At 70.0% G+C, this 49778-nt stretch carries 46 protein-coding genes, 2 rRNA genes and 1 pseudogene (2 of these 49 cut by a window edge); 19 read left to right on the plus strand and 30 right to left on the minus strand.

Annotated elements, in window-relative coordinates:
- Positions 1–90, minus strand: the 5' end (the start) of a protein-coding gene (gene hemL, locus ABR737_RS21220) for a glutamate-1-semialdehyde 2,1-aminomutase (RefSeq protein ID WP_350251712.1). 1236 nt of this gene lie to the left of the window's left edge; only the first 90 of its 1326 coding nucleotides appear in the window; the start codon lies at positions 88–90; the stop codon falls past the left edge of the window.
- 306 nt (positions 91–396) lie between these two features.
- Between hemL and ABR737_RS21225 the strand changes: the two genes are divergently transcribed.
- Positions 397–993 (plus strand): hypothetical protein, encoded by a 597-nt coding sequence (locus ABR737_RS21225; RefSeq protein WP_350256872.1) that lies wholly within the window; start codon positions 397–399, stop codon positions 991–993.
- Between the two features lie 88 nt (positions 994–1081).
- On the opposite strand, the gene ABR737_RS21230 is transcribed toward ABR737_RS21225, so the two are convergent.
- The 3 genes from ABR737_RS21230 to ABR737_RS21240 form a co-directional block, all read right to left on the minus strand.
- Positions 1082–1888 carry an SDR family NAD(P)-dependent oxidoreductase gene (locus tag ABR737_RS21230; RefSeq protein ID WP_350256873.1) on the minus strand — a complete coding sequence of 269 codons (807 nt, stop codon included), beginning with the start codon at positions 1886–1888 and terminating at the stop codon, positions 1082–1084.
- Between the two features lie 23 nt (positions 1889–1911).
- Complete coding sequence (locus tag ABR737_RS21235; RefSeq protein WP_350256874.1) at positions 1912–2421, minus strand: cupin domain-containing protein; 510 nt, start codon at positions 2419–2421, stop codon at positions 1912–1914.
- Positions 2422–2717: 296 nt separating this feature from the next.
- A complete protein-coding gene (locus tag ABR737_RS21240) occupies positions 2718–3392 on the minus strand; it encodes a TIGR03086 family metal-binding protein (RefSeq protein WP_350251713.1) in 675 nt (224 codons plus the stop codon).
- 152 nt (positions 3393–3544) lie between these two features.
- On the opposite strand from ABR737_RS21240, the gene ABR737_RS21245 reads away from it, so the two are divergent.
- The gene (locus tag ABR737_RS21245) at positions 3545–4426 is read left to right on the plus strand and encodes an AraC family transcriptional regulator (protein WP_350251714.1); all 882 of its coding nucleotides are present in this window, start codon (positions 3545–3547) and stop codon (positions 4424–4426) included.
- A 72-nt stretch (positions 4427–4498) separates the two neighbouring features.
- Here ABR737_RS21245 and ABR737_RS21250 read toward each other — a convergent pair whose 3' ends face one another.
- Entirely contained in the window at positions 4499–5131 is a 633-nt protein-coding gene (locus ABR737_RS21250; RefSeq protein ID WP_350251715.1) for a TetR/AcrR family transcriptional regulator, read from the minus strand.
- A 225-nt stretch (positions 5132–5356) separates the two neighbouring features.
- Between ABR737_RS21250 and ABR737_RS21255 the strand changes: the two genes are divergently transcribed.
- Positions 5357–7102: an FAD-dependent monooxygenase gene (locus tag ABR737_RS21255; protein ID WP_350251716.1), complete on the plus strand. Its 1746-nt coding sequence runs from the start codon at positions 5357–5359 to the stop codon at positions 7100–7102.
- Here ABR737_RS21255 and ABR737_RS21260 read toward each other — a convergent pair.
- Positions 7059–7799 (minus strand): AAA family ATPase, encoded by a 741-nt coding sequence (locus ABR737_RS21260; RefSeq protein WP_350251717.1) that lies wholly within the window; start codon positions 7797–7799, stop codon positions 7059–7061. The genes ABR737_RS21255 and ABR737_RS21260 overlap by 44 nt on opposite strands.
- A gap of 321 nt (positions 7800–8120) precedes the next feature.
- On the opposite strand from ABR737_RS21260, the gene ABR737_RS21265 reads away from it, so the two are divergent.
- Entirely contained in the window at positions 8121–8456 is a 336-nt protein-coding gene (locus tag ABR737_RS21265; protein WP_350251718.1) for a YnfA family protein, read from the plus strand.
- 86 nt (positions 8457–8542) lie between these two features.
- Complete coding sequence (locus ABR737_RS21270; protein WP_350251719.1) at positions 8543–9301, plus strand: SDR family NAD(P)-dependent oxidoreductase; 759 nt, start codon at positions 8543–8545, stop codon at positions 9299–9301.
- A gap of 326 nt (positions 9302–9627) precedes the next feature.
- Here ABR737_RS21270 and ABR737_RS21275 read toward each other — a convergent pair whose 3' ends face one another.
- Positions 9628–9858: a type A2 lantipeptide gene (locus tag ABR737_RS21275; protein ID WP_350251720.1), complete on the minus strand. Its 231-nt coding sequence runs from the start codon at positions 9856–9858 to the stop codon at positions 9628–9630.
- A gap of 490 nt (positions 9859–10348) precedes the next feature.
- On the opposite strand from ABR737_RS21275, the gene ABR737_RS21280 reads away from it, so the two are divergent.
- Complete coding sequence (locus tag ABR737_RS21280; protein ID WP_350251721.1) at positions 10349–10639, plus strand: hypothetical protein; 291 nt, start codon at positions 10349–10351, stop codon at positions 10637–10639.
- A gap of 253 nt (positions 10640–10892) precedes the next feature.
- Here ABR737_RS21280 and ABR737_RS21285 read toward each other — a convergent pair whose 3' ends face one another.
- Positions 10893–11258, minus strand: a complete 366-nt coding sequence (locus tag ABR737_RS21285) for a hypothetical protein (protein ID WP_350251722.1) — start codon at positions 11256–11258, stop codon at positions 10893–10895.
- A gap of 705 nt (positions 11259–11963) precedes the next feature.
- Here ABR737_RS21285 and ABR737_RS21290 point away from each other — a divergent pair.
- The gene (locus ABR737_RS21290) at positions 11964–12695 is read left to right on the plus strand and encodes a glycosyltransferase family 2 protein (RefSeq protein ID WP_350251723.1); all 732 of its coding nucleotides are present in this window, start codon (positions 11964–11966) and stop codon (positions 12693–12695) included.
- A 509-nt stretch (positions 12696–13204) separates the two neighbouring features.
- Here the strand turns inward: ABR737_RS21290 and ABR737_RS21295 are convergent.
- Positions 13205–14398, minus strand: a complete 1194-nt coding sequence (locus tag ABR737_RS21295; protein ID WP_350251724.1) for an RtcB family protein — start codon at positions 14396–14398, stop codon at positions 13205–13207.
- Positions 14399–14560: 162 nt separating this feature from the next.
- On the opposite strand from ABR737_RS21295, the gene ABR737_RS21300 reads away from it, so the two are divergent.
- From ABR737_RS21300 to ABR737_RS21310, 3 genes are all read left to right on the plus strand, one after another.
- Entirely contained in the window at positions 14561–15511 is a 951-nt protein-coding gene (locus ABR737_RS21300; protein WP_350251725.1) for a hypothetical protein, read from the plus strand.
- Positions 15512–15732: 221 nt separating this feature from the next.
- Positions 15733–16440, plus strand: coding sequence for a DUF3558 family protein (locus tag ABR737_RS21305; RefSeq protein ID WP_350251726.1), 708 nt, complete (start codon positions 15733–15735; stop codon positions 16438–16440).
- Between the two features lie 208 nt (positions 16441–16648).
- Positions 16649–17938, plus strand: a complete 1290-nt coding sequence (locus ABR737_RS21310) for a DUF2637 domain-containing protein (RefSeq protein WP_350251727.1) — start codon at positions 16649–16651, stop codon at positions 17936–17938.
- Positions 17939–18553: 615 nt separating this feature from the next.
- On the opposite strand, the gene ABR737_RS21315 is transcribed toward ABR737_RS21310, so the two are convergent.
- Both ABR737_RS21315 and lysS read right to left on the minus strand, forming a co-directional pair.
- Positions 18554–18781 carry a hypothetical protein gene (locus tag ABR737_RS21315; RefSeq protein WP_350251728.1) on the minus strand — a complete coding sequence of 76 codons (228 nt, stop codon included), beginning with the start codon at positions 18779–18781 and terminating at the stop codon, positions 18554–18556.
- Positions 18782–18905: 124 nt separating this feature from the next.
- Entirely contained in the window at positions 18906–20630 is a 1725-nt protein-coding gene (lysS, locus tag ABR737_RS21320; RefSeq protein WP_350251729.1) for a lysine--tRNA ligase, read from the minus strand.
- Positions 20631–20813: 183 nt separating this feature from the next.
- Between lysS and argS the strand changes: the two genes are divergently transcribed.
- Positions 20814–22577: an arginine--tRNA ligase gene (gene argS / locus ABR737_RS21325; RefSeq protein WP_350251730.1), complete on the plus strand. Its 1764-nt coding sequence runs from the start codon at positions 20814–20816 to the stop codon at positions 22575–22577.
- 233 nt (positions 22578–22810) lie between these two features.
- Positions 22811–23755 (plus strand): class A beta-lactamase, encoded by a 945-nt coding sequence (bla, locus tag ABR737_RS21330; RefSeq protein ID WP_350251731.1) that lies wholly within the window; start codon positions 22811–22813, stop codon positions 23753–23755.
- A gap of 115 nt (positions 23756–23870) precedes the next feature.
- On the opposite strand, the gene ABR737_RS21335 is transcribed toward bla, so the two are convergent.
- From ABR737_RS21335 to ABR737_RS21345, 3 genes are all read right to left on the minus strand, one after another.
- Positions 23871–24056, minus strand: a complete 186-nt coding sequence (locus tag ABR737_RS21335; protein WP_336054505.1) for a CsbD family protein — start codon at positions 24054–24056, stop codon at positions 23871–23873.
- Positions 24057–24215: 159 nt separating this feature from the next.
- Complete coding sequence (hemB, locus tag ABR737_RS21340) at positions 24216–25205, minus strand: porphobilinogen synthase (RefSeq protein ID WP_350251732.1); 990 nt, start codon at positions 25203–25205, stop codon at positions 24216–24218.
- Positions 25206–25500: 295 nt separating this feature from the next.
- A complete protein-coding gene (locus ABR737_RS21345) occupies positions 25501–26250 on the minus strand; it encodes a hypothetical protein (RefSeq protein WP_350251733.1) in 750 nt (249 codons plus the stop codon).
- 340 nt (positions 26251–26590) lie between these two features.
- On the opposite strand from ABR737_RS21345, the gene ABR737_RS21350 reads away from it, so the two are divergent.
- Positions 26591–26947, plus strand: a complete 357-nt coding sequence (locus ABR737_RS21350) for a transposase (protein WP_350251734.1) — start codon at positions 26591–26593, stop codon at positions 26945–26947.
- Positions 26948–26998: 51 nt separating this feature from the next.
- Here the strand turns inward: ABR737_RS21350 and ABR737_RS21355 are convergent, their stop codons facing one another.
- Positions 26999–27415 carry a nuclear transport factor 2 family protein gene (locus ABR737_RS21355; protein ID WP_350251735.1) on the minus strand — a complete coding sequence of 139 codons (417 nt, stop codon included), beginning with the start codon at positions 27413–27415 and terminating at the stop codon, positions 26999–27001.
- Between the two features lie 200 nt (positions 27416–27615).
- Between ABR737_RS21355 and ABR737_RS21360 the strand changes: the two are divergent.
- A pseudogene (locus ABR737_RS21360) lies at positions 27616–28547 on the plus strand (IS5 family transposase).
- 15 nt (positions 28548–28562) lie between these two features.
- On the opposite strand, the gene ABR737_RS21365 reads toward ABR737_RS21360, so the two are convergent.
- Positions 28563–29510: a MerR family transcriptional regulator gene (locus tag ABR737_RS21365; protein WP_350251736.1), complete on the minus strand. Its 948-nt coding sequence runs from the start codon at positions 29508–29510 to the stop codon at positions 28563–28565.
- Positions 29511–29609: 99 nt separating this feature from the next.
- Between ABR737_RS21365 and ABR737_RS21370 the strand changes: the two genes are divergently transcribed.
- Positions 29610–30401, plus strand: a complete 792-nt coding sequence (locus ABR737_RS21370) for an alpha/beta fold hydrolase (protein ID WP_350251737.1) — start codon at positions 29610–29612, stop codon at positions 30399–30401.
- Between the two features lie 88 nt (positions 30402–30489).
- Here ABR737_RS21370 and ABR737_RS21375 read toward each other — a convergent pair whose 3' ends face one another.
- From ABR737_RS21375 to ABR737_RS21390, 4 genes are read right to left on the minus strand one after another with little or no spacing between them, the layout of a single operon-like run.
- A complete protein-coding gene (locus ABR737_RS21375) occupies positions 30490–32148 on the minus strand; it encodes a bifunctional uroporphyrinogen-III C-methyltransferase/uroporphyrinogen-III synthase (protein ID WP_350251738.1) in 1659 nt (552 codons plus the stop codon).
- Positions 32145–33173, minus strand: a complete 1029-nt coding sequence (hemC, locus tag ABR737_RS21380) for a hydroxymethylbilane synthase (protein WP_350251739.1) — start codon at positions 33171–33173, stop codon at positions 32145–32147. Before hemC ends, ABR737_RS21375 begins: the two co-directional genes overlap by 4 nt.
- Complete coding sequence (locus ABR737_RS21385; protein ID WP_350251740.1) at positions 33170–34537, minus strand: glutamyl-tRNA reductase; 1368 nt, start codon at positions 34535–34537, stop codon at positions 33170–33172. Before ABR737_RS21385 ends, hemC begins: the two co-directional genes overlap by 4 nt.
- On the minus strand, positions 34534–35307 hold the full coding sequence (locus ABR737_RS21390) for a redox-sensing transcriptional repressor Rex (RefSeq protein WP_350251741.1): 774 nt from the start codon (positions 35305–35307) through the stop codon (positions 34534–34536). Before ABR737_RS21390 ends, ABR737_RS21385 begins: the two co-directional genes overlap by 4 nt.
- Positions 35308–35895: 588 nt before the next feature.
- Here ABR737_RS21390 and ABR737_RS21395 point away from each other — a divergent pair.
- From ABR737_RS21395 to ABR737_RS21410, 4 genes are all read left to right on the plus strand, one after another.
- Positions 35896–36183, plus strand: a complete 288-nt coding sequence (locus ABR737_RS21395) for a glutaredoxin family protein (protein WP_350251742.1) — start codon at positions 35896–35898, stop codon at positions 36181–36183.
- A 642-nt stretch (positions 36184–36825) separates the two neighbouring features.
- Complete coding sequence (locus ABR737_RS21400) at positions 36826–37773, plus strand: HAD family hydrolase (RefSeq protein WP_350256875.1); 948 nt, start codon at positions 36826–36828, stop codon at positions 37771–37773.
- A gap of 330 nt (positions 37774–38103) precedes the next feature.
- Positions 38104–38889: an ECF subfamily RNA polymerase sigma factor, BldN family gene (locus ABR737_RS21405; RefSeq protein ID WP_088798525.1), complete on the plus strand. Its 786-nt coding sequence runs from the start codon at positions 38104–38106 to the stop codon at positions 38887–38889.
- Positions 38890–39165: 276 nt separating this feature from the next.
- Complete coding sequence (locus tag ABR737_RS21410) at positions 39166–40380, plus strand: DUF5667 domain-containing protein (RefSeq protein ID WP_350251743.1); 1215 nt, start codon at positions 39166–39168, stop codon at positions 40378–40380.
- Positions 40381–40431: 51 nt separating this feature from the next.
- Here the strand turns inward: ABR737_RS21410 and ABR737_RS21415 are convergent, their stop codons facing one another.
- The 10 genes from ABR737_RS21415 to ABR737_RS21460 all read right to left on the minus strand — a co-directional run.
- A complete protein-coding gene (locus ABR737_RS21415; RefSeq protein WP_350251744.1) occupies positions 40432–41427 on the minus strand; it encodes a lysophospholipid acyltransferase family protein in 996 nt (331 codons plus the stop codon).
- A 14-nt stretch (positions 41428–41441) separates the two neighbouring features.
- Complete coding sequence (locus tag ABR737_RS21420) at positions 41442–42491, minus strand: NAD-dependent epimerase/dehydratase family protein (protein WP_350251745.1); 1050 nt, start codon at positions 42489–42491, stop codon at positions 41442–41444.
- A 198-nt stretch (positions 42492–42689) separates the two neighbouring features.
- Positions 42690–42788 (minus strand): 30S ribosomal protein bS22, encoded by a 99-nt coding sequence (locus tag ABR737_RS21425; protein ID WP_003948845.1) that lies wholly within the window; start codon positions 42786–42788, stop codon positions 42690–42692.
- Between the two features lie 119 nt (positions 42789–42907).
- Positions 42908–43117, minus strand: a complete 210-nt coding sequence (locus ABR737_RS21430) for a helix-turn-helix domain-containing protein (protein ID WP_006604741.1) — start codon at positions 43115–43117, stop codon at positions 42908–42910.
- A 128-nt stretch (positions 43118–43245) separates the two neighbouring features.
- Entirely contained in the window at positions 43246–44061 is an 816-nt protein-coding gene (locus ABR737_RS21435) for a phosphatase (protein ID WP_350251746.1), read from the minus strand.
- Between the two features lie 152 nt (positions 44062–44213).
- Complete coding sequence (locus ABR737_RS21440) at positions 44214–45389, minus strand: acetoin utilization protein AcuC (protein WP_350251747.1); 1176 nt, start codon at positions 45387–45389, stop codon at positions 44214–44216.
- The gene (locus ABR737_RS21445; RefSeq protein WP_350251748.1) at positions 45358–46596 is read right to left on the minus strand and encodes an MFS transporter; all 1239 of its coding nucleotides are present in this window, start codon (positions 46594–46596) and stop codon (positions 45358–45360) included. Before ABR737_RS21445 ends, ABR737_RS21440 begins: the two co-directional genes overlap by 32 nt.
- A 94-nt stretch (positions 46597–46690) precedes the next feature.
- Positions 46691–47377 (minus strand): HAD family hydrolase, encoded by a 687-nt coding sequence (locus ABR737_RS21450; protein WP_350251749.1) that lies wholly within the window; start codon positions 47375–47377, stop codon positions 46691–46693.
- A 77-nt stretch (positions 47378–47454) separates the two neighbouring features.
- Positions 47455–47571, minus strand: a 5S ribosomal RNA gene (gene rrf / locus ABR737_RS21455).
- Between the two features lie 74 nt (positions 47572–47645).
- Positions 47646–49778, minus strand: a 23S ribosomal RNA gene (locus tag ABR737_RS21460) (it continues 990 nt past the right edge of the window).

The following is a 49778-nucleotide window of genomic DNA, read 5'->3' on the forward strand; positions in this document are numbered from 1 at the left end:
GCCGCCCGGCGTCACGGCGGACGCACGGTCGAAGAGCGACTGCGAAACAGGGGCTTCATACGGAAAAGACACTGTGATCCTGACCTGCATAAACGGCGGGTGGGCGGCGCGCGGACGCGGCCCTGCTGACTAGGGAGGCGGGAATCTTCCTCGCGATACGCCTGCGGGCGCCGCTCGGTTCACCCTCGCTCCTTTTTTGATTCCTCTCGCTTTCGACCGGGCGTCAGCCCCCACTCGTCTGCGAAACTGGGCCGACGTACGAGTAAGTCACGCAAGCAATGGTCTCAGAGGCGCACGGGGGCGTGCGGCCGGGCGTTTCACGCGCCGGTGACGGGGGAGGTCTCTGAGACGATGATCGGGTTGCGCGGCTGGGGCTGCGAGTGGTCGGGTGGAGATATGCATCGCGGTGGCGAACTGGGCGAGGGAACCAATGACCGGGGTCCCGAGCGCGCCCAGCGCGGCCGTCACCGGCGCGAGGAATCCACGGGTGACCGGACCACGCGCGAGGAAACCACGGGCCACGAGAGCACAGGCGGGGAAATCAGAGGCGGCCGCATGGGGGTGACGTACAGGTACTTCGGCGCGCCCAACGGCGCGACGGCGGCCCGGGTCCCCGTCTCCATGCGTCCCGAGGAGCTCGGCGGTGACGAGCTCGGCATGGGCGGCATGTTCAGCAAGATCAAGCCGGAGACGATGGCCGCCATGGTCCTCACCGGTATAGAGGGCATACCCCTCCATAAGGTTCCGCCGCTCGAACTGGTCGTCCTCCACCCCGACTACGCCGTCGTCAAGCTCCCGATGACCGTGGTCGACCCGCTGCGAGGCGTCGGCGAGGAGTCGGTCGGCGCGGCCGCCTTCATCTGGTCCACGGTCCCCGACCGCGGCGGCCCGCGCGACGCCTTCACCGTCTACCAGCTGCTGCACGAGTGGCAGGACTTCAGCCACCGGCTGCACGAGGCGGGGCACCAGGCGTACTGCCTGGTGTGGCCGTAACGGGTCGGCGCGGGGCGAGACGCGGTGCTCGGCCCTGGGGCCCGGCCGCGCCCCGGGCCGCGCCGCACCCGGGGCCGAACGCCGCCGCTCACCACGTGGGGCGGGCCGACACACCGCCGTCCACGACCAGATCGTGCCCGGTGATCCAGGACGCCATCGGCGAGGCGAGGAAGACACAGGCATCGCCCACGTCCTGAGGCGTGCCCAACCGCCCGGCGGGTGCCGCCGCCTGCCAGCGTCGCACCCCCTCCGGCCAGTCCCCGGCCAGGCCGGGCCGGTCGATCAGGCCGGGCGAGACGCTGTTGACGCGGATGCCGTATGCCCCGTATTCGAGCGCCGCCGTACGCGCATGCATCACCACCGCCGCCTTCGACGCGCAGTAGTGGGCGTGCCGCGGCGCCGGCCGGTCCGCCTCGATCGAGGCGATATGCGTCACCGACCCTCCGGCGCCCGCGCGCATCACCGCCGCCGCGGCCTGGGTGCAGGCGAAGACGCTGTGCACGTTCACGTCCGCCACCGCCCGCCAGTCGGCGAGTGACATCCCCGCCAGCTCCTGCGTCGGCTGCACCCCCGCGTTGTTCACCAGCGCGGTCAGCCGCCCGCGCCAGCCGGCCGCCTCGGCCACCAGGCGGTGGCACTCCTCCTCGTCGGCCAGATCGGCGGCCAGCGCCAGCGCGCTCCCGCCGTCCGCCTCGATCCGCCCGACCAGCTCCCGCGCCGCCTCGGCGCCCGTCCGGTAATGCGCCACGACGGCGGCTCCCGCGGCGGCGAACCGCAGCGCGATACCGCGGCCGAGGCCGCCGGCGGCGCCGGTGACGAGGACGACCTGGCCGCGGAGGTCGGGGAGAGCGGGGTGAGGGGAAGGGCCGGGGACGTCGGACGTGGTCTCGGTCATGGTCGGTTCGGTGGTTGGTTCGGTCATGGTCGGCTCAGGGCGGCGATCCGCGCTGCCTCCTCGGGGAAGCGCGCGGCCAGTTCGGCGGCGTCCCCGTGCTCGTAGTCCTCGAAGGTGAAACCCGGCGCCATCGTGCAGCCGAAGAGCGTCCAGGAGCCGCCGTCGGCGACCTCGGCGGCCATCCAGGTACCGGCCGGCACCGTGAACTGGACGTGCTGCCCGCCGAGCACATCCGGCCCGAGGACGACCGTACGGGCGCCGCCGTCTTCAGGGAGGAGGAACAGGGCGAGCGGATCACCGCGGTAGAAGTGCCAGATTTCATCGGTGGGCAGCCGGTGCAGGGCGGAGAAGTCGCCCGGCTCGGCGGTCAGCAGCATCACGATCGCCGAGCCCTCGGGCCGTCCGTCGGCACGCTCGGGGCCTGCCCAGGTACGCCGGAACCGTCCGCCTTCACGGGGCAGTGGCGTCAGCCCGTAGAAGTCGATCAGCGCCTCGGGGAGCCGGTCGCCGGGCACCGGCTGCTCGCCGCCCATCGGCCGCTCGTCCGTCCGCTGCTCGCCCGTCCGCTGCTCGCCGGTCCACTGCTCGTCCATCTGACGGCCGCCTCCCCTCGGTCCGCTGACTGCCGGGTCGTGGGTACAGGCTAGGGGTGACGCCAGTTGGGTGCGGGCCCATTCGAGCAGGTGGCCGAGCCCGCGCGGAGGCACTGCCCGGCGGGGGCGTCGCCCGTGCGGAGGCGATGTGCGTGCAGCGGCGCTGCCAAACCGGAGGCGTTGCCAAGCCGGAGTGGTTGCCCGGCCGGAGGCATTGCCCGGCGGCCGACGGCCCGTCAGGCGGCTGTCCAATACGGGTCACGGCCGGTCTCCGCCAGCAGCACGTCGAGCGCGGGGGCGCCGGGCGGGACGGGGAGCGGGTCGGCGAAGACGTTCATCTTCCGGGCCGTCGGGGCCATCTGTGCGACCAGTGTCCGCAGCTCGGCCACGCACCCGACGGGCGGCGCGTACGGCCTGCCGGTCGCCCGCGCCACGTCCCAGGCGTGCACCGTCAGATCCAGCAGCACCATCGCGCCGACGGTCCGGGCCGGCAGGTTCATTCCGCCGGTCAGGCCGTCCTCCGCGCCCGGCGCCGCCCACGCCTCGACCAGCCGCGCCGTCTCGTCGGCGAACCGGTCGGGCCACCGCGCGCCGTACTCACCGAGGCGGTCGGGGGTGGTGCTGAAGTCCACGTCCTTCTTGGCGGCCAGCGTCTGAAAGGCGACGACCACCTGGAAGAGGTGGTTGAGCAGCGCCCTCAGGTCGTACTCGGCGCACGGCGTCGGCAGTCCCAGCTGGTCGTCGCGCACCCCGCGCAGTACAGGGAGCGCCGCGTCGGCCGCCGCTTCGAGCAGCGCGCTGATCGGTGGGGACGCGGGGGCCGATGAGGGCGAGGGAGCCGGTGCGGCCGCGGGGGCCGGTGCCGTTTCACTCGCGGGCGTTTCATCCGGAATGTCTTGCATGTCGGTCATGGCGATGACGCTACGGGGCGCGGCCGGAGGCGGCTTGAAAAAATGCGACAGCCCGCGCGACCGGTCAGGCGAAAGCCCGCCCGACCGCTGCGGCCTGCGGCCCGACCTCGCGGGCCGGGCGGGACGGCGCGGGCACCCCCTAAAATCCAGGCATGGCCGCTCCACGGCGCGATGCCCGGGGCATCGTCGACGCCCCCGGACTCTTCACGCGGGTGCAGTTCCGCCGCCGCACCCCCGCCGCACCACTGCGCCCCTACGTCGAGCACTACTGGCTGATCGACTGGGATCTGTCCGAGCCGTATGCCACGCATGTCGTTCCGCACCCCTGCGTGAACCTCGTCTTCCAGCGGTACGCCGACCGGCCCGGCTTCGGTGAGGTCGCGGGCGTCGGGCTGGAGCTGTTCGCACAGAAGCTGACGGGGCGCGGGCGGGTGTGCGGGGTGCAGTTCCGGCCCGGCGGGTTCCGGCCGTTCACCCCGGAGCGGCCCGCCACGGACTGGACGGACCGCCGGTTGCCGCTGGCCACGGTGTTCGGGGCCACCGATGCCACGGCCACCGGCACCACCACCCCCGACACCGCCGCCCCCGGCACTGCTACGCCCGGCGTCACGGCCGCCGGTGCCGCAGCCGCCGTACTGGAGCCGGACGACGAGGACGCCCGGGTGGCCGCGCTCGACGCGTTCCTGATCCCCCGCGTGCATGCCGGGCCCCGGATCCTCGCCCAGGCCGACCTCGTCATGGGACTGGCCGACCGGATCCGCACGGACCGTACGATCCGCCGGGTCGCGGACTTCGCGCAGGCCGAGGGCATGTCCGTACGGGCCCTGCAGCGGCTGTTCGCCGGATACGTCGGGGTCAGCCCCAAGTGGGTACTGCTGCGCTACCGGGTGCACGAGGCCCTGGAGCGCGCCGCGTCCGACGCGGAGGTCGACTGGGCCGCGCTCGCCGCCGAACTGGGCTACAGCGATCAGGCGCATCTGATTCGCGAGGTCAGCGCCACCGTCGGGGTCCCGCCCACCACCTACGTCCGCTGACCCCGGCCGCCGCCGGGAGCCCTCAAAGCTGTCCGGCAAGCAGGGCTGTCGGACCTCATAGCCGTTCGGGCATCAGGGCTGTTCGGCCGTCAGATAGCGCTGGATGGTGGGAGCCAGCCAGGCGACGACCTCGTCGTGGCTGAGATTCACGGCCGGCGGGATGCGCAGTACATAGCGGCACAGCGCCATGCCGAGTATCTGGGACGCGATCAGCGCGGCACGGGTCGGCGCCTCGTCGGGCACCGGGCAGACCGCGGCCAGGACCGGCTTGATCTGTTCGGCGAACACGCCTCGCATCCGCTGCGCGCCCGCCTCGTTGGTGACCCCGACGCGCATCATGCCGGTCAGCGTCTCGTCGCACTCCCAGCGCTCCAGAAGGTGGCGTACGAGCCGGGCGCCGGCCTCATGGCGCGGTACGTGGGTGAGATCCGGGGCGTGCACCTCGATCTCGGAGGCGGCCGCGAAGAGACCGGCCTTGTTTCCGTAGTAGCGCATCACCATCGACGGGTCGATGTCCGCGTCCCTGGCGATGGCGCGGATCGTGGCGCGCTCATAGCCGTCCGCGGCGAAGCGGTCCCGGGCGGCGGCCAGGATCGCGGCGCGCGTCGCGGCGGAGCGGCGGGGGCGGGCGGGGTCCGCCGGGCTGTCGGGCGCGGCAGGCGCGACAGGCGCGGCCTCGGCGGGGGAGGGAGCGTGTTCGACCATGTCAACAACTGTAGGCCAACACCTGTTGACACACCAGATCCGCTCGCCTTACGCTTGCCAACAAGCGTTGACCAACATGCGTTGGCATTGCGCCAGGCACCGGCGCAGACACCAGCAGACGCAGGCACGGACACCGACACCCGCACCCACACAGGCACGGCGCAGACGCGAAAACCGGCACAGGAACAGGCATAGGCATAGGCACAGGCGCAGGAGGCGGAAGCCATGGATGCCATGAACCACAAGCCCGGTCACGACGGCCACGACGGCCACGACGGCAGCAGCGGTCACGACGGCCGCAGCGCTCACAGCCGCCACGACGACCACGGCTCCCCCGGAACGGACGCGACGCGGAAGAACCGCGATCGCAAGGACCACGACCGGAAGGACCGCGACCGGGTGGCCCGCGATACGGACGTCATCGTCGTGGGCGCGGGCCCGACCGGCCTGCTGCTCGCCGGGGACCTCGCCGAGGCGGGCCTGGGTGTCACGCTCCTGGAGCGCCGCCCCGCCACGATCAGCAATCTCACCCGGGCCCTGGCGGTCCATGCCCGCACCCTTGAGCAACTGGACGCCCGGGGCCTCGCCGACGAGCTGGTCGCCGGCGGCCACCGGGTCCCCGCCATCCGCCTGTTCGGGGACGCCACCTTCGATGCGACCCGGCTCCGCTCCCGCTTCCCGTTCGTGCTGATCACCCCGCAGTTCGAGGTGGAGCGGCTGCTGGAGCGGCGGGCCCGCCGGGCCGGGGTCGTCTTCCGCTACGACTCCGAAGTGCTCGGCCTCGATCAGGACGCGGACGGCGTGACGGTGCGCTTCCGTACCGCCGACGGCCTCGGCAGCATCCGTGCCGCCTACACCGTCGGCACCGATGGCGTCCGCAGCATCGTCCGCGAAGCCCTCGGCCTGCCGTTCCCCGGCAAGTCCGTGATCCGCTCCCTGGTACTCGCCGATGTCCGGCTGAGCCGGGAGCCCGAGTCCCCCTTCACCGTCGCCGCCAACGGCGACGCCTTCGCCCTGGTCGGCTCGTTCGGCGACGGCTGGTACCGCGTCATCGGCTGGAACCGCCACCGCCAGGCCGACGACGACGCGCCCGTCGGTCTCGACGAGGTCCGCGAGTTCACCCGGCTCGCCCTCGGCAATGACTACGGCGTCCCCGAAGTCCGCTGGGTCTCCCGCTTCCACAGCGACGAGCGCCAGGCCCCCCGCTACCGCGTGGGCCGCGTGTTCCTCGCCGGCGATGCCGCGCATGTGCACTCCCCCGCCGGCGGCCAGGGCATGAACACCGGCCTCCAGGACGCCGCCAACCTCAGCTGGAAGCTCACCGCTGTGCTCCGGGGCCACTCCCCCGACAGCCTCCTGGACAGCTATCAGACCGAGCGCCACCCCGTGGGCAAGCAGGTGCTGCGCAGCAGTGGCGCCCTCATCCGGCTCGCCCTGCTGCACACCGCCCCCGGACGCGCCGTCCGCACACTCGCCGCCCGGCTCGTCAACCATCTGCCGCCGCTGTCCGGCCGCGCGATCCGCACCGTCTCCGGCATCGGCATCGCCTACAAGGCCGGGCCCGGCGCCCACCCCCTCGCCGGCCGGCGCGCCCCCGACATCCGCCTGGCCGACGGCGGGCGCCTCTACGCACTCCTGCGGCAGGGGAGGTTCGTCCTCCTCACCCCCGCCGACGAGCCCGGCGTTCCCCACACTCCGCCGGGCAAGGAGGACTCCCCCCGGTCCGCCGCCGGCCGTGTCGTCACCGCCTCCTGGCGCAGCGGCCGCCGCACGGCGCTTCTCGTCCGCCCCGACGGCTATATCGCCTGGGCCACCGATGCCACGGCCCCCGCCGAGCGCGCCGCGGCGCTACGCTCCGCTCTCCTCCACTGGACCGGCGCCGCTCCCGAGGACGGCGACCCCATAGGCACCGGCCGGCCCGCCTCCCTCACCGCTCCAGCACATGCCGCAGATATGCCCGGGGATCGTTGAGATAGCGCCGCCAGTGGTCGACCAGCCCCAGCTCCGCCCACTCCACGCTCCGCATCCCGTGCTCGCCGACCTCCACGATCGCCGCACCGGGCAGCGCCGTCAGCAGCGGTGAGTGCGTGGCGCAGATGATCTGCGCGCCACCGCTCCCCAACTCGTCCATCAACCCGACCAGTTCCAGGCAGGAGGAGAAGGACAGGGCGGCCTCGGGCTCGTCCATCACATACAGGCCCTGCTGCGAGAACCGCTCCCGGAAGGCCATCAGAAAGCCCTCCCCGTGGCTCATCTCGTCCGGGGACCGGGACAGCCGGTTCGACCTCCGCTCCCCGTTCAGCGCCTCCAGCGCCGTCTCGGCCCGTAGGAAGAAGCCCCGCCTGCGGCCCCGCGGCCCGCGCACCATCCGGCGCCCCTCCCGCGTCGGGTCGAACCGCATCAGCCCGCCGAGCAGCGACGCTTCCCGTGAACTCGCGTACTTGTATCCCGCCGAGCCGCCGTACGAATCCAGTCCGAAGCCTTCCGCCAGTGCCTCGGCCAGCGTCGACTTGCCCGAACCGTTCTCCCCCACCAGAAACGTGACCGGAGCACGGAAGGCCAGCCCCTCGTCGGCCAGCTGGCGCACACACGGCACCGTCCAGGGCCAGCCGTCCCCGGCCGTCCCCTCCCCCTCCGGAACGTCCACGTAAGCCCGTTCGATCAGCATGCCCCGAAGCTCTCACACCCCACTGACAGCCATCCGCCCACAGCACCCTGACGAATCCCCCGCCCGGCCCTGGAAGAGCCCCTGCCCGACTTGCCCCATCCCCCGCCCAGCCCCGGAGGCCCCTCCGTCCGCCCCCGACGCCCCCAACCGGCACCCGCCCCCGCCCCGCCCCCGCCGGACCCTGGAGGCTCCCCTGCCCGCCCCGACGTATCCCCCCGCCGGCGCCCGCCCCAGCCCGGCACCCCGTCCCTCCCGGCAGCCCGCCCCAGCCGAGCGGTATGCCCCAGCCGGACCGAGGCCCCGTTTCCGTAGGCTTCACGCATGCTGTTCGCCCGCTCCGCCGCCCTCTTCCTCGTCGCCGCCCTCTTCGAAATCGGCGGTGCCTGGCTGGTCTGGCAGGGCGTCCGCGAACACAAGGGCTGGGTCTGGATCGGCGCCGGAGTGATCGCGCTCGGGGCGTACGGCTGGGTCGCCACGTTCCAGCCGGACGCCGCGTTCGGCCGCATCCTCGCCGCGTACGGCGGTGTCTTCGTCGCCGGATCGCTGGCCTGGGGCGCGATCGCCGACGGCTACCGCCCCGACCGCTGGGATGTGACCGGCGCACTGATCTGCCTGGCCGGAATGGCAGTGATCATGTATGCCCCCAGAGGCCGTTGAGGCCGCCTGCATATCCTGGCCGCGGACCATCCTCCCCCGAGCCCGTGCGGAACAGGGGGACCCCCCACAGCCCCGAGGAGAGTGCCATGACCGCCGAGGTCCGTACCGCCGTCGTCACCGGAGCGAGCAGCGGCATCGGCGCCGCCACCGCGCGGGCCCTGGCCGCTGCCGGCTACCGCGTGGTGCTCACCGCCCGCCGCAAGGACCGCATCGAAGCGCTCGCCGCCGAGCTGCCGGACGCCGAGGCTTACGCCCTCGACGTCACCGACCGCGCCGCCGTCGACGCCTTCGCGGCCGCCCTCGAGCGCTACCCCTCCGTCGACGTCCTGGTCAACAACGCCGGCGGGGCCTACGGCGCGGAGCCGGTCGCCACCGGCGACCCCGCCGACTGGCGCGCGATGTACGAGGTCAATGTGCTGGGCGTGCTCCACATGACCCAGGCACTGCTGCCCGCCCTCACCGCCTCCGGCGAGGGCACGGTCGTCGTCCTCTCCTCCACCGCCGGCCACGGCACCTACGAGGGCGGCGGCGGTTATGTCGCCGCCAAGCACGGCGCCCATGTCATCGCCGAAACGCTCCGCCTGGAGCTGTGCGGCGAGCCGGTGCGCGTCATCGAGGTCGCCCCGGGCATGGTCAAGACCGACGAGTTCGCCACCACCCGCTTCCGTGGCGACTCCGCCAAGGCGGCCAAGGTCTACGAGGGCGTCGACCAGCCGCTGAACGCGGACGATGTCGCCGACACCATCACCTGGGCGATCACCCGCCCCGCCCACGTCAACATCGACCTGCTGGTGGTCCGCCCCCGCGCCCAGGCCTCCAACTCCAAGGTCCACCGCACCACCTGAGACAGGCACCACCTGAGACGCACCACCTGAGATGCGCTCACGTGGACACGCTCCAGGCAGACACGCTCCACGGAGGCACGGGCGGCCTGGCGACATGCGAAGAGCGGTCCGGCGCACACCACGCCGGACCGCCCAGGGCTACGCCCTCTCAGCCCCCAGCCCTTCACACACCCCACGCCACCTGCTTCAGCCTGGCCACAACCTCGACCGTTGCGACGATCCGTAGAGACCGCCCAACGCGCCGGGGCCCATGATCACTCCACTGGAATGCGGATGCACCGGTGGGGCGAGTGCTGCGGACCAGGGTTCACCGGGTGCAGGTGGCGTCAGAGGCCGGCGCCGCCGGAGATCCCTGCATGGCCCGAGACGGGGCCTATCTGACCGCTCACGCCGCCCGAAACCGAGCCACCCAGAGCGGGCAGCGCAGGCAGAGTGGGCAGGGAGGAGTCTGCGCCGCCCAGCAGGTTTTCGGCCCCGAGAATTCCGCCGGAGACATTGTCCAGTTCGCTGTCGGCGATCTCGTGAGCCTCGTTCTGGGGCATGGAGTCCTTACGCATGGCTGGCCCTTCCCTTGGTGGTTCGTGGTGATCCTGAGCGATATCGGCCGCCCCGGCGAGAGGCTGCTCCTGCCGGTTAAACGACCCCTGACATCCGGAAGCGGGTACGCAACTTCCGATTGACGCGAGATCAAACCACGTCCACGGGCGCCCGGCTACCCCGACCCGTCGGCCATTTCTGCAGACTTTCCGGTATCGCATGATGTCGGCCGGTGGAATTCTCGACCGGATGGTGACGACTCCTTCACGTACTTTTCGCCGACCAGGGATTGTGGAGGGGTACCGACAGTGCCACTCGAAGGACATATCAACCCCGGGAGCGGGAGCGCCCTGCGTGAAACGGGATTCGGCAGCGAGTACGTGCCCATTCTGCGTAGAGAATGCGCAGGGTGGGCCGTACCCCACCGCCCTGCGCGCGCTGGGCGAGTGACCGGCCGCCGCCGACCGCGTCGGTCCGCGGGGCGGCCGAGGCACCGGGGCCACCCTGGTCATGCCGGGCAACCTCTACGGCTACGGCTACGGCTACGGCTACGGCTACGGCCCGGCGGACGGCCCCCTGACCGAAGAGCCGCCGCTCACTGCGACGGGCGCCAAAGGGCGGGCACACGCCGCCAGTTGGGAGCCGGCGCAGCAGCTGCACGAGCAGGGTCGTACGAGGACGGCCGAGGTGCGGGCCTCGGGCTCCTTCGAGCCACGGAGCCCGCACGGTCCACCCGCGAAATGGCCGATCGCGGTACGGGCCACGCCTGTCGATGAGCAGGTCAGGGCGGCGGTGGACTGATGGCGTTACCGACCGGCCACCAGTGGCTGAGCTGGGTGGCAGGGAAAGGCATGTGGTGCGCGGCGGGCACGGCCGAGGACGCCGCGCCGCGAGGTCCGCGATCTCTCTGCACGATCTGATCACGGACCTCCCCGACCACCGGCATACGTGACGCGCTCACGGACCGTCCCGGCATCGCCGTCCCGGCATCGCTGTCCCGGCATCCGGTGCGGCGAGCGCGCCGGCCACGCCTCCGCATCCGGTCTGAATGCGGTCAGAGGCGGCGTACCCGCGCAGCGATCCCATGACCGAGCAGAAGGTAAATCACAGCAGGCAGGCCATAGTTGAGGAAAACCCGCAGACCTTCGAGCTTCATGGTGAAGATGTCCTGAGACCAGCCGGCGAGGAAGTCGGCCATACCGTGCACAAAGCCGACGAAGACATTTCCCTGGTTTGCCTCAAGCAGGTACAGCAGGATCCAGAGGCCCAGAAATCCTGCCGCGATGTCCGCGAGCGTATGAATGATCAATGCTGCCCGGTTTGCCCCGGTGCCGTCCTGGTTACGCCCATAGGCGCCCCCGTTATGGCCATAGGGGTGGTAGGTGTCATGTGCGGGTACGGGTTCATGGGGATTGCTCATGCCCTCCTTGCTTGCCTCGCACGGATACCCGAAACCTCTTTCAAACCTGCGATTCCGTATCGGTTCCGGATCTTGGATCACACGTCGATCCTTACGTCCGCACCCCGCCTCTCACTTCCGTCGCTTTCGGAACCACGGAAAGACACATAAGCGACACTTTCCGATAAGGCGAGTGTGTTCCGCCCCTGAGGAAATCCCCGCCGTTCCGGGCCGCCATCGCCACAGCTCCCAACGACTGCCGCCGCCCACCAACTGAAACGGCGTCTGAACTCCGGGCCGCCCGTGGAGCGGCGGCCGACGCCCCTCACCCCGTTGCCGGTCCGGGGGCCGTCGATCACGCGCAGCACCGAAGATCACCCCTTGACGCAGACGACCTGAGGTCCTGGGCGAAGAACCGCTTCTTCGCGGCGTTCCGGCCCATCCTGCGGCCGGCTCCGCCGGAGTGATGCCGTTCCTGCGGTCGGCGCCGCCGGAATGATGCCGTACTCGCCACTGCCACCCGGATCACCCCCTTTCACCCACATGTGAAGACCGCGCCCCAAGTGGCGATTCAGAACTTGCTGCGATCCCCCTCGGCCGCTCCAGCCGTATCGGCATCGGCACGCTCCTGAACCAGCAAACAAATTGACGCCTAGTCAGTTTCCTTGGCTCGATTATCATGATCGATTACGGTCATGTCACCGGCCTTCGGAGAGGAAATGCCCCATGCCAACGATCAGCATCATCACCCCCGTACACAACGGCGGTCATCAATACATTGACGAGGCTTACCAATCCCTGCGAGAGCAGAAGCTTCCAGGCGACTGGGAATGGCAATGGTGCATCCAGGAGGACGGTCACACCGGAATCACCGCCAACCTCATTCCCGAGGATCCCAGGATCTCGGTCGAATCCGGCCTACCGGCGCGCGCCGCGGTGGCGCGAATGCACGGCCTCACGCGCGCGACCGGCGAATTGATCCGGAATCTGGACGCCGACGACGTATTGCTGCCGGGATCCCTCGAACGCGACATCGAGACATTGGAACGAGTTCCGTGGTGCGTATCCGCGTGCCTTGACCTCCACCAGGACGGCAGCACATCACCGGGACCGTACGACCCTCCGGGCGGCCCGGTCGAGCCTGACAGGTTCTTCCACGAGGTGATGGAGAACCGTCTGTCCGTACAGACAACCACGTTCGCCGCACACCGTCCGCTGGTGCTCGCCCTCGGCGGTTGGCATGCACTGACCGGAGCCGAAGGGATAGCCCTGCTGCTTGCCGCGGAGGCCGTCGCACCCGGTGAGTTCATCGCAGCGCCGAGCACCCTTTACCGGAAACACCCCGACCAGACCACCGCCACGGCTCACTACTGGAACCAGGCAGAGGCAGCTACTCGAATAGAAGCGGGCATACAGCGCGCCCGGGCGTTGCGGGAGACCGGTTGGACCTGGCGGTGAAATCCCGTGCGCGCACGAAGTAGCACGAAGCAGCGCGCCACACCTTTGCCGATACGACCGGAGGGACCGAGCGATATGTCAGCAACGTTGACGGTGAACTTCGGTGGACTTCGGTGAACTGCGCCTTCGGATTCTCACGAACGAGACTTCCGCCGGCAGTGCCGCTCTCGCCCTGCCGTAGTCCCTTGAGCAAATCGAACTGCGTGATCACCCCGAGCTTGACGACGGCGCCCTAATAGGCGCCTTCCTCAATCGCCCCCGGGCATCCCCTTGATGGTGGCCCTCATATTGCCGCCCGCTTTCGGATCCGGGATCACGTCGGCACCGCGTACACCCGGCACATCGCTCGACACGCCACAGTTCTCATGGCCCCCCTCAGCCATGCGCGGAACGCAGCGAAGGGAAGGCACTCAGCAGCGCCGCGAACCGACGCGTACCCACCATCAGAAGACGCCAGAGCCCCGGACCACTTCCGGTCCGAGGCTTGTCGATCACGCGTAGTGCCGCCCTCAGCCCTTCACACACACCACCTGCTTGAGCTTGGCGACCACCTCGACCAGGTCCCGCTGCTGATCGATGACCCTCTCGATCGGCTTGTAGGCACCCGGGATCTCGTCCACGACGCCGGAGTCCTTACGGCACTCCACGCCCCGCGTCTGGTCCTCCAGGTCCTGGGTGGAGAACCGCTTCTTCGCGGCGTTCCGGCTCATCTTGCGGCCGGCGCCGTGGGAGGCGGAGTTGAAGGACGCGGCGTTACCAAGGCCCCTGACGATGTACGAACCGGTGCCCATCGAGCCCGGGATGATGCCGTACTCGCCGCTGCCTGCCCGGATCGCGCCCTTACGGGTCACCAGCAGGTCCATGCCGTCGTACCGCTCCTCCGCCACATAGTTGTGGTGGCAGGAGATCACCGGTTCGAACGTCGGCTTGGCCTTCTTGAACTCCTTGCGGACGACGTCCTGGAAGAGCGCCATCATCACGGCCCGGTTGTGCTTGGCGTACTCCTGCGCCCAGAACAGGTCGTTGCGGTACGCCGCCATCGGCGGGGTGTCCGCGATGAAGACGGCGAGGTCGCGGTCGACCAGGCCCTGGTTGTGCGGCAGCTTCTGCGCCTGTCCCATGTGGAACTCGGCGAGCTCCTTGCCGATGTTCCGGGAGCCGGAGTGCAGCATCAGCCACACCGCGCCGGTGTCGTCGAGGCAGAACTCGATGAAGTGGTTGCCGCTTCCCAGCGAACCCATCTGCTTCGTGGCGCGTTCCTGACGGAACTTGACCGCGTCGGCCACCCCGTCGAACCGCGACCAGAAGTCTCCCCATCCCGCCGTCGGGTAGCCGTGCAGCCGCCCGGGGTCGACCGGATCCTCGTGCATCCCGCGCCCCACCGGAATCGCCTGCTCGATCTTCGAGCGGAGCCGGGAGAGATCACCGGGCAGGTCCTCGGCGGTGAGCGAGGTCTTCACCGCACTCATCCCGCAGCCGATGTCCACACCGACCGCCGCCGGGCAGACCGCGCCGTGCATGGCGATCACCGAGCCGACGGTGGCGCCCTTGCCGTAATGGACATCCGGCATCACGGCCAGACCCTTGATCCACGGCAGGGTGGCGACATTGCGCAGCTGCTGCATCGCGACGCCCTCGACCGTGGCCGGATCCGCCCACATCCGGATGGGTACCTGAGCACCGGGCACCTCGACGTACGACATAACTCCCCCATTCCCCCGAAATTGCGAAAAACGCAAAAGCCGGACAAATTATCCGATCTTGGACGGCGAACCGGCGTTTGCGGCAAGACGTGCGGTAGACATTGTGTCCATCGGCCGCCGACCGGCGGCAACCGTATTTCGCAGGGGAAGGAGCCGCGAGCGATGCCACGGAAGCCGTTCGTACCCGGTGCCGCACTGGTGGTGGCCGCGGCGCTGGCCGCGGGCCTTACCGGCTGTACCGGCAGCTCCAGCCCCGACGGTGGCCCCGCCGACGCCAAGAGCGGCGACGCCGCCACCTCCAGCCAGGCCGCCGAGCCGGGCCGCTACCAGACCCTCCCGGAGGCCTGCGGGCTGCCCTCGCGCAAGGCCATCCGCGGCATGCTCCCCGGCGACGGCCAGGACCTGTCGGACGCCGAGGCCCGGAAGATCTACGGCGGCGTGGCCGACATCACCTATGACACCGACCGCCGCGTCGGCTGCCGGTGGACCCGCGAGACCACCGCGGGCACCCGCCACCTGGGCCTGGACATCCAGCGCGTGGTCTCCTACGACGCCGCCACCAGCGATGAGGACAAGGCGCAGGGGATCTACGACGAGAAGAAGCTGGCCGCGCAGATACCGTCAGGCGGCGCCGGCTCCCCCTCGCCCGCCGCCCCGTCCCCGTCCGCCCCGAAGGACAAGGGCAAGGGCGAAGGAACCGTCACGAACGACTCGAAGGAACAGAGCGCCACGGGCGGCAGCGCCACGGAGAAGGGCACCACGGACGGGAACGCCACGGGAAAGCCCGGCAAGGCCCCGTCCCAAAGCCCCTCGCAGGCATCCGGGGACCCGAGTGCGGACGCGAGCACGGACCCGAGCGCGGACCCCAGCGACTCCACCGCCCCGCGCGTCCTGGGCGACCTCGGGGACGCGGCGTTCCTCAACGACAAATTGGTCACCGCGGACTCCGGCGTGCACCGCGATGTCACTGTGGTCTTTCGCACGTCGAACGTCATCGTGCAGCTCACGTACGACCAGTGGTCCACGGACAAGACGATGTTGCCGGACAGCCAGGAACTGCAGGACAAGGCCCGTTCCCTGGCCACCGAGCTCGCCGACAACCTCAGCGAATAGTCCGCATCGAGCACATTGACCGATTCGCCGGGCAAGAGGCGGAAACGCCCGGTGTAAGCGTTGCGCTCATCGACATGAATCGGTCACCCACCTCGCCGCGCCGCGTACCGTGCCGTCTAGCCCTGCCCCGTACGCGAGGCGGGGCAGGCCCCACGGCCACCACCACGGCCGTGCCCGCCGACCCGGCGACCGACTCGACGACGACGAACAGCGAAGGAACCATGCACCGTTCAGCCAAGCGCCTTGCCAGCCTCCTCACCTGCGCAGCAGTACCGGTGCTGCTCGTCGCCGGCTGCTCCGGCTCGGACAGCGACAGCTCCGGTGACGCCTCCTCCTCCGCCTCCAAGAGCGCGGCCAAGCCCTCGCCGACCGTCGCGCCCGCCAAGTACAAGAAGCTGCCGAACCCGTGCGAGGTCTTCTCCAAGGACAGCATCAAGAAGATGCTGCCCAAGGTGAAGGACGCCTCCGGGGACCAGGGCAAGTCCTCGGACAACGCCTCCCACGGCACCTGCTCCTGGACCAGCTCGGACGAGAAGGGCGTCGACGGCACCCAGTGGCGCTGGCTGGACATCGGCCTGCAGCGCTACGACTCGGACCCGGGCGTCGGCAGCGGCGAGAAGCGCGCCACGGACTACTTCACCAAGCAGATATCCGAGGCGAAGGCCACCAAGGGCGCCAAGAAGCTCGAGTCCGTCCAGACCTCCGGTACCGGCGACGAGGCCACCGCGATCACCTACGACGTGAAGCGGGACGGCACCAACTTCAAGAACACCACCCTCGTCGCCCGGGCCTCCAACATCGTCGTGACGATCAACTACAACGGCGCGGGCCTGGCGGGCGCGGACGCCCCCAAGGCCGCCGACCTGCTCAAGCAGACGCAGGCCGCCGCCAAGGAGGCGGTCACCTCCGCCACCAAGCCCAAGGCCTGACCCCGCCGGCACCAACCGAGCACCCACCGAGAGCCCACCGACGGCGCCCGGGCCCGCTCCGGCCCGGGCGCCGGGGCGTCTCCCATCCCGAGCGCCGGGGCGTCTCCCGGCCCTCCGGCGCGCTCCGTCCGTCATACCGGCCCCACGCCCGCCCACAGGCATGTGCCAGGCTGTCGCCCGCAACAGACCGACTGGGAGGGGTCCTCGGGTGGCCGCGCCACTGAAGCTGACACGCACACACCGGATACTCATCGGAGTGGTCATCGCCGGCGCGGTGGTGATCGCCGGCATCGGCTTCGCCGGCTCCTACGCGGCCGTGCGTGAACTGGCCCTCAAGAAGGGCTTCGGCACCTTCGCCTACTTCTTCCCCCTCGGCATCGACGCGGGTATCTGCGTTCTGCTCGCGCTGGATCTGCTGCTGACCTGGATCCGCATGCCGTTCCCGCTGCTGCGGCAGGCGGCGTGGCTGCTGACGGTCGCCACGGTGGCGTTCAATGCCGCGGCGGCGTCCGACCCCCTGGGCATGGGCATGCATGCCGTCATCCCGGTGCTGTTCGTCGTCACCGTCGAGGCCGCCCGGCACGCCGTCGGCCGGATCGCCGACATCACGGCGGACAAGCACATGGAGGGTGTGCGCCTCACGCGCTGGCTGCTGGCACCCGTCCCGACGTTCCTGCTGTGGCGGCGGATGAAGCTGTGGGAGCTGCGGTCGTACGACGCGGTGATCAAGCTGGAGCAGGAACGGCTCGTGTACCAGGCACGCCTGCGGTCGCGGTTCGGGCGGAGCTGGCGCCGTAAGGCTCCCGTGGAGTCCCTGATGCCACTGCGGCTCGCCCGGTTCGGGGTGCCGCTGGCGGAGACCGCTCCCGCGGGGCTCGCCGCCGCGGGCATCGAACCGCAGCTGCTCCCGGCACCCCGGCAGTCCGTGACACCCGCCGTGGAGCCGAAGGCCCAGGAACCGGCCGGGCCCCAGACGCCGGCCGAGCCCCAGGCGCCGGCCGTGGCCCACGATCCGGCCGGGGCCGAGGGCCTGCCGAACCAATGGTTCGCGGCGCCGCAGCAGGTGGCCTACCAGGGCGGCTACGACCCGGCGTTCGTCCCGGAGCAGCAGCCCCAGCTCCCGTACGACGAGCACCAGCAGCCCCCGGCGCACCAGCAGGCCCAGGTACCGCCGCCGCGCACGCCGGAGCCCGACCCGCAGGTCCCGGTGCCGAACGGCGCAGGCGGAACCCGCCCGCTCGGCATGGGCACCCCGGAGGCACCCCCGCAGCCCGCTCCGGCACAGGCACCGGCACCGGCCGCAACCCCGACCGACGAGGACCTTTACCAGGTGTTCCGCCACTCGATAGAGGGCGAAGGCATGCCCACCCCGGGCGCCTTCGCGGCCAACCTGGACGCCCAGTACGGAATCCGCCTGCAGTCACGGGAACTGAACCGCTACATGGACCAGTTCAGCGACCGCCTCAACGCGGAAATGATGGACGAGCACATCGCGTGACGCACCCGCCGGGTGCCTTGCAAACCCGGAGTTCGGTGCACGTCAGCGTGTCAGTGCCGTTGCCGTATCCAGCCCGGTGGCGAAGTTCGGGAGCGGAAACCAGAATGGAAGGGGGTTGCCGACGAGCGATCACTTGCCCCCGCGCGAGGAGTGACGCTTCGTCTCAGGCAAAGCCGCACTCTCCTCAAGACGACGCCTCGCTCCCGTGGCCCAGCAGCGGCTGGTCGAAGCCGAGCGGAAACAGCGAGTTTTGAGGTGACAGTATGTTCCGAATCATCACGCAACTACTTCTGGCCGGCGCCGTTTCCACGTCGATCGCGCTGGGTGTGGCGCCGGCTGCAGCGTCAGCGAGCGCGCCCGGCAACGTAGCGGCCTCGGCATCGCAACTGCCCAGCGCACCCTGCCCCGATGACCCCGGCCGCGACTGCACTTCCCCCGGCACGGGTACGTGCCCCCCGAATGACCCGAGCGGGCAGCCAGCGGAAAATCTGGGCTGTACCGCATACCCGTGGCTTCGTTGATCTCTATGAGCAGCGTTTGTCGGCCGGTTCCGGAGGAAGTTGGCGAGCAACCGGCTCAGGAGTCGGCCGCTCCGCCCCTCCCCGTCGAACGTCCCTAGACCGCCCCGGCCCCCGTCCGGTCCCGCAGCTGCTTCGCCTTGCGCTTCCTGTCCGCGTCCCCCCAGACGGCCAGTGCGGCACCTGCCGCGAAGAGGCCGACATAGGCGGCCGACGGCAGATCGAACCAGTGGGGCAGCAATCCCCAGGCGTGGTCGAAGAAGACCTGCCCGATGAATCCCATGACGCCCTGGATCATGATGATGAAACCTAAGATTCCCCTCATGGCTCCAGCGTGAAGGGTCCGGCCCCGGGAATCCTCGTTCCCGGGGCCGAACCCTTCTCATCCCTCGGTCGGAGGCCGCGCCGGGGTGTCTACGACTCCACGGCAACGGCGCTCCGACGGCCCCTCAGCCCCCCAACAGCTTCCGCACCCGCTCCGCGCCCACGGCCAGCAGCAGAGTGGGCAGCCGCGGCCCGGTGTCCCGGCCGACCAGCAGGTTGTAGAGCAGGGCGAAGAAGGCACGCTGGGCGACCTTCAGCTCCGGCGTCGGCTTGGCGTCCGGCTCCAGGCCCGCCTGCACCTTCGGAACGCCGTAGACCAAGGTCGTCAGGCCGTCCAGCGACCAGTGCTCGTCGAGACCGTCGAGCAGCAGCCGCAGCGAGCCCCGGGACTGCTCGTCGAGCGTGCCGAGCAGTTCCTCGTCGGGCTCGTCGCGGACGATGGTGCGCTGCTCGGCCGGGACCTGGGTGTTGATCCAGTACTCGGCCTTGGCCAGCCGCGGCCGGGTCTCGTCCAGCGAGGTGACCGGGTTGTCCGGGTCCAGTTCGCCGAGGATCCGGAGCGTCTGCTCGTCGTGGCCCGCGGTGATGTCCGCGACCGAGGCGAGGGTGCGGTACGGCAGCGGCCGCGGCGTGCGCGGCAGCTCACCGGCGGCGGTACGGGCCGCCCGGGCGTACGCGGCGGCGTCGGCCGGCAGCGCACTGCCGTCGGCGACCTTGGCCTCCAGCTTGTCCCACTCGTCGTAGAGCCGCTGGATCTCCTGGTCGAAGGCGATCTTGAAGGACTGGTTGGGCTTGCGGCGCGCGTACAGCCAGCGCAGCAGCGGCGCCTCCATGATCTTCAGCGCGTCACCCGGCGTCGGCACCCCGCCGCGCGACGACGACATCTTGGCCATGCCGCTGATGCCGACGAAGGCGTACATGGGGCCGATGGGCTGGTCGCCGTCGAAGATCTGCCGGACGATCTGGCCGCCGACGACGAAGGACGAGCCCGGCGAGGAGTGGTCGACACCGGACGGCTCGAAGATCACGCCCTCGTAGGCCCACCGCATCGGCCAGTCGACCTTCCAGACCAGCTTGCCGCGGTTGAACTCGCTCAGCCGGACCGTTTCGCCGAAACCGCACTCCGAGCAGGTGTAGACCAGCTCGGTGGTCTCGTCGTCGTACGAGGTGACCGTGGTCAGGTCCTTCTCGCACTGCCCGCAATAGGGCTTGTACGGGAAGTAGCCGGCCGAGCCGCCGCTGCCGTCGTCCTCGGCGGCCGCGCCCGAGCCCTCGGCGGCCTCCAGCTCGGCCTCGTCGACCGGCTTCTGCGACTTCTTGGCCGGGGCCTTCTTCGTGCGGTACTGGCCGAGGATCGCGTCGATGTCCGCGCGGTGCTTCATCGCGTGCAGGACCTGCTCGCGGTAGACACCGGCGGTGTACTGCTCGGTCTGGCTGATGCCGTCGTACTCGACGCCCAGCTCGGCCAGCGCCTCGGCCATGGCGGCCTTGAAGTGCTCCGCCCAGTTCGGGTACGGCGAACCGGCCGGGGCCGGCACCGCGGTCAGCGGCTTGCCGATGTGCTCGGCCCAGGAGTCGTCGACACCCGGCACGCCGTTCGGGACCTTGCGGTAGCGGTCGTAGTCGTCCCAGGAGATGAGGTGGCGGACCTCGTGGCCGCGGCGGCGGATCTCGTCGGCGACGAGGTGCGGGGTCATGACCTCGCGGAGGTTGCCGAGGTGGATCGGGCCGGACGGGCTCAGGCCCGAGGCGCAGACGACCGGTTTGCCCGGGGCGCGGCGCTCCGCCTCGGCAATGACCTCGTCCGCGAACCTGGAGACCCAGTCGGTCTCGGTGCTCTGCTGAGCCACGATCGGCCCTTCCTCTTCCTGGTGCTTCCTGATTGCGCCGTCTTGCGCGTGCGACGCACAAATGCCTGACGGTGCCCATTGTCCCAGACGGAAAATCAGTGGTAGTGCCGTGGGATACTCGTTGGCAAACCCTTTCCCCTCCGACGACACCTCCCTGCCTCCTCCGGAAGAGAGCTCTTCTCCATGGCCTCGGTCACTTCCCTCGCAGCTTCGGTTCACCAGCGCGTCGCGGACGCCCTCTCGGCAGCCCTGCCGGAGGCCGGCGCCGCGGACCCGCTGCTGCGCCGAAGCGACCGGGCCGACTTCCAGGCCAACGGCATGCTGGCGCTGGCCAAGAAGCTCAAGGGCAATCCGCGGGAGCTGGCGACCAAGGTCGTCGCGGAGATCGGCGAGAGCGACCTCCTCCAGGAGATCGAGGTCTCCGGCCCCGGCTTCCTCAACATCACGATCGCCGACCGGGCGATCACCGAGACGCTGGCCGCGCGCGCCGCCGACGACCGGCTCGGCGTCCCGCTCAAGGAGCAGCCCGGCGTCACGGTCATCGACTACGCCCAGCCGAACGTCGCCAAGGAGATGCACGTCGGGCACCTGCGCTCGGCGGTCATCGGCGACGCCCTGCGCCACATCCTGGACTTCACCGGCGAGCAGACGATCGGCCGGCACCACATCGGTGACTGGGGCACCCAGTTCGGCATGCTCATCCAGTACCTGATCGAGAACCCCGGCGAGCTGGCCCCGGCGGCCGACGTCGACGGCGAGCAGGCGATGAGCAACCTCAACCGGGTCTACAAGGCCTCGCGCGCCGTCTTCGACTCCGACGAGCAGTTCAAGGAGCGGGCCAGGAAGCGGGTCGTGGCGCTCCAGTCCGGCGACGCGGAGACCCTTGACCTGTGGCAGCGGTTCGTGGACGAGTCGAAGGTCTACTTCTACTCGGTCTTCGAGAAGCTGGACATGGAGATCCGCGACGACGAGATCGTCGGCGAGTCCGCGTACAACGACATGATGGGCGAGACGGCGCGGCTGCTGGAGGAGTCGGGCGTCGCCGTCCGCTCCGAGGGCGCGCTGGTGGTCTTCTTCGACGAGATCCGCGGCAAGGACGACCAGCCGGTGCCGCTGATCGTGCAGAAGGCGGACGGCGGCTTCGGCTACGCGGCCTCCGATCTCTCCGCGATCCGCAACCGCGTTGTCGACCTGAAGGCGACGACGCTCCTGTACGTCGTCGACGTCCGCCAGTCGCTGCACTTCCGGATGGTCTTCGAGGCGGCCCGCCGGGCGGGCTGGCTGAGCGACGACATCACCGCGCACAACATGGGCTACGGCACGGTCCTCGGTGCGGACGGCAAGCCGTTCAAGACCCGTGCGGGCGAGACCGTACGCCTGGAGGACCTGCTCGACGAGGCGGCCGAGCGGGCGACCACGGTGGTGCGCGAGAAGGGCGCGGCGATCGGCCTGACCGAACGGGAGATCACCGAGAACGGTGCGCAGGTCGGCATCGGCGCGGTGAAGTACGCGGACCTGTCGACGTCGCCGAGCCGGGACTACAAGTTCGACCTGGACCAGATGGTCTCGCTCAACGGCGACACCTCGGTCTACCTCCAGTACGCCTACGCCCGGATCCGGTCGATCTTCCGCAAGGCCGGTGACGCGGCCCCCGCGGCGCACCCGGAGCTGCCGCTGGCCCCGGCCGAGCGGGCGCTGGGCCTGCACCTCGACCAGTTCGGCGAGACCGTCGCCGAGGCCGCCGCCGCGTACGAGCCGCACAAGCTCGCCGCGTACCTCTACGGCCTCGCCTCGCTGTTCACGACCTTCTACGACCAGTGCCCGGTCCTGAAGGCCGAGGGCGGCCCGGACCAGCTGGCCAACCGGCTGTTCCTGTGCGACCTGACCGCCCGCACCCTCCACCAGGGCATGGCGCTGCTCGGCATCCGGACGCCCGAGCGGCTCTGACCCGAGCGGCTCTGACCCGGGCGGCCCTGCCCGGGCGGCTCTGACCCGGGCGGCCCTGCCCGGGCGGCTCTGACCCGGACGGCTCTGACCCGGACGGCTCTGACCGGCCCGCGTCGTCCGGCCGACGGCGCGGACCCGTCATCGCTTACTCTCCAGCCACTGCGGCCCCGTACAAGACCCTTACAAAAGGTCTGGTACGCGGCCGTTCCGGTCTCCAGGGGAGGGCAACAGCCATGCACCATGCACCACACACGACCGATCAGCCGGCCGCACCCGCCGCCGCCCCGACCCGGCGCACCGCGCTGGGCGCCGGAGCCGGACTGCTGACGGCAGGCCTCCTGGCGTCCGCCACCCCATCCGCGGCCGCCGCGCAGGCCCGCACCGCCCCCGATCCGCACCAGACGCTGCGCCGCCTGGAACACGAACACCGGGCGCGCGTCGGGGCGTTCGCCCACAACCTCGCCACCGGCGCGACGCTCGCCTACCGCGCCCACACCCGCGTCCCCTTCTGCTCGGTCTTCAAGACCCTCGCCGTAGGGGCGGTGCTGCGCGACCTCGACCACCACGGCGAGACGCTGGCCCGCCGCATCCACTACAGCCGCGCCGACCTCGTCGACAATTCGCCCGTCACCGGTGCCCACCTCGCCACCGGCATGACGATCGCCGAACTGTGCGCCGCCGCCCTCCAGCGCAGCGACAACACGGCCGCCAACCTCCTGCTCCGCGAACTCGGCGGCCCGGCCGCCGTCACCGCCTTCGCCCGCTCCCTCGGCGACCGCACCACCCGCCTCGACCGCTGGGAGCCGGAACTGAACTCGGCCGAGCCCTGGCGCAGGACAGACACCACCAGCCCCGCCGCCATCGCCCGCACCTACACCCGGCTGCTCCTGGGCGACGCGCTCACGCCCTCGGACCGGGGCCGGCTGACGGCATGGATGAAGGCCAACGAGACCAATACGGCCCGCTTCCGCGCCGCGCTGCCCAAGGACTGGTCCCTCGCCGACAAGACGGGCACGGGCTCGTACGGCACCGGCAATGACGTGGGCGTCGCCTGGACCCCGGACGGCACCCCGATCGTGCTGGCCGTCCTGACGGGCAAGCCGGAGCAGGCCGCGGCCTCCGACGACGCGCTGATCGCGGACGTGACGAAGGTGCTGGCCCAGGCCGTGACGGGCTGAGCGGCCGGGCGGTTCAGGAGGCCGGGGCCGGGGACAGGGGGCCGGGCCCAGGCGCCGGGGCCCGGGTCAGGAGCCGAGGCCAGGGCTCAGGGGACGCGGTCCAGAAGCGGCGCCCTCAGTGCTGCCAGGGCCTGCGTACCGCGTCCTTGACCTTCTCGCTCGCGTCCAGCCCGTGCCCCGCGGTCTTCTCGGCCTTGCCCTCGGCCTCCAGCTTGCGGTTGTGCGTGGCCCGGCCGACGACTTCCTTCATGGCGCCGATGACCTGCGCGCCCTTGGCCTGCATCTTGCGCTTGGCAGTCATGGTTACCCGCTCCTCGGTCGGTCGGGGCCTTCCCTGACACTCGGCGCGTGCCCGGCAGGCGCCGGACAAAACGTCGCGCCCACGACAAAGCTCCCGCCCCCGTGGTCCGGGGACAGGAGCTTCGGCAAGGCAACGCCGGGCACAGCCGGCCGGGGCGGCTCACAGCCCCCGCGCGACCTCCGTCGCCCAGTACGTGAGGATCATGTCGGCACCGGCCCGCTTGATGCCGGTCAAGGCCTCCAGGATCGCCTTGTCCCGGTCGATCCAGCCCTTCTCGGCGGCCGCCTCGATCATCGCGTACTCACCGGAGATCTGGTACGCGGCAACGGGTACGTCCACCGCATCCGCGACCTTCGCCAGCACGTCCAGGTACGGCAGCGCCGGCTTGACCATCACCATGTCGGCGCCCTCCTCCAGGTCGAGCGCCAGCTCGACCATCGAGTCACGGAGGTTGGCCGGGTCCTGCTGGTAGGTCTTGCGGTCACCCTGGAGGGACGAGCCGACGGCCTCCCGGAAGGGCCCGTAGAAGGCGGAGGAGTACTTCGCCGTGTAGGCGAGGATCGACACGTCCTCGTGGGAGGTCTGGTCGAGCGCGTCACGGATGACGCCGACCTGGCCGTCCATCATGCCGCTGGGGGCCACGACATGGACGCCCGCGTCGGCCTGCACCTGCGCCATCTCGGCGTACCGCTCCAGCGTCGCGTCGTTGTCGACCCGGCCCTCGGCGTCCAGGACACCGCAGTGGCCGTGATCGGTGTACTCGTCCAGGCACAGGTCCGACATGATCACGAGGTCGTCGCCGACCTCGGCCTTCACGTCACGGATGGCGACCTGCAGGATCCCGTCCGGGTCGGTGCCCGCCGTCGCGACGCCGTCCTTCTTCGCGTCCTCCGGCACCCCGAACAGCATGATCCCGGCGACCCCGGCGTCGACCGCCTCCACGGCGGCCTTCCGCAGCGTGTCGCGGGTGTGCTGGACGACGCCCGGCATGGCGGAGATCGGCACCGGCTCGGCGATCCCCTCCCGTACGAACGCGGGAAGGATCAGGTCGGCGGGGTGCAGCCGGTGTTCGGCCACCATCCGCCGCATGGCGGGGGTGGTACGCAGCCGCCGCGGCCGCGCACCGGGAAAGCTTCCGTACTTCGTCATACCGCCCACGCTACGCCCGCTTTGCTCCTGCCTTTGCCGACGCATCGTCGGCAGTCACGGCCCCTCCGCGGCCCCGCTCAGGCCGCCGCAGCAGCCACAGCAGCCACAGCGGGCCCGCCGGACGCCGGCTCCCCGGCCACCGATTCGCCCCGGCAGTCCCGGCAGTCCCGGCAGCGCCCCGGCCACCGGGCACGGAACGCGCGCTCGCAGCCGTCGCAGGTCTGGAACGGATCCGGCGCGGGCCGACGACGGTCATCCGCACCGGGGCCCGGTGGGCCTTCGCAGCCCGGCGGGGCTACTGAGCCTTCGCGGCCCGGTGGGACCCCCCGGCCCGCCGGAAGGGGCGGCGGCAGCAGCTCCCGCAGACGATGGGCGAGCAGCCCGCCAGGTTCTTCAGATCGCACGGCAGGTCCGCGGTCAGCGTGCGGTGCACGGCCGCGACGGTCGCCCCGTTCTCGAACCACGCGGCGACGGCGGAGGCGAGGCGGCGTACGTCCCGCCGGGAGAGCGTGAGCCGGTCATCGGTGCGGCGCAGCGCCGCGAGCAGGGCGACGGCGGCGGCGTGGTGCTCGCCGGCGGGCGCTTCCACGGCGGGGTCCGGTGCCTGCTGCGGCGCGGCCGGGGCGGGTGGCCCGGCCGGGACGGAGGACGCGGCCGGGACGGATGACGCGGCCGGGACGGATGGCGGCGGAGCCTCGTCCCCCTCGTCCCGGGCTGCGGCGGCGGGGACCTCAGCGACGGTGGCCCCGATGACACCCGGAGCATTGTGAGCGTAAGTACGGGTGATCACGCGCCCGTCCGGAGCCCGCTCCCGCACCCGCTCGACATAGCCGTGCGCCTCCAACTCCCGTAGGGCGAAGGCGATCCGGTCCCGCCCCTCGGGGAAGCGGGCCGCGAGCGTACGGATATCGACGGAGGCACCCTCGGGCAGCGACAGGATGTGAGTGCCCACCCCGATCGCGGTCAGGGACAGTTCGCGGTGCTGGGCAAGGTGATTGCCGATGATCGTGTACCGGTCCGGCTGGTACTGCCGGATATGCGTCACCCCGCTGTGGGTGGCACTTCGACGAACACGGTTATACGGGCGCGTGGCGGCGCTAGGCTTCTGTTCAGCCATCGGGAAGGTCGTTTCTTCCTCTGGTGGTCAGGCCCTCGCACTGGGATGGCAGTCCCGGCGGGGGCCGACGCATGTCTGCGGTGGTCAGGCCCGAGCCTGCCCACTCAAGTCACCCGCGCGCCAGCCGAGTTGAGCTGATTCACCCCCACGAGTGACGTACGCGGGGTTTGGTGGGTTTGGAAGGTTCTCTCCCAAGGTTCTTTGTCCTTGACCGCCCGCCGCACCGACGGACAGGCCACCGGGCCCTGGCTTTCCGGGCGCCGGTCCGGTGTTGCTCCCGGACCGGACGCCGAAGCGGGGTGGCCGCTGGCGCGATCACCGTGAGGTGATCGACGCGACCGCCTTCAAGTTCCAAACCTGCACGCAGTGGGTCCACCTGCCAGAGAAGTACGGCAACTGGCGGGGTGTCTACAACAGGCTGCGGATGTGGGCCATCGACGGCACCTGGGAGCGGGTGTTTACCGCGTTGACGGCCCAGGCCGACGCGGACGAAGACCTCAACTGGGCGGTCTCCGTGGACTCCACGATCGTGCGCGCTCACCAGCACGCGGCCGGGGCTCGCAAAAAGGGGCCCCGGCCGGCGAGCCGACTGACCACGCCATCGGCCGGTCCCGTGGCGGACTGACCACAAAGATCCACTGGTCCGCAAGGTGATCCAAAGGAAACTTCCCAGGGCTCATGACGGGGCGCCCGGGAAGGACGGCTTGATGACGCGGCTGCCAAACTTCCACTGTCCGTCCACGCGAACGTATTCGTCCTCGTACTTGACGTGGGAACGAACGTAGCCGCCGTCGTTCTTCACCACTTCCACGAGACAGAAGACACTCCCCGCCGCGCAGTTGCCCTCGATGTCCGTCACCAGGTGGTTGAACATGACGTGGATGACGTAGCGGGCATGGGCGAAGAGTGAGTCGCGGAAGAAGTCGCGTATCGCCTCGCGCCCTTGGAACAGGCCGAAGCCGGTCTCGCGTTCGTCGAGGACGCCATCCTCGGCCCAGCAGCCGGAGGACTCATTCAGCCGGAAGCCGTCGAAAGCAACCGCGTAACGAGTGTTGAGATCGTGGATGGCGGCACGATCGGCCAGATGACTCATGGGACAACCTCACGTGAAGAAGCGGCGCCGTGCGCCCTAGCCCTGGCTGGCTCGGACGAGCCGGGGGAACGGTGTACACGGCTCCCAGCCCGTGTCAAGGCTCCCCAGCCATGAACTGACCAGTGATCCAAACGAAACCGCCTAGGCAGTGTTTCTCGGATCTCCGGACGTGGGTGGGGTGTTGGGGTCAGGCTGGTTTCATGGGTCGTGGGGATTTAACGAATGCGGAGTGGCATCGACTGGAGTCGTTCTTGCCTCGGGGTGGTGCGCGTGGGGGTCGGTGGAGTGATCATCGGCGGGTGATTAACGGGGTGCTGTACCAGGTGCGGACGGGTGTGCAGTGGCGGGATCTTCCCGAGCGGTTCGGGCCGTGGGAGACGGTCTACAAACGTCATCGCCGCTGGTCAGCGGACGGAACGTGGGAGAGGCTGCTGTCCCGTGTCCAGGCCGCCGAGGATGCTGAGGGCCGAATCGACTGGGAGGTGTCAGTGGACTCCACCGCGGTGCGGGCTCACCAGCACGCCGCCGGCGCGAGGAAGGTGCCCCCAGCCGCGGTTCCTCAAAAGGGGGCCGGGCAGGGGACAAACCGGGTCGGTCCGGTGCTGCGGAAACTGGCCGTCCGATTGGAGGAGGTGGTCAGATCGGCGAATGCCTGGGACGCTCCCGCGGCGGCTTCACCACCAAAATCCACCTCGCCGTCGAGGGACGATGCCGGCCCCTCGCGCTCGTTCTGACACCCGGGCACTACGGTGACGGCCCCCAGTTCGAGCGGGTGCTGGAGCAGGTTTCCGTGCCCCGCACCGGAGTCGGACGGCCCCGCACCCGGCCCGACCACGTCCTGGCGGACAAGGCCTACACCTCCCGCAAGAACCGCCGTTACCTGCGACGACGCGGAATCCGGCACACCATCCCCGAACGCCTCGACCAGCAACGACACCGCCACAACCGCGGCTCCGACGGCGGCCGGCCCACCGGATTCGACAGCGAACGCTACAAGAAACGCAACACTGTCGAGCGAGCCATCAACCGCCTCAAGGGCTTCCGGGCCGTCGCCACCCGCTACGAGAAACGCGCCTACGTCTACCTCGGAACCGTCACGGTCGCGACCCTCATGATCTGGCTCCGAACATGATCCGAGAAACAGTGCCTAGGCGACCTGCCCGTCCAGCGCGGCACGGAGCCAGTCGTCCATGGCGCCGATGGTCGGCTGCCGGGAAGCGGAGGGGAGTTCGCCGACGAGCTGCCAGTAGCGGTCTATGAGGGGATGCGCGATCCGGCCCAGCTCGGCGCTGAGTTGGCGGCGGAAGGCGGGGGTGTCCCGCGTGTTGCGCAAGCCGGCGTGGGCGGCGACGAAACAGTCGAGGGCTTCGCCCGCGTGCGGGGGCCGTCGGTCTCGTACGTCCGCAGAGGCGAGCGCACACGCCTCGACGAGCCCCTCGTAGAGGACGGCCGGGCGGCAGGCCTCGTCGGGGGTCCGGGGGGCGAGGCGGCGGATGTTGATGTCGACGACGCGGCTGTCGGTGGCGACGGCGTGCAGTCGGGCGAAGACCAGCACCTGGGACGGGGTCGGGTCGGCCGGGGGCTGCGGCACCGCCGCTTCGAGCAGTGTGGAGAGCAAGCGGGCAGGGAGCCGCGCGGGGAGTACATGACGCCAGAAGCGGGCCAGGGCGTCCGTGTCGGGCGGGACGTTCACCGCACCGATCAGGCGCAGGCGGTCGGTGCGTTCCTCGGGGGTGCAGTCGCGGAGAAGATGAAGGGCGGCCTCCCGCCAGCGCAGGGCGGACAGTTGCGTGCCGAGTTCTCGGAGCTGCCCCGCGACGGCGTCCTCCAGGGCGTCCGCTGCACCCGGCGCGTCCTCCTGGGCGAGGACCCGGTCGACCTGCGGCAGTGGCAGGTCGAGGGTGCGCAGCGAACGGATCAGGCGGAGTCGGTCCAGGGCCTCGGGGCCGTACCGGCGGTGGCCCCCGGCGCTGCGGATGGCCTCGGGCAGCAGGCCGCGGTCCGAGTAGAAGCGGACGGTCTTGACGGTGACGCCTGCCTGCTCGGCGAGTTCGCCGATGCTCCACATGCCGTCGGGGGACGCGGACACGGTCATGCCTTGAACCTCCCTCAGGGGGAGTTCCTACCGTAACGGCATGCGCGGCCGGGTCAACGGGGGTCCGGCCGCGCGGCCGAGCTGTGCGAGGAGGCGTTGATGACGGCGTATGTGCTGGTGGCGGGCGGTCATATGGGCGGCTGGCTGTGGCAGGACGTAGTGGACCGGCTACGGGAGCGGGGAGCCGAGGCCTACGCGGCCACGCTCACGGGCATGGGCGACCGCCGCCATCTGGCGGGCCCGGAAACGAACTTGGCGACACATATCGAGGATCTGGTGCAGCTCATCGATCACTTGGATGCGCCGGAGGTGGTGCTCGTCGCCCACTGTCACGGCAGCTTTCCGGCGCTGGGCGCCGCCGACCGGCGCCCGGAACGGGTGTCCCGGATCGTGTACGTGTCGGCGCCCCTGCCGATGGACGGCTACTCGGTGCACGGCCTGATAGACGCATTCGAGACCGATCCCGCGGTCCGCGACGGGTGGCGGCAACGGGCCGAACAGGCCGAGGACGGCTGGCGGATCCCCCCGCCGTCGCTCGACGACGCGCAGGCCCGGAGCAGCGTCGCAGGCGTCCCCGCGGACGCGCTGGCCCGGCTCGTCCGCCTGGCCGCGCCGCAGCCGCTGGGTACGCTCACCCAGCCGCTCCGGCTGTCGGGGGCCGCCGCCGAGCTGCCGATGAGCGGCGTCTTCTGTACCGGCACGGGGATGAACATCGCCATGGTCGAGTCCCTGGTGCGGTCGGGGGAACCGCTCTTCCAGGTGCTCGCCGAGCCTGATGTGGCCTTCTTCGAACTCGACACCGGGCACTGGCCGATGCTCTCCGTCCCGGACGGGCTCGCCGAGGTGCTGCTCCGGGCCGCCGCGGGTGAAGGGCAGCGGGTGACCGCGTAGTCCCGCTCAGCGCAGGCGGCCGCCGCCTGCCCTCGCGCAAAGGGCGCCCCCAAAGGGGCGCCCTTCAAGCCGTTCCTGCTGCTACCGCTCAGCTACGAGCCCGCCGACGCGACCCGGGCCGCCGCTCGCTCGGCCGGGTGACCGGGTCCCCGGCCTCGACCGCGGTATCGCGCCGCGCCGCGCCGAAGTCCGCCAGCGCCTCGGCCAGCTTGTGGACCGACGGCTCGGGCGACATGACGTCCACCCGCAGGCCGTGCTCCTCGGCGGTCTTGGCGGTGGCCGGGCCGATACAGGCAATGACCGTCACGTTGTGCGGCTTGCCCGCGATGCCGACCAGGTTCCGCACGGTGCTCGACGACGTGAACAGCACGGCGTCGAACCCGCCGCCCTTGATCGCTTCCCGCGTCTCGGCCGGCGGCGGCGAGGCGCGCACCGTCCGGTAGGCGGTGACGTCGTCGACCTCCCAGCCCAGCTCGATCAGACCGGCGACCAGGGTCTCGGTGGCGATGTCGGCGCGCGGCAGGAAGACCCGGTCGATCGGGTCGAAGACCGCGTCGTAGGGCGGCCAGTCCTCCAGCAGACCGGCGGCCGACTGCTCACCGCTGGGCACCAGGTCGGGCTTCACGCCGAAGGCGACCAGCGCCTTGGCGGTCTGTTCGCCGACCGCGGCGACCTTGATCCCGGCGAAGGCCCGGGCGTCCAGGCCGTACTCCTCGAACTTCTCCCGGACGGCCTTGACGGCGTTGACCGAGGTGAAGGCGATCCACTCGTAGCGCCCTGTGACCAGGCCCTTGACCGCGCGCTCCATCTGCTGCGGGGTGCGCGGCGGCTCGACGGCGATGGTCGGGACCTCGTGCGGCACCGCGCCGTACGAGACGAGCTGATCGGAGAGCGAAGCGGCCTGCTCCTTGGTCCGCGGCACGAGTACCCGCCAGCCGAAGAGCGGCTTGGACTCGAACCACGAGAGGCGGTCGCGCCGATCCGCGGCGCTGCGCTCCCCGACCACGGCTATGACCGGCTGGCCGCCGTCCGCCGAGGGCAGCACCTTGGCGGCCTTGAGCACCTGGGCGACCGACCCGAGGGTGGCGGTCCAGGTGCGCTGGCGGGTGGTGGTGCCGGCGACGGTGACGGTCATCGGGGTGTCCGGCTTGCGGCCCCCCGACACCAGCTCACCGGCGGCCGCGGCCACCGAGTCGAGGGTGGTGGAGACGACGGCGGTGGCGTCACTGGCACCGACCTCGGACCAGCAGCGCGCATCGGCGCTGCGGGCGTCGACGAAGCGCACGTCGGTGCCCTCGGCGTCGCGCAGCGGGACACCGGCGTACGCGGGCACGCCGACGGCCGCGGCGATACCGGGCACCACCTCGAAGACGATGCCCTCGGCGGCGCACGCCAGCATCTCCTCGGCGACATCACCGTCGAGACCGGGGTCCCCGGTGACGGCACGTACGACCCGCTTGCCCGCACGGGCGGCCGTCATGACAAGATTGGCGGTGTCCCGAAGGGGAGAAACGCCAGTGGGGGTGACGGGGTTTGACGCCTCGTCAGCTGTTGCCTGCAGTGGTGTGTCCACCTGTGCGCGGGCATGCACGCGCACGACGTCCAGCACCTGCGGGTCGGCAATCAGTACGTCCGCGGAGGCCAGCGCCTCCACGGCACGCAGCGTCAGCAGACCCGGGTCTCCCGGCCCGGCACCCAGGAAGGTGACCTGACCGGCGGCGGAGTGGTTTGGGGCGGTGGGGTTCAAAGTGCTCGCTCCCCCATAAGACCGGCCGCACCCTTTGCGAGCATCTCGGCGGCGAGTTCACGACCCATGTTCAGCGGGGTCGACACGTCGTCGGGAGAGGCGGGTACGTGCCCGGTGGTGGACAGTTGCACCAGCGTGCTGCCGTCGGTCGTGCCGACGACACCACGCAGATGCAATTCGTTGACAGCCTGCTCGTCAGCCTTGGGGCCTCCCCTGCTCGAGCGGACTCGAGAGCTCGGGGAAAGGTCGGCCAGCGCTCCGACGGGTGCGGAACAGCCGGCCTCCAGGGCGGCGAGCAGGGAACGCTCGGCGGTCACGGCGACCCGGGTGTCCGGGTCGTCGAGCTCGACGAGCTCGGCGATGAGGTCCACGTTGACCGCAGCGCACTCAATCGCCAGTGCCCCCTGGCCGGGGGCGGGCAAAACCATGTCGGGCGACAGCAGCTGCGTCGCCTCGTCGATCCGGCCGATCCGGGTGAGTCCGGCGGCGGCCAGTACGACCGCGTCCAGTTCCCCCTTCTCGACGAAGCCGATGCGGGTGTCGATGTTCCCGCGTATCGGCACGGTCTCCACACGCCGGCCCAGCGACCTGGCCCAGGCGTTGAGCTGCGCCATCCGCCTGGGGGAGCCGGTGCCGATACGGGCCACCCGGTCCTCGTCGGCGGTCAGCTGCTCGAAGGTGAGCCCGTCCCTGGCGATCAGCGCGTCCCTGGGGTCTTCCCGTACGGGTATCGCGGCCAGCGTCAGGGTCTCGGGCTGCGTGGTGGGCAGATCCTTGAGGGAGTGGACGGCGAAGTCGATCTCCCCGGCGAGCAGCGCGTCACGCAGCGCCGAGACGAAGACGCCGGTGCCGCCGATCTGCGCGAGGTGTTCCCGGGAGGTGTCGCCGTAGGTGGTGATCTCCACCAGCTCGACGGGCCGGCCTGTCAGCCGGCGGACCGCCTCGGCGATCTGCCCGGACTGGGCCATGGCGAGCTTGCTGCGCCGCGTGCCCAGCCGCAGTGCTCTCGTGGTGCTGTCGGTCATGCCCGCTCCCGTGCATCGTGCCTGTCGGCGCGCGTGTCGGCCCGGCTGACGGCGGCGACCGTCTGGGGGTCGAGGTCGAAGAGTTCCCGCAGGGCGTCCGCGTACCCGGCGCCGCCGGGCTCGCTGGCCAGCTGCTTGACCCGGACGGTGGGCGCGTGCAGGAGTTTGTCGACGACGCGGCGCACGGTCTGGGTGATCTCGGCGCGCTGCTTGTCGTCCAGGTCGGGAAGGCGGCCGTCGAGCCGGGCGATCTCGCCGGCGACGACATCCGCCGCCATGGTGCGCAGGGCGACCACGGTGGGGGTGATGTGCGCGGCCCGCTGGGCGGCGCCGAACGCGGCCACCTCGTCGGAGACGATGCCGCGCACCTTGTCCACGTCGGCCGCCATCGGCGCGTCCGCGGACGCGTCGGCCAGCGATTCGATGTCGACGAGGTGCGCGCCCTCGATCCGGTGGACCGCGGCATCTATGTCCCGCGGCATCGCGAGGTCGAGCAGCGCCAGCGGCGCCGTGTTGCCCTGGCGCGCGGCCGCGACCATCTCGCCGGCCAGGACCAGACCGGTCGCGCCGGTACAGGAGACCACGATGTCGGCGAGCGCCAGCTCCTGGGGAACGGAGGTCATGGCGGCCGCACGGGCCCGCAGCCCGTTCGCGGCGCCCGGCCCGCCCGGTTCGGTGAGGATCTGCACGAGCCGTTCGGCGCGCTCGACGGTGCGGTTGGCGACGGCCAGTTCGCCGACACCGGCCCGTACGAGGGTGGTGGCGGCCAGCGACGACATCGAGCCGGCGCCGATGACCAGCGCCCGCTTGCCGCGCGCCCAGGTCTCGACGTCCCGGCCGCCCGCGAGCTGCTCCAGCCCGAAGGTGACCAGCGACTGTCCGGCCTTGTCGATGCCGGTCTCGCTGTGGGCGCGCTTGCCGACCCGCAGCGCCTGCTGGAACAGGTCGTTCAGCAGCCGGCCCGCGGTGTGCAGTTCCTGGGCGACGGCCAGCGCGTCCTTGATCTGCCCGAGGATCTGGCCCTCGCCGACGACCATCGAGTCCAGGCCGCAGGCCACCGAGAACAGGTGGTGGACGGCACGGTCCTCGTAGTGGACGTAGAGATAAGGGGTGAGCTCTTCCAGGCCGGCGCCGCTGTGGCGGGCCAGGAGGGTGGAGAGCTCGGCGACACCGGCGTGGAACTTGTCCACGTCGGCGTAGAGCTCGATGCGGTTGCAGGTGGACAGCACCGCGGACTCGGTGACCGGTTCGGCCGACACCGCGTCCTGCAGCAGCTTGCCGCGCGCCTCGGGGGCGAGCGCGGCCCGCTCCAGCACGCTCACCGGCGCGCTGCGGTGGCTCAGTCCGACGACCAGGAGAGTCATGCCGGCATCACGGCGGGCATGTCCCCGTCAGGTCCCTTGCGGTCGCCGGCCACGGCTGCGGCGGCACGGGCGGCCGTGGCCGGGGTGCCGCTCTCGGGTCCGGCCTCCTCGCCTGCCTTGCGCTGCTCGTGGAAGGCGAGAATCTGCAGCTCTATCGACAGGTCGACCTTGCGCACGTCCACCCCGTCGGGGACGGTCAGCACGGTCGGCGCGAAGTTGAGGATCGAGGTGACGCCGGCGGCGACCAACCGGTCACAGACCTGCTGGGCGGCCCCGGCCGGCGTGGCGATGACACCGATCGAGACGCCGTTGCTCTCGATGATGTGCTCCAGCTCGTCCGTGTGCTGGACACCGATGCCAGCGACGGGCTTGCCGGCCATGGCCGGATCGGCGTCGATCAGCGCGGCGACCCGGAAGCCACGGGAGGCGAAGCCGCCGTAGTTGGCGAGCGCGGCGCCGAGGTTACCGATACCGACGATCACAACCGGCCAATCCTGCGTCAGCCCCAGCTCGCGCGAGATCTGGTAGACGAGGTACTCCACGTCGTAGCCGACACCGCGGGTCCCGTAGGAGCCGAGGTAGGAGAAGTCCTTGCGCAGCTTGGCGGAGTTGACCCCGGCCGCGGCGGCAAGTTCCTCGGAGGAGACCGTGGGGACCGAGCGCTCGGACAGCGCGGTCAGTGCACGCAGATACAGCGGAAGCCGGGCGACGGTGGCCTCGGGAATGCCTCGGCTGCGGGTCGCCGGTCGGTGATTTCGGCCAGTTGCCACGGTGCTCCTGCGGGTAGAGCGGGGCTGCGGGCGACCGCATGGAACCCGACCGCCCTGTCTTCTGCAGGCTATGTCTTTGTGAACGCGTGCACAAAGATGGTGTCCGGTTTGTCCGCCCAAAGTGATGGGGGTCACGCGCCTATTACAAGCCGCCGCGGAACCAACTCCCACGTCACACCGTTCACTCGCGCCACCCGTGAAACACGGCAGCACCCACGGGAGCACGCGCCCTCACTCCTCACCGCTATACCCCCGGAAACCTACAAATCGCCCATCGATGGTAATCGACCCGGACGCCCGAGGGCGCGCCCCGCTCTCCGGGCTCCGGCGGGCCGGGTCCGACCCGGCCCATACGGCACGCCCGGCCGGCGGCAGGGAACCGGCCCCGGCGGCAGGGCACCGATGCCAGCCCCGGCAGCTGAGCCCCGGCCCTGGCGGCAGGGCTCCGGTCTTGGCGGCAGGGCTCCGGCCCCGCCCCGGCCACTACGGCCCGCCTGCCCGGCAGGGCCCCGGCCCCGGCCGCTACGGGCACGCACGCAGACAGGCAGGCACTCCCGCCCGCGCACCGCGACCCGGCACAATGACTCCATGGCCCCCTTGTTCAGCTCGTTCAGCCGCAGCCCCCGCAAGAACCCCGCCGACCGGATGGTCACCCTCGTCGGCAAGCCGGGCTGCCACCTCTGCGACGACGCCCAGGCCGTGATCGAGAAGGTGTGCGCCGAGACCGGCGCGTCCTGGGAGAAGAAGGACATCACCGAGGACGCCGAACTGCACCGCAAGTACTGGGAGCAGATTCCGGTCATCCTCGTCGACGGCGCCCAGCACGACTTCTGGCGAGTCGACCCGAAACGCCTGCGCACCGCCCTGGGCGCCTGACCCCACCCCACCGACCCACAGCGGGGCCCGTCCAGCCACGCCGCCGCCAACCCACCCCGGGCCCCACCGCGCCACGCCGCCGCCCCATTCGGAACGCCCCCGCCGCTCCGCCGCCCCACCTGGAGCCCGCCGCCACGCTGCCGCGCCGCTCGGAGCCCCACGTCGCGTTGAGCCCCCTCGAAGCGCCCCCGCCTTGCTGCCGCCCCTCCGGTAGCGCCCCGGCCACCTTGCGGCCCCCTTGGAACGCCCCCTTTCCCACGCCGCCGCCCCCTCGGAAGGCCTACGCCACGTTCGGCCCCCGCCGCGTTGCGCCCCCTCGAAACTCCGCCCGCCGCATTGCAGCCCCTGGGATACCCCCCCCCCGCCACGCTGCCGCCCCCTCGGAACACCGCCGTCCCCCTCGGAACACCGCCCGTCGCGTTACAGCCCCCGGAATACCCACTCCCCCCGCCACGTTCTGGCCCGCAGGGGGCCTCCCCTCCCCCTACGGGAAGTGTTCGCCCGCCCCCTAAGGCCCCCGCAGACATGGCCGTAATGCACACTTCCCTCACTCCAGGCCCTCATGACACGCGCCCGTAACCGGAAGCACCGAACACACTGGCTACGCTAGGCGCCATGTCGCCCGCTCGCCGATCCGGCTGGATGCCCTCCGGGGCGCTCTTCGACCTGGGCTGGATCCCTCGCCGCAGACGACCCGCCACGGCCCGCAGCGTGCTGGCCGGCGAGGCCGCCGCCGAGGCTGCCCGCAAGTCCTCCCAGGAAGCGCCGCCCGCCGAGGAGGCCGAGACCCCGGCGGAGCCCGACTTCCCGGTCGTCGGGGACACGGCCGCCGCCGCCTTCTTCGACCTGGACAACACCGTCATGCAGGGCGCCGCGCTGTTCCACTTCGGCCGCGGCCTGTACAAGCGGCACTTCTTCCACAAGCGCGACCTGGCCCGCTTCGCCTGGCAGCAGATCTACTTCCGGCTGGCCGGCTCGGAGAACCCCGAGCACATGGCGGACGTCCGCAACAGCGCACTGTCCATCGTCCAGGGCCACCGCGTCGCCGAGCTGATGTCCATCGGCGAGGAGATCTACGACGAGTACATGGCCGAGCGGGTCTGGCCGGGCACCCGCGCGCTCGCCCAGGCCCACCTCGACGCAGGCCAGAAGGTGTGGCTGGTGACCGCGGCCCCGGTCGAGACCGCCACGATCATCGCCCGCCGGCTCGGCCTGACCGGCGCGCTGGGCACCGTCGCCGAGTCCGTCGGCGGGGTTTACACGGGCAAACTGGTCGGCGAGCCGCTGCACGGCCCGGCCAAGGCCGAGGCGGTCCGCGCCCTGGCCTCCGCGGAGGGCCTGGACCTCTCGCACTGCGCGGCCTACAGCGACTCCGCAAACGACATCCCGATGCTCTCGCTCGTCGGGCACCCCTATGCGATCAATCCTGACAGCCGGCTGCGCAAGCACGCCCGGGAGCAGGGGTGGCGGCTGCGCGACTACCGGACCGGGCGCAAAGCCGCCAAGATCGGCATCCCCGCGGCGGCCGGCGTGGGCGCCCTGGCGGGCGGTGCCGCGGCCGCCGTCGCACTGCAGCGCCGACGCCGCTGACCAGGCCTGATCGCCTTACGGGACGGCGGACCATCCTGGCTTCCTACCCCCTCCGCCGTCCCCTCAGTCCCTTTGCTGCCGGTTAACCACAACACGCCCTCCAACCAGGCAGATTGCGTTTCCTTCCGATCAAAAGTTGCTCAGTAATCGATACTTGATCTGCCACCAATCCGGCACGGACCGTAACTAATCGATGATTTGAGCAACTGGGTGTAGCGCTGCCTGTACGAAGCGTTATTCTCCTCAGACGCAATCCGGAACCCACACGTCCCTACGACGAGTGAACGGTCCCGCACTGCACGTGATGGAAGCTCTGCCTCTGGGAGTCCCGTGTACCCACACGTCGGGGTTGACGCCTCGGGCCTGGCTACGCTGCGTACGACACTCGTCGACCACCTGCGCAGTTTTGTCCCCACCGCGTACGCCGTCCCCGCATTCGCCTCAGCCGTCCCCGCCGCCGGACCCTGCTACGCCCTGGCCGACGGGAGTGCTGCGGTCGGCAAGGCCGCCGGCAGAACCCGCCGCTCCGGCACCGGCACGACCACCGCCCGCCGCCCCGCCGACAGCGACAGCCGTCGCATGATGGACCTCGTCGAACGAGCCCAGGCGGGCGAGGCCGACGCCTTCGGCCGCCTCTACGACCAGTACGCCGACACCGTCTACCGGTACATCTACTACCGCGTGGGCGGCCGCGCCACGGCCGAGGACCTCACCAGCGAGACCTTTCTGCGCGCCCTGCGCCGCATCGGCACCTTCACCTGGCAGGGCCGCGACTTCGGCGCCTGGCTCGTGACCATCGCCCGCAACCTCGTCGCCGACCACTTCAAGTCCTCCCGCTTCCGCCTGGAAGTCACCACCGGAGAGATGCTCGACGCCAACGAGGTCGAGCGCAGCCCCGAGGACTCGGTCCTCGAATCCCTCTCCAACGCCGCCCTGCTGGAGGCGGTACGCAAGCTCAACCCCCAACAGCAGGAGTGCGTCACGCTGCGCTTCCTGCAGGGCCTCTCGGTCGCCGAGACCGCCCGCGTCATGGGCAAGAACGAGGGCGCGATCAAGACCCTCCAGTACCGCGCCGTACGCACCCTGGCGCGGCTGCTCCCCGAAGACGCCCGCTGACCCGACCCCCTGTCCCCGGATGTCGCCGACCGGTCCTGTGCCGTATCTGCTCACTCTTGGTGACCTTCCCTACCCGGTCGGTCAGATCATCGTGAGTGCGTAACCCGAGTGCCGCGCCGCTCGTTGTGCGGGATGCAGGCTCCATGCGGTCATGCCTTGCCCGCTGCCTCTCACTCGATCGAGTGGCGCGGACAACGGCTTGCAACCGTCCGGTCCGTCTGGACAGTCAAAGCCAGTCCGGGGAGTCGAGCGGGATGACGAGAGGAGGTGCCGCCCGTGATCGCGAATGTCTCGGTGCACCGGCGGGCCAACGCCTTCGCCCAGACCCTTGAGGAGCAGGTCCTCGAGGGCACGGCGACCGAGGACCAGGTCGAAGATCCGGCCCAGGCGCCGGGCGAAGCACGGCTGTTGGCGGTCGCCGACGGCCTCGGGAAACTCCCGAGGCCGGAGATGGCAGCCGAGGTCAAGACTGTCCAGCGCGCCCAGCTCATCGCCGCGATGGAGGCCGCCTTCGCCGAAGGCGCTCCGTCCGACGGTGCCAGGGTGCCCGAGCAGCGCGAACACAGAGGCGCGCACCGCGCCACTAAATCCATCGGCAAGCTGCGTCCGCGCTCCCGCCTCACCAAGGGGCTGGCGGCCGGCGGGCTGACGGTCGGCGTCGCCGCCGGGGCGTTCACCGGCGTGGCCGCGGCCAGCTCCGACGCCCTGCCCGGCGACTCCCTCTACGGCCTCAAGCGCGGCATGGAGGACCTGAAGCTCGGCATGGCCGACGACGACTCCGACCGCGGCCGGCTCTACCTCGACCAGGCCGCCATCCGCATGATGGAGGCGCGCCGCCTGATGGAGCGCGCCCGGGTCGCCGACCTTGACCACGAAGCGCTCGGCGAGGTCCGCAAGGCGCTCGCCGGCGTCACCCACGATGCGGGTGAGGGCCACCGCCTGCTGCACCAGGCGTACGAACGCGACGGCTCGCTCGACCCCATCCAGGCGCTGAACTCCTTCACCAAGTCCCACCGCCGCACCTGGTCGCAATTGCGCGACAAGCTCCCGGTGCAGCTCATGGACGTCCGTGACAAGGTCAGTTCGGTCTTCGACGCCATGGACAAGGAGGTCGGTCCGCTCCGCCCGCTGCTGCCGCCCACCCCGGAAAGCCGTAGCCACCACCGCAACACGCCCGCCTCCGCGGGCACCGGCTCCCGGTCCGACGGGCACCCCGCCCCGTCCGGCAGCAGGTCCGCCCCCGGCACCCACACCGGTGGCTCGCACGCCCCCCACCCGTCGTCCTCTCCGTCCCAGGAGGACGGCCTGCTCGGCGGCAACACGGGCGGCCTGCTCGACCCGCCGTCCAAGAGCGGCGGCGCTTCCCCGCAGGACCGCGGCCGCCACCACCGCGGCCGGGACACCGGCGGCCAGCCCGATGTCACCCTCCCACCGCTGATCCCGGGGCTGCTTCCCGGCCTGGGCATCGACGGTGAGGATCTGCCGAAGTAGCGAAGCAGCGAAGCAGTCCCTCCGGCGCTCGGTGTTCTTCTGGTCCTTCCCTCAGAAGAACACCGAGCGTCGCTGTACCAGCAGCTTGTAGAGGGTGTGCTGAATCGTTTCCCGCACCTGGTCCGTCAGGTTGAACATCAGCATCGGATCGTCCGCCGCCTCCGGCGGGTAGCCGGCCGTCGGGATCGGCTCGCCGAACTGGATCGTCCACTTCGTCGGCAGCGGCACCGCCCCCAGCGGCCCCAGCCACGGGAAGGTCGGCGTGAGCGGGAAGTACGGCAGCCCCAGCACCCGCGCCAGCGTCTTGGCGTTCCCGATCATCGGGTAGATCTCCTCGGCGCCCACGATCGAGCACGGCACGATCGGCGCCCCGGCCTTCAGCGCCGTCGAAACGAAGCCTCCGCGCCCGAACCGCTGCAGCTTGTAGCGGTCCGCGAAGGGCTTGCCGATGCCCTTGAAGCCCTCGGGCATCACCCCGACGATCTCGCCGCGCTCCAGCAGCCGCTGGGCGTCCTCCGCACAGGCCAGGGTGTGCCCGGCCTTGCGCGCCAGCTCGTTTATCACCGGCAGGACGAACACCAAATCGGCCGCCAGCAGCCGCAGATGACGCTGCGCCGGGTGGTTGTCGTGCACCCCGACCTGCAGCATCAGACCGTCCAGCGGCAGCGTCCCGGAATGATTGGCGACGATCAGCGCCCCGCCGTCGGAGGGGATGTTCTCGACACCCTTCACCTCGACCCGGAAGTACTTCTCGTAGAAGGGCCGCAGCAGCGACATCAGGACCTGGTCGGTCAGCTCCTCGTCGTACCCGAAGTCGTCGACCTCGTAGTCACCCGTGATCCGCCGGCGCAGGAAGGCCAGCCCGCCCGCGATCCGCTCGTCCAGGGACCGGCCGGGGTCCGTCCGCGGCGCCGCCGCCGGAGGGTGCTCGGTCCGGGCTTCGGGTACCGGCGCCAGCGCCGTACCGCGTCCCGTGCGCCCGGCCCTCCTGGCCTTCCTGCGCGCCCGGGGCTCCTCGCCGAAGGGGATGACCTTGGCGTCCGCCATCGTGGATGGACTCCTCACTGGGTCGGGCCGCCGCGGGCCGGCAGCGCCTCGGCGAGCCGGTCGACGGTGCGGGCGAGGGACTCGGGCGGCAGCAGCCCGGGTCCACGGCTGCGGGCGAATTCCGCGAAGGTCTCCGCCGTCGTGTACTTCGGATGGAACCCCAGTGTCTCGCGCATCTGCGTCGTTTCCACGACCCTGCCGTGCGTGAGCAGCCGGATCTGTTCCGGCGAGAAGTCCGAGATGCCGATGGACCGCAGCGCCGTACCGGCCCAGGTCACGGTCGGCAGCAGCAGGGGCACGGTGGGCCGCCCCAGCCGCCGGGAGGTCTGCGACAGCAGCAGGACTCCGTCCCCGGCGATATTGAAGGTGCCGCTGTTGAGCGTCCCGCGGCGCGGCGCGGCGGCGGCGATCCGCAGCACCTCGATGGCGTCGCCCTCGTGGACGAACTGCAGCCGCGGGTCGTAGCCGAGGACGGTGGGCCACACCGGCAGCGAGAAGTACTCGGCGAGCGGGGAATCCGCACACGGCCCGAGGATGTTGGCGAAGCGCAGCACGCACACCGCCACATCGGGCCGGCGCCGGGCGAAGCCGCGGACATACCCCTCGACCTCGACGACGTCCTTGGCGAAGCCGCCACTGGGCAGCGACTTCGGCGTGGTGGTCTCGGTGAAAACGGCGGGGTCGCGGGGCGCGGAGCCATAGACGCTGGTGCTGGACTTGATGACCAGACGCTGCACATTCGGGGCCTTCTGGCAGGCGCCGAGCAGCTGCATCGTCCCGATGACGTTGGTTTCCTTCACCGAGGTGCGGCCGCCGCGCTTGCTCAACGGCGTGCCGTTGATATCCATATGGACGACCGTGTCGACGCCCGTCTCGGCCAGGACCCTGGCAATGGCCGGATGCCGGATATCGGCCTTGAGGAATTCGGCGCCGCCCAGATGGTGATCCGGTGCCACGGCGTCGACCCCGATCACCCGGTCGACGTCGGGATCGCGCTGGATACGGCGGACGAACCGGCCGCCCAGCTGCCGTGCGACTCCCGTGACGAGCACGACCTTGCCCAAGATCAGCCCTTCCTTCCCGCCGCGACCGCCGTGGCCCGAGCTGTGCAGGCCACGCTATCGGGTAGGTGTTGCGCCGTGATGTCCGCGGGATGCCCGTGGCCACATTTCCGTCCGACCACCGTCCATACGGCCCACAACGCACCGCAGCCCCCGATCGCACAAGGCGATGGGGGGCTGCGAATTCGCGATCAGCGTCGCTTACTTCTTGTTACGACGCTGAACACGGGTGCGCTTGAGCAGCTTGCGGTGCTTCTTCTTCGCCATCCGCTTGCGCCGCTTCTTGATAACAGAGCCCACGACTACCCTCGCTCACTTCGAATCACTCGGTGCGGGGCGTCCGAGCCCACACTACCTACATCGGGCCAGCCTACCCGGCGACGGGCGTACGGCGTAATCCGAGGGTCGGCGAGGTCTCGTCAGGCCGATTCCACCCCCACAAAGGACTCCCGGAGATAGTCGTGAACCGCTTGCTCCGGAACCCGGAAAGACCTCCCCACCCGAATCGCGGGCAGATGACCACTGTGCACCAAGCGGTACACGGTCATCTTCGATACCCGCATCACCGTGGCGACTTCCGCCACTGTCAGGAACACGACCTCGTTCAGAGGCCTCTGGTCTGCAGCCATGCCACACCTGCACCTTCCGCATAAGACGGTCACCGGCTTCCCCTCCGGTGACTCTTCGTCGCTATGCGCTCACTCCCCAGATTAGGGGCGGGTGATGCGAGTGGGGAAGAGGAGCAGCGAACAGCCCCCTATCGGGACAGATATGCACGATTAAGCACATAGCGCGCCAGGGGCTGGTAGTGCGCACCCGGCACGCCATCGTCGAGCGGCACCGCCACCGACACCCGCCCCTCGGCCTCGCCGACGAACAGCGCCGGATCATCCGCATCCGCCGGCCCGATCGCCTCGATGCCCAGCTGACCTGCCCCGCAGACCCATCCGTGGTCCCCGATCACCAGGGCCGGCAGCGGCCCGGCGACACCCCCCGCGGCCGCCAGAGCGGTCCGCACCGGGAGCGGTGAATGGGTGTGTACGCCCCCCGCCCCGGGCGCGCCCCGCACGCCGGTTTCTCGCATCACCGCGACTCCCCGTACGTAGTCGAGTGTGCAGGTACGTACGCCGAACCGGGTCGCTATGTCGACACGGGCGCCATACGCCGGGGTGAGGACGGGGCAGCCCGCCGACGAGAGAGCGTCTGCGAGGGCGGCGTAGAACCCCACCAGCCGGTGCGGATGGCCGGTGCCGATCAGCACCGGCGCCCGGCGGCCGGCCGCCTCTCCCAGCCGTTCGGCGAACCGGTCCAGCGCCGCGAGGGTGCGGTCGGGATCGATCTCATCCAGGCCGGAAACGTGTGCGAGATCGACCGAAACTCCGCACTTCTGCCCCATCAGTCGCAGTACTTCACCGACCGGCCAGTCCCCTTCGGGATCCAGCCCCATCAGCGCCCGGGGATCGCGCGCCGCGAAGAGCCGGTAGCGCGCCAGACTCTTCTCCCGCCTGGTCGCGATCGTCCCCGCGAGCCGCGCCTCGATCAGGTGCGCCCGCAGCGCCCCGGTGCCCAACACGCGTCCCATACTGTCCGGTTGGTCGGCCCACGGCTGCCCTGACCGACGGGTAGTCACACCTTTGGGGGCACGGTGCGGCTGAGCGGCAGGGGGCTGTGCGACGGTGGAGGCTGTGCGGCAGAGGAGGCAGCGGGGCCCGCCCCCACCGGGACCTACGGAAGCAGCCCGTGCGCCGGGAACACCGCCCGGCGGGTGGCCAGCACCGCCTGGTCCAGCCGGTCGGCCGGGTCATAGCCGTCGTCGATGAAGTCCCGCCACTGCGGCGTACGGCCGTCCGTCATCCGCAGCGGCGCCAACTGCCGCGTCCTGCGGAACACTTCGTGCCGCCACGCCTCCGGGACCATGGAGGTCGGCTCGATCGGCCGGTCCGCCGCGATCGCGGCCAGATGCGTCCAGCTGCGCGGCACCACGTCCACCACCGCGTAGCCGCCTCCGCCGAGTGCGACCCAGCGGCCGTCCGCGTACCGGTGCACCAGGTCGTGACAGGCCTCCGCCACCGCGCGCTGAGCATCCAGGCTCACCGCAAGGTGCGCCAGCGGATCCTCGAAGTGGGTGTCGGCCCCGTGCTGTGTCACGATCACCTGCGGCCGGAAGGCCCCCAGCAGCTCCGGCACCACCGCGTGAAAGGCCCGCAGCCACCCCTCGTCCCCGGTCCCGGCCGGCAGCGCCACATTCACCGCGCTGCCCTCCGCGCCCTCGCCGCCGGTCTCCTCCGGCCAGCCGGTCTGCGGGAAGAGCGTCCGCGGATGTTCATGCAGCGAGATCGTCAGGACCCGCGGGTCCTCCCAGAAGGCCACCTGCACCCCGTCACCGTGGTGCACATCCACATCGACGTACGCGACCCGCTCGGCGCCCAGCTCCAGCAGCCGGGCGACCGCCAGCGCCGCGTCGTTGTAGATACAGAATCCGGCCGCCCCGCCCGGCATCGCATGGTGCAGCCCGCCGGCGAAGTTCACCGCATGCGCCGCATCGCCGCGCCAGACCGCCTCCGCCGCGCCCACCGACTGGCCGGCGATCAGCGCGGACGCCTCGTGCATCCCCGCGAACGCCGGATCGTCCGCCGTCCCCAGCCCGTACGAGAGATCCGCGGCAGCGGGATCCACCGAGGCTCTGCGGACCGCTGCGATGTAGTCCTCGCGATGCACCAGCCGCAGGGTGGAGTCCCCGGCAGGCTTGGCCGCGACCACCTCCAGCGGCCCGCGGTCCAGCTCGTACGCCTCCACCAAACGCATGGTCAGCGCGAGCCGGACCGGATCCATCGGATGCCCGGACCCGAAGTCGTAGCCCGTTACTGCCTCATCCCACATCAGCTGTGCGCGGCCGCTCATATCCGTCACCGTATCGGGCCTTCGGCACCCCGAACGATCGGGCATACACCAACGTCACCAGCACCAGGGCCATCGGTACGAGCATCGCCCCCCGATAGCTCCAGGAATCACCGAGCGCCCCGACCAACGGAGAGCCGATCAGAAAACCCACATAGTTGAAAATGTTCAGCCGCGCGACGGCCAGGTCCGAGGCCCCCGGGCCGTGCTGCTCGCCGGCGTACCGCCCCGCCGCCGCGAACGTCTGGGGCACGATCACACACAGCCCGAACCCCAGCAGGGTGAACCCCGCCATGCCGGCCCAGGCCCCCGGAGCCGCCGCCACCACCGCGAAACCGCCCGCCGCGACCACCGTCCCGGTCCGCACCACCGCGACCGCCCCGAACCGCCGCACACCCAGATCCCCGACCGCCCGCCCGAGCAGCGTGGTGACCATATAGACGTTGTACGGGACGGTGGCCAGCTGCTCCGAGCTCCCCAGTACGTCCTGCAGATACTTGGCGCTCCAATTGGAGACGGTCGAGTCCCCGATATACGCACACGCCATCACCAGACACAGCGGCAACAACACCCGCATCGCAACGGGCGCAACGGCCGCCCCCGGCCCCTCCCCGCCCTCCGCCGGATCCCGGCGGTCCCGGTCCACGAACCAGCGGCCCACGAGCAGCGCCAGCGGCACCAGCACAGCCACCACCGGCCCGTACAGCAGCGCAAGCGACAGCTTCCAGTGCGCACCCGCCCAGGCCAGCGAGGCGCCCACGATGCCGCCCAGGCTGTACGCCGCATGGAACCCGAGCATGATGCTCCGCCCGTACGCCCGCTGCAGGCTCACCCCGAGCATGTTCATCGAGGCGTCCAGCGCCCCCACCGACAACCCGAAGACCGCCAGCGCCACGGCGGCCTGCGCCATCGACCCGACCGACCCGACCGCCAGCAGCGCCAGACACACCACGGGCTGCACGCACCGCAGGACCCGGCCGGCCCGCACCCGCTTCACCACCTGCTCGGCAACGAAGCTGCCGACGCCCGCGAGCACCGGCACGGCCGCAAGGAAGGCCGGCAGCAGGCCGTCCGAAATCCCGTAGCGCTCCTGGATCGCGGGGATGCGGGTCACGAGGAGAGCGAAGACCGCCCCCTGGACGAAGAAGCTGAGGGCGAGCGAGACCCGGCCGTGCCGTAACTGCGCTCCTGGTATCCGAGGGGCCGTCATGGCCGCTCAGCCTAGGACTCCCCACTACCACTGGGTAGATGGATCTCCCCACCAATTCCGGCGAGGCACCCGACCGGCAGGGCCCTCCCCTGCCCTACTGCAACAGCGCCGGCAACTCCGCCATGTGGGCGAACAGCGTGGTGGCCCCGGCCTCCGTCAGCTTCGCCGCCGGCGTCATCGCCGTGAAGCCGTACACGTCCATCCCCGCGGCGATCGCGGCCCGCACCCCCAGCGGACTGTCCTCGACCACTGCACACCGCTCCGGTGCCACCCCCATCTCCCGCGCCGCATGCAGAAAGAGATCCGGCGTCGGCTTCCCCCGCCCCACATCCTCCGAGGAGAAAATCCTCCCGGCACCGACGGCACCACCGGCACCGCTGGCCTGCCCCTCGGCAAAGCGCTCGAACAGCCCCGTCTCCCTCAACGCGACCCGGATACGCTCATGGCTCCCCGACGACCCGACGCAGTACGGCACCCCGTCGGCGGCCAGCTTGTCCAGCACCTCGACCACGCCCACCACGGGCTCCAACCGGCTGCGGAATTCCTCGAAGACCCGCGCATCAAAGGCCTCGTCGAACCCGGCCGGCAGCCGTCTTCCCGACCGGTCCAGCACCGTCTCGTGAATGCGGTGCTTCGCGCCGCCCATGAAGTCACGCACTGACTCTTCATAGGTCGTCGGATGGCCCAGCTCGCTGAGGTACGCGGCCAGGATCCGGTTGGCGATCGGTTCACTGTCCACCAGCACGCCATCGTTATCGAAAATGACCAGGTCATAGCGCATGCCCCTGAGCGTACCGAGCGGCCCCGGAACGCAGAAAAGCCCCGCACCATAAGGTGCGGGGCTTTCCCACAATGATTGTTCGGCGGCGTCCTACTCTCCCACAGGGTCCCCCCTGCAGTACCATCGGCGCTGAAAGGCTTAGCTTCCGGGTTCGGAATGTAACCGGGCGTTTCCCTAACGCAATGACCACCGAAACACTATGAAGTTAACCAACCCGGCAAAAACACAGGTCGTTACTTCAGAACCTACACAGTGGACGCGAGCAACTGAGGACAAGCCCTCGGCCTATTAGTACCAGTCAACTCCACCCGTTACCAGGCTTCCATATCTGGCCTATCAACCCAGTCGTCTACTGGGAGCCTTAACCCCTCAAAGGGGGTGGGAGTACTCATCTCGAAGCAGGCTTCCCGCTTAGATGCTTTCAGCGGTTATCCTTTCCGAACGTAGCCAACCAGCCATGCCCTTGGCAGGACAACTGGCACACCAGAGGTTCGTCCGTCCCGGTCCTCTCGTACTAGGGACAGCCCTTCTCAATACTCCTACGCGCACAGCGGATAGGGACCGAACTGTCTCACGACGTTCTAAACCCAGCTCGCGTACCGCTTTAATGGGCGAACAGCCCAACCCTTGGGACCGACTCCAGCCCCAGGATGCGACGAGCCGACATCGAGGTGCCAAACCATCCCGTCGATATGGACTCTTGGGGAAGATCAGCCTGTTATCCCCGGGGTACCTTTTATCCGTTGAGCGACGGCGCTTCCACAAGCCACCGCCGGATCACTAGTCCCTACTTTCGTACCTGCTCGACCCGTCAGTCTCACAGTCAAGCTCCCTTGTGCACTTACACTCAACACCTGATTGCCAACCAGGCTGAGGGAACCTTTGGGCGCCTCCGTTACTCTTTAGGAGGCAACCGCCCCAGTTAAACTACCCACCAGACACTGTCCCTGATCCGGATCACGGACCCAGGTTAGACATCCAGCACGACCAGAGTGGTATTTCAACAATGACTCCACAACCACTGGCGTGGCTGCTTCAAAGTCTCCCACCTATCCTACACAAGCCGAACCGAACACCAATATCAAGCTATAGTAAAGGTCCCGGGGTCTTTCCGTCCTGCTGCGCGAAACGAGCATCTTTACTCGTAATGCAATTTCACCGGGCCTATGGTTGAGACAGTCGAGAAGTCGTTACGCCATTCGTGCAGGTCGGAACTTACCCGACAAGGAATTTCGCTACCTTAGGATGGTTATAGTTACCACCGCCGTTTACTGGCGCTTAAGTTCTCAGCTTCGCCACACCGAAATGTGACTAACCGGTCCCCTTAACGTTCCAGCACCGGGCAGGCGTCAGTCCGTATACATCGCCTTACGGCTTCGCACGGACCTGTGTTTTTAGTAAACAGTCGCTTCTCGCTGGTCTCTGCGGCCACCACCAGCTCAGAGTGCAAGACTCATCACCAGCAATGGCCCCCCTTCTCCCGAAGTTACGGGGGCATTTTGCCGAGTTCCTTAACCATAGTTCACCCGAACGCCTCGGTATTCTCTACCTGACCACCTGAGTCGGTTTAGGGTACGGGCCGCCATGAAACTCGCTAGAGGCTTTTCTCGACAGCATAGGATCATCCACTTCACCACAATCGGCTCGGCATCAGGTCTCAGCCTTAACGTGTGACGGATTTACCTACCACACGGCCTACACCCTTACCCCGGGACAACCACCGCCCGGGCTGGACTACCTTCCTGCGTCACCCCATCGCTTACCTACTACCACCTTGGATCGGCGGCTCCACCACGTCCCTTTGTCCGAAGACTCCAGGCCGGCTTCACGGCCTTAGCATTAATGGATTCGATACTGGGCGTTTCAAAGCGGGTACCGGAATATCAACCGGTTGTCCATCGACTACGCCTGTCGGCCTCGCCTTAGGTCCCGACTTACCCTGGGCAGATCAGCTTGACCCAGGAACCCTTAGTCAATCGGCGCACACGTTTCCCACGTGTGTATCGCTACTCATGCCTGCATTCTCACTCGTGAACCGTCCACAACTCGTTTCCACGGCTGCTTCACCCGGCACACGACGCTCCCCTACCCATCACAACGGACGTTGGTCCTCATGCTGCAATGACACGACTTCGGCGGTGTGCTTGAGCCCCGCTACATTGTCGGCGCGGAATCACTTGACCAGTGAGCTATTACGCACTCTTTCAAGGGTGGCTGCTTCTAAGCCAACCTCCTGGTTGTCTCTGCGACTCCACATCCTTTCCCACTTAGCACACGCTTAGGGGCCTTAGTCGATGCTCTGGGCTGTTTCCCTCTCGACCATGGAGCTTATCCCCCACAGTCTCACTGCCGCGCTCTCACTTACCGGCATTCGGAGTTTGGCTAAGGTCAGTAACCCGGT

This window comes from Streptomyces sp. Edi2 (genome assembly GCF_040253635.1).
Taxonomy (GTDB): Bacteria; Actinomycetota; Actinomycetes; order Streptomycetales; family Streptomycetaceae; genus Streptomyces.

What these genes read in the sequence shown, in the direction of transcription:
- ABR737_RS21280 (WP_350251721.1), top strand. Translation starts at nt 10,349, where the DNA reads ATGCCGGGCAACCTCTACGGCTACGGCTACGGCTACGGCTACGGCTAC.
- ABR737_RS21315 (WP_350251728.1), bottom strand. Translation starts at nt 18,781, where the DNA reads ATGAGGGGAATCTTAGGTTTCATCATCATGATCCAGGGCGTCATGGGA.
- ABR737_RS21275 (WP_350251720.1), bottom strand. Translation starts at nt 9,858, where the DNA reads ATGCGTAAGGACTCCATGCCCCAGAACGAGGCTCACGAGATCGCCGAC.
- ABR737_RS21285 (WP_350251722.1), bottom strand. Translation starts at nt 11,258, where the DNA reads ATGAGCAATCCCCATGAACCCGTACCCGCACATGACACCTACCACCCC.
- ABR737_RS21235 (WP_350256874.1), bottom strand. Translation starts at nt 2,421, where the DNA reads ATGGGCGGCGAGCAGCCGGTGCCCGGCGACCGGCTCCCCGAGGCGCTG.
- bla (WP_350251731.1), top strand. Translation starts at nt 22,811, where the DNA reads ATGCACCATGCACCACACACGACCGATCAGCCGGCCGCACCCGCCGCC.
- ABR737_RS21385 (WP_350251740.1), bottom strand. Translation starts at nt 34,537, where the DNA reads ATGACTCTCCTGGTCGTCGGACTGAGCCACCGCAGCGCGCCGGTGAGC.
- ABR737_RS21355 (WP_350251735.1), bottom strand. Translation starts at nt 27,415, where the DNA reads ATGAGTCATCTGGCCGATCGTGCCGCCATCCACGATCTCAACACTCGT.
- ABR737_RS21270 (WP_350251719.1), top strand. Translation starts at nt 8,543, where the DNA reads ATGACCGCCGAGGTCCGTACCGCCGTCGTCACCGGAGCGAGCAGCGGC.
- ABR737_RS21440 (WP_350251747.1), bottom strand. Translation starts at nt 45,389, where the DNA reads ATGAGCGGCCGCGCACAGCTGATGTGGGATGAGGCAGTAACGGGCTAC.
- ABR737_RS21240 (WP_350251713.1), bottom strand. Translation starts at nt 3,392, where the DNA reads ATGACCGACATGCAAGACATTCCGGATGAAACGCCCGCGAGTGAAACG.
- ABR737_RS21400 (WP_350256875.1), top strand. Translation starts at nt 36,826, where the DNA reads ATGCCCTCCGGGGCGCTCTTCGACCTGGGCTGGATCCCTCGCCGCAGA.
- ABR737_RS21265 (WP_350251718.1), top strand. Translation starts at nt 8,121, where the DNA reads ATGCTGTTCGCCCGCTCCGCCGCCCTCTTCCTCGTCGCCGCCCTCTTC.
- hemC (WP_350251739.1), bottom strand. Translation starts at nt 33,173, where the DNA reads ATGACCGACAGCACCACGAGAGCACTGCGGCTGGGCACGCGGCGCAGC.
- ABR737_RS21370 (WP_350251737.1), top strand. Translation starts at nt 29,610, where the DNA reads ATGACGGCGTATGTGCTGGTGGCGGGCGGTCATATGGGCGGCTGGCTG.
- ABR737_RS21395 (WP_350251742.1), top strand. Translation starts at nt 35,896, where the DNA reads ATGGCCCCCTTGTTCAGCTCGTTCAGCCGCAGCCCCCGCAAGAACCCC.
- ABR737_RS21230 (WP_350256873.1), bottom strand. Translation starts at nt 1,888, where the DNA reads ATGACCGAGACCACGTCCGACGTCCCCGGCCCTTCCCCTCACCCCGCT.
- ABR737_RS21255 (WP_350251716.1), top strand. Translation starts at nt 5,357, where the DNA reads ATGGATGCCATGAACCACAAGCCCGGTCACGACGGCCACGACGGCCAC.
- ABR737_RS21430 (WP_006604741.1), bottom strand. Translation starts at nt 43,117, where the DNA reads ATGGCTGCAGACCAGAGGCCTCTGAACGAGGTCGTGTTCCTGACAGTG.
- argS (WP_350251730.1), top strand. Translation starts at nt 20,814, where the DNA reads ATGGCCTCGGTCACTTCCCTCGCAGCTTCGGTTCACCAGCGCGTCGCG.
- ABR737_RS21245 (WP_350251714.1), top strand. Translation starts at nt 3,545, where the DNA reads ATGGCCGCTCCACGGCGCGATGCCCGGGGCATCGTCGACGCCCCCGGA.
- hemB (WP_350251732.1), bottom strand. Translation starts at nt 25,205, where the DNA reads ATGACGAAGTACGGAAGCTTTCCCGGTGCGCGGCCGCGGCGGCTGCGT.
- ABR737_RS21295 (WP_350251724.1), bottom strand. Translation starts at nt 14,398, where the DNA reads ATGTCGTACGTCGAGGTGCCCGGTGCTCAGGTACCCATCCGGATGTGG.
- ABR737_RS21365 (WP_350251736.1), bottom strand. Translation starts at nt 29,510, where the DNA reads ATGACCGTGTCCGCGTCCCCCGACGGCATGTGGAGCATCGGCGAACTC.
- ABR737_RS21250 (WP_350251715.1), bottom strand. Translation starts at nt 5,131, where the DNA reads ATGGTCGAACACGCTCCCTCCCCCGCCGAGGCCGCGCCTGTCGCGCCT.
- ABR737_RS21415 (WP_350251744.1), bottom strand. Translation starts at nt 41,427, where the DNA reads ATGGCGGACGCCAAGGTCATCCCCTTCGGCGAGGAGCCCCGGGCGCGC.
- ABR737_RS21225 (WP_350256872.1), top strand. Translation starts at nt 397, where the DNA reads ATGCATCGCGGTGGCGAACTGGGCGAGGGAACCAATGACCGGGGTCCC.
- ABR737_RS21290 (WP_350251723.1), top strand. Translation starts at nt 11,964, where the DNA reads ATGCCAACGATCAGCATCATCACCCCCGTACACAACGGCGGTCATCAA.
- ABR737_RS21445 (WP_350251748.1), bottom strand. Translation starts at nt 46,596, where the DNA reads ATGACGGCCCCTCGGATACCAGGAGCGCAGTTACGGCACGGCCGGGTC.
- ABR737_RS21260 (WP_350251717.1), bottom strand. Translation starts at nt 7,799, where the DNA reads ATGCTGATCGAACGGGCTTACGTGGACGTTCCGGAGGGGGAGGGGACG.
- ABR737_RS21305 (WP_350251726.1), top strand. Translation starts at nt 15,733, where the DNA reads ATGCACCGTTCAGCCAAGCGCCTTGCCAGCCTCCTCACCTGCGCAGCA.
- ABR737_RS21300 (WP_350251725.1), top strand. Translation starts at nt 14,561, where the DNA reads ATGCCACGGAAGCCGTTCGTACCCGGTGCCGCACTGGTGGTGGCCGCG.
- ABR737_RS21335 (WP_336054505.1), bottom strand. Translation starts at nt 24,056, where the DNA reads ATGACTGCCAAGCGCAAGATGCAGGCCAAGGGCGCGCAGGTCATCGGC.
- ABR737_RS21450 (WP_350251749.1), bottom strand. Translation starts at nt 47,377, where the DNA reads ATGCGCTATGACCTGGTCATTTTCGATAACGATGGCGTGCTGGTGGAC.